Genomic DNA, 52,365 nt, shown 5'->3' with positions numbered 1-52,365 from the left:
CCCACAAGGCGGCCGACATCGCCGAACTGCTCCCGCATCGCTGGACGCCCAGCGCCACCTAGCTGGCAAGACGGGTTCACCGGGTGCTTACAATCATCGAACCACATCAGGCAATCCAATTGGCGACGCCGTCTTGACGCAGATCTGGATGCCGATGCTTTTTTTGCGGTGTAATACCGCGCATCCATACACGTTGGCGTTGTCCACACCACGGCCGCCCGGCAGACTGACTGGCCCACCATGCATTTCGCCCGCACCCGCAAAAGACTGACCGTCTGGCTTGGCCTGACGGCAATGGTGCTTGTGCTTTTTGCGCCGATGGTGAGCAAGGCGCTGGAATTGCGGAAGCTGCGGGCGTTCGATCAGACGGCGCCACTGTGTGAGACCCAACCGTCCGCCAATTCCGATCTGCCCGCTCGGCACGACATGTCGGCCGGCCACCATGCCGCATGCGGATACTGCGAGCTGCTGGCGGAACACGTGCTGGTGCCGACTTTCATCCCGCCGATGGCGGCACCGGCGCCCATCCACGCAACGGCATGGCCCCCGGGGTCGGGGCGCCTGGCCGTGCACCAAGCGCGCCACGTCGGACGCCCGCGCGATTCCCCCTTCCTCTTCTGACCACGGCAACTCGGGCAGCGATTGCGCAACGCACCAGCACCCTGGTGAAGCCGTTTTCAGACACGACGCCGTGCGACGCCCCGACCACTAGTCGGGCGGGGCGCCCACATGTATCGCAGAGTGATGAGGAATCTCCATGGCAACACCATCCAACATGATCCGACTCGCAGCGCTGCTCGCCGGCGGCATCGGCGTGTGTGCACCTACCGCAGCACATGCCTGCGCCACCTGTGGCTGTTCACTCAGCTCCGACGCAGCGATGGGCTACTCGGCCATCCCGGGTTGGCGTATCAACTTTGATTACACCTATCTTCCTCAGAACCAGTTGCGCAATGGCACGCATGCGGTCGCGCCAGCGCAGGCCGCCGCCATCAACGATGCTGGCGGCAACCAGGAAATCGAGCGCCAGACCATCAATCGCTACATCAACCTCGGCATCAGTTACAGTCCGAACAGCAGCTGGAGCTTCGGCGCGATCGTGCCTTACGTGGACCGCAGCCACACGACCTACGGCGCGGCCGCGTCTGACCAGCTCACCCCGGACAACGTCAGCGGTGCCACCGCGAGCGGCTTGGGCGACATCAAGCTGATCACCAGCTATCAGGGCCTCCTGCCCACGCACAATCTGGGCGTGCAACTGGGCGTCAAGTTGCCGACCGGTCGCTACGGCGGGCAGAACGCGTCGACCGGCAACACAGTAGGGCGCAATCCAGTGTTTTTCAACAGCGGCCCGAACGCAACGGCTGGGCAAGCTCTGGATACGAGCCTGCAGCCCGGTACAGGTAGCACTGACCTGATCCTGGGTGCCTACTATTACCAGCCCGTCAGCCAGGATTTCGATGCGTTCATCAACGGCCAATTCCAGACCGCCGTCCACCAACGGCTGAATGAGGCGGGCGCGGATTTCCGCCCTGGTAACCTCGGCACCATGAGCTTCGGCTTACGCTACGAGGCCGATCCGCACGTCGTTCCACAGCTGCAGTTCAACGTGACGCGCAAGAACGCCGACAAGGGCGCGCTGGCCGATACAACCAACACCGCAGGCACGGTGGTCTACCTGTCGCCGGGGGTGACGGTGAGCGTGGCGCACAACGTGCAGATCTATGCCTTCTTGCAGAAGGCGCTGTACAGCAACCTGCAGGGTTACCAGCTCTTTCCGCGCTGGTCAGGCACCGTCGGAGCCAGCTATGCGTTTTGATACGGAGTGCCGTTCGCCGCGCGCATGGTCGCGACGGTCGTGGTTGCAAGCGGCCAGCACGGTGGCATTGGGCGCCGGGCTGGGTAGCCGAACTCACAATGCAAATGCCGCGAGCCTTGAAGTCGGGCGGCCGGCGCCTCCGCTGGTGCTCCACACGATTGATGGACGCAACATCTCCACCGAAGACCTACATGGTCATGTCGTGATCCTGACCTTCTGGGCGACATGGTGTGGGCCGTGTCATCAAGAGCTTCCGTTACTGTCCGAGTATGCGGCGAAACACGCGCATCGGGGTCTACGCGTCCTCGGCTTCAGCCTGGACGAGCCTGCCTCGTTGCCGGCGGTGCAGGAAATGGCTGCGGCATTGAGCTTTCCCGTGGGTCTGCTCGGCAGCGCCTATGCGGGTGGCTACGGCCGCGTCTGGCGAATTCCGGTCAACTTCACGATCGACCGCAAGGGGCTGCTGGCCGACAACGGCTGGGACTCGCGTGAACCTGCGTGGACTGCCGAACGGCTAGATCGCATCGTCACACCGTTGTTACGTTGAAGAGCCGATCGTGGCGGCGTTGCACCGGTCAACGTCGCGCTCGTCGACCTCTGGCGCTGCGACGACTCGGTTGCGCCCTGTGGCCTTGGCCAGATACAGCGCGGCGTCCGCTCGCGCCAGGGCAACCGCCAAAGTATCTCCGGGCACCACGCATTCGATCCCCGCGCTGAATGTGCAGCGTACCCCTTCAGTTGGCGATCGCTCGACGGCAAGCCGCAATTCATTCATCACAGCGGCTGCGTCAGGTTTTCGCGCATCCACAAAAATAATCGCAAACTCCTCACCACCCACACGCCCGAAAAGATCGCCTGGCTGCAGCCGCGCGGATACGACCGATGCGACGTGCGCAAGGATCCGATCGCCGATCGCATGGCCGAACGCGTCGTTGATGGCCTTGAACTCGTCGATGTCCAGAATGGCGATCGACACCGGCTTGCCCTGTGCAACCGCTTCATGAAGCAAAGCGGTCGCCTTTGCCATGAATGCGCGCCGCATGAGTACGCCGGTCAGTTCGTCGATACTCGCGAGCTGTTCCATTCTTCGAGCAAGCTGATCGTGCGCAAGCATCACCATGCCGGTTGACAGGCATGGCAATGTCACAACCGCGAACATGAGAAACAGACCGTTCCAGGGCGATGGCTCCAGAATCGCCATTTGTGGCATCCCGAAGCCGACGGCGATGGTTCTACCCATATGGAATAGCGCGCCAAGATAGGCGGCCACGGCAACGAATCGATGAGGGTAGCGCGCGCCCTCGCGCGGCGCGTGACGCAGAGCCAACGTACCCACGACGAACCGTGAATAGGCGAGTAAAACGGATACGAGCGCGATCCGTGCACCGACGTTCGGCGACACGGAAGTGAAGTACACCAGCACCGCGAAGGCGATGACGAACGCCGCAGTTTCGTGATGCCGCGCGGAACCCTTGCCGAAGAACTGCCGCGTACCCTGCACGAGCAACAGCATCGCCACCAGCGTCATGCACGCAGCGACGATGATCACGGGCTGGTTTGGCTGCGTACCCGCGATCGACACCAACGCCAATGCAGTGGCCCATAGCGCGTGGGCCATGCACCAGCGGCCGATGCCAGGCACCCCCGTCCGAAGCAGCGACCCGAGGATGGCGACGCTCATCAGGCAAGACATGATCACGATACCTATCAGAACGAGCGGACTGAGCATGAGATCGGGGCGGCGACAAATAGCGTTGATGCAGGAAGAACGAGACGGTAGTCGATAAGACCTTTGTCTGGATATCCTTTTATCGACCAATCTGCGTGCCACTTAATACCGTTTCCAGCAACGCGCTATGGCCAATCAAGCAAAGCGCGCCGTCTATCGCCGTGTCGGTTCAACAGGCGGGTGCCGCGACGAAGTCATGTTCTGCCTCGACACACCAGACGCTGCTGGCGACTTCGTGGAGGGCGCGCACCTCCATCAGCCGCCGCCGCACGACGGGGTCGCCGCCGTAGCGGTCGCCGATGACGGCGAGTTGCGCTTTGGTCGGCGCAGGGCATTCGAGGCAGAGGGGGGGCGTAGCGCGGATACTGTGTGGATGTACAGGATCGTGAGCGATGCCGTGGACGTCAATGTAGACATTGCCGACGTGAACTACGGAGCCTGTCTCGGCCTGCCAAGGCAGTTTATCTGGTCGACCGTCGTTTCGGCACGATATTTGTATTTAAAAGAATACATTTGATCCGGGGAATGATATCTTTCGCTGGAGAGCTTTGCTCTCACCAAGCCCTTGATGGCGGTCCCACACTCTCTGGGACCGCTTTTTTTGAGGCAAGCGGACGGAGCGATGGTCAGGCATCAGGCCTGACGTGGCCGGCGCTACTTCAATTCGGTTGGAAGTGAGCCGCCAGATGGCCGATCAACAGGCGCACGCTCGGCAGAGGGCCTCCTGGCTCGCGCTTCTCCAACCACATTCCGGATTAGCGCGCCCTCATCACCAGCTTTACGACGTTGACTGTTGTTACGCCCATGGATTGACCGAAAGAGCGCCGCTTTCGCCATCTGGTTCTCGCCTCTTGCGCGCTTGGCGCTGACCGCGTACCCCGCTCCAATGACAGACAGGCCCGAATCATGGAACGGCCGCACCTGCGCGGCCGCGGACGCCGGTCAGGTACGCGAACATGGCCGCGCCCCCATGACGAGGTCGGGATGAACTTGACAGGCGTCGACGTTACTCAAAAATTTGTGCGCATTCGATCAACTCTCCTATGATGGGTAGCGCAACCCCAATAACTTCCAGGAGGGAGACACCATGCGTATGCTTCGATTTGCCGTCAGTTTGGTTGTGATATCCGGTTTTGCTTGCGGTACGGTCAATGCTCAGCAGCCGGCCGAACAGGCCAAGCCCATGAGCATCAAAGAAGTCCGGGCAAAAATTCACGAGCGATTCGTGGCCGCGGATAGCAACCACGACAGAAAATTGACACGCGACGAAGCCCAAGCAGGGATGCCGAAGGTGTACGAGAACTTCGACAAAATTGACGTTCGGCACCGGGGCTATGTCACCGAGCGTCAGATCGGGGCGTATTGGAGCGCGGTCACCAAGGCCCAGGCTCAAAAGGCGGATCCGATCTGGAATTGATCGAGACGCAGGATGACCTCGCGCGCTCAGCCGCGGGGGCTAAGTCTCAGCGAGAACTTGGCTTTCTTTCGGCGAGCGCGTGACACGTCGCCGACCATGACCGGGTGGTCGTGCGAAGTCACAAGGTACTGAACGCGCTCGCATGTTGAGCGATAAACATCCATTCGCCTTCTTCCTTGCAAGTGGCGGGAAGTCGCTGTTGCATGGGTCGGCAATCGGCCCTCGGAATCGACCCATCGGATAGTTGGCAGAAGGCTGGGCGATCACCCGCCACGTGCGGTTGTTCCGCAGTCCATCTCTTGGCCGATTCACGGCATGTCTCGGCGGCGGGCTTCTCGGCGCCGTTCCATAAAATCCAACGCATAGTCGACAACTCCGTTTGCCGTTCAGACGCCCACGGTGGAATGTCACGGTTCCGTCACGTATCAAACTTAGTCTCCTGCGCCAGTATCAAGTGATGGTTCCAGGGGATTGAACATGAAACACATGTACGGCTTGGCAGCCGCCTTGGCTGGCAGCATTCTTGTCGCCGCATGCGGTGGCGACTCAGTATTGAGCAATGGCATCTCTGCGGCCCAGAGCCAGCCAGCGCGAACGATCATCATGGTCTGGGACGGGCTGCGCCCCGATTCGGTCAACGCCACGGATACACCGAATCTGTACGCACTGCGCCAGGCGGGTGTCAACTTCAGCGACAACCACTCAACCTACCCGACCTTTACGATGATGAACGGTTCGTCCTTCGCGACGGGCGCGTTCCCGAAGACCAGCGGGTTCTATGGCAACACCTTCTGGACGCCGCCGCAGGGAGCGTCCAACACGATCCCGTCGGGCACGCTCGGGACGCCGAACAGCACCAAGACTGCAGCTGCATCGGCTGATTATGTCGACCCGATCTTTACCGAGGACTACCAGGTCCTGACCACCCTCAATACGTACTACGGAGGGCAACTTCTTCTGGTGAAGAGCCTCTTCGCCACGGCGCAGGCTGCGGGCTTGACGACCGCGACGGTCGGGAAGTCGGGAGCCGCCTTCATCCAGGATCTGGGGCGGGGCGGCTATTTCCTCGATGAGAACACCGTCCAGCCTCGCAGCCTTGTGACCGAACTGCAAAGCGCCGGCTATGCGCTGCCGTTCAATACGCAGTTCGGGTATTCGGGGTCCGACGCCGTCACGCTGGCCGCCACGAACGGAGATCCGACTGCGCGCGCCGGTTACATCACCTTCAACACCACGGCCTATGACAGTGCCAGCGGCGTGACCGCTATCGCGGCTCGCGACAGCAGCGATACGACCCAGGGAGCCCCCGAGGACGCAGCCAACAAATACATGTTGTCGGTGTTCACCAACTACATCCTGCCGAAGAAGCAGCCGATGCTCTCGCTGATCTGGTTCCGTACACCCGACAACGTGGAGCACGGCTACGGTCCGGGGTCGGCCAATGCGATCGCTGGTCTGCACTCGCAGGATCAGCGCCTCGGCGAGTTGATCAGCGCGCTCAAGGCGAACAACCTGTACGCGAGCACGAACCTGATCGTCGTGTCTGACCACGGCCATTCCAGCGTCTCGGGCCCGCTTTCGTTGTACCCGCTGCGTGCTATCACGCCGTCGGGCACGGCCCCTGGGGGCGCGCCAGTCAATGGCGCAACCAGCGGGACGGATGCCGCTGCCATCGGTGCGGTCTCGACCACGGGCTACTCCTTCTCCGGCGATGTTCGTTCGGCCGACTTGCTGACCTATCGCGGGTTCAATGCATACGACGGTTCGGGTTGCACAACCTCTGCCATGTATGGCCTGCAGGCGAACGGTACGCCGACCGTGCCGGTCAAGGTCGACACGACCGGCTCGCTGTGTGGCGCAGCCAATGCGAAGTACCAGGCGATCAGCGCGGGCCTCGCGACACCCGTTGCCAGCTTCAAGGTGCCGGCTCCGGGCAACCTCCCTGCCAATGGCATCGTAGTGGCCGCGAACGGCGGATCGGATTACTTCTACGTGCCGGGCCATGACGCGACTACGGTACAGAACCTCGTGAAGGTCCTGCAGCAGCGCGAGGAGTATGGTGCGATCTTCGTGGATAGCCGCTACGGCGCGTTGCCGGGCACGCTGCCCATGTCCATGGTCAATCTGGAAAATGCGCAGCGGCAGAACAATGGTCAACCTGATGTGGTGGTGAGCTTTAACTGGGATGATCAGGTCGCGATCCAGGGCATGCCAGGCATCGAGTTCGAGAGCGCGGGCGGCCAGCGTGGCATGCATGGCAGCTTCGGTACGACGGACGTGCATAACACGCTGATTGCCAGCGGCCCGTCCTTCCGCCCCAGTACCGTTGTGAGCAATCCGACTGGCAATGTTGACGTGGCACCGACGGTCGCTTATCTGCTGGGCCTGTCAATGCCTCAGGCGGATGGCCGCATCATCAACGAGGCGCTGCTAAATCCGGCAAGCCCGACTGCGCCGAGCGTCAAGGCGTCGACGGTGAATCCTGTCTCGCCCGCAACCGGCCTGAGCTTCGAGGTGCCGACCGATCCGACCGGCGCGACCAAGGATGCCGCATTGACCCAGGGCAGCTACACCATCAATCTGGCCGTGAAGGATCTGAGTGTTGACGGCAAGACCTACCGGTACTTTGACTATGCCAAGGCCGTCCGTCAGTAAAGCTTGCGGCTGGGCGGCAGGCGCGGCGCTGGTGTGCGCGGTATTGGCACCGGCAGTCGCGGCTGAACGCCCGGCGGCGACGTTCGAGTCGGTCTTCCAGTCGGGGCGCGAGCCTGCAGCGCTGTTTTATCGGGTCACGTTCGCAGGCGTCGACGGCGAGCACACGCTGCAGGTCTGGCGCGATAGGCAGGTGCGCCTTCGGCGCAAGACCGATGACGCTCTTGATACGTACGTCGTTCGGAATGCTGCCGACCCACTCGAATACCGCATGACGGTGGTGGACTATCGAAAGCGGATCACCACGCAGATTGACCGCAACAACTTGATTCGCCTTGGCCACTTCAGCGACTGGTTCGACCTGGCCCACGGTCTACGTCATCCGATCGGCGCGTACCGTCTTGCTCCGACCAGCGCGCCCGCCGGAGCGCCGGCGCCAGCGTCGACATGCCGTTGGTACGTGCTCTCGCAAGGTGACAGCACGCATCGGATCTGCTGGAGCGCACGTGAACATTTGCCGATGGTGATCTGGTCGGATGCCAAGACGTCCGCTGTCTGGCGTGTGACGCAGGTCGAGCACGGGCCGATCGCGGATGAGGTCTTCGTCCTTCATGACGCGGGCTTCGTGCGCAACGATGCCAACGCCGATATTGATGGCGATTAAGGGAGGCAAACGGTAAGCGATGAACGAAGACGGTCTGGCGGCGCATTGTTGAAAACGCGGCAGCAGTTCTGGCGTAGGGTTTTGGGTTTCCTTCTCGGTGCGCCGCGTTTGCGTCCCGCTGGACACATCACGCTCTTAGAAACTAAGGCCGCCTCGGTGGGCTTTTTCGCGTCGATGTTGGCCGCTTATGCGTCGGCTACGACAGTTCCCTGGTGGTACACGATCTTCCAGCCATCCGCCGTCCGTCGCCAGAGCGTCGCCCGGCGCGTGGTGCGATTCGATTGCACCAGCGTGTACGTCAGCAGGTAGTTGTCGGGCGCGATCTCCTGGCAACGGAAATCGCGGGTTTGCCAGAAGTCTTCACCGATGTGGCCGTGTCTGGCGTTGAGTACGCCAAGTACGTAGGTGCGACTGTAGCGTTGGCCCGAGGCGCCGATTTCCCAGAAATCGTCCGTCGTCATGCGCTCGAAATCTTCACGGCGCGTGCCGAATTCCGGGCGGTGGAAGATCGGCTCGCGCCTGCGCAGGTCTTCCAGCACATCGAGCAGGGCTACAGGAGTGTCCAAGCACGGTTCCATGTCGAGGGCCTTCGGGGGAAAAGTTCAGGATAACGCGGATTCTGGCGTTCTCGGCGTTGTCGCGCCGCACAATGCGCACCCCGCGCTCCGCCCTTATCATGGCGCGCGATCCGAAGGCGGCGTGGCAGTCGACGCTGCTCGGCATGGATGGCGAGATGACCGCCCCGGATGCCAAACCGGTGCCCACCGCAAGCAGCACGACCGCCAAGCTCATACCAGACGCCATCAATTTCGGCTCCGCCATGCCCGGCAAAAAAGGACACCGCGCATCACGCCAACGAGTACCAGAAAGTGGCGGATCTCGATCTGGATATGCCGATGTTCACCGGGATGCTGCGCGTGCCGGTAACCTGCAGTCGATGCAGTAAGCCCAAGAGGCCATCATGAAGATCATTCGCGCCAAGTCGTTTCGCGCCGAGCGTGCCTGGGGCGCGCTTGACATCGCCAACATGGGCGGGATCACCACGCGTCTGCACTGGACAGACCAGCCCTATCGTTGGCACGTCAACGATGGCGAGGAGGTCTTCGTGGTGCTCGATGGAATCGTCGATATGCATTACCGCGAAGCCGGGGGCGAGAAAGTCGCGGTGCTGGAACCTGGCGACATCTTCTTTGCCGGCCGGGGCTGTGAGCACGTTGCTCATCCAAGGGGCGAGGCGAGGATACTCGTCGTCGAGACCGAGGGAAGCATCTAGCCTGGCGCGCGAGCAAAAAAAAGCCCGCAGTCAGCGGGCTTCGAATTCAGCGATCTCAATTGCCCCTGAGGGCACTAGCAATACTACTGTCACGCCCATCAAACAAAATCCGGGTAAACGTCCGTATCGCTGACGTGCCGCCCAACGGTGTGGCCCAACGGCAACATTCGCCCAAAAAACAGCCCGCTCAAGTGGCGGGCCGAAAATCAGTTGAAGAAAGCCCTGTCCTCAGGGCACGGCCAGTGTATGAAATCAGTTGCGGCGGCAGCATTGGGGTATGCCCTGATCGGCGCCGCAGCATGATGCAAACCGTTCAACAGCTCTCGGCGCCTGCTGTACGCGAGGCGGCCGGAATCGCATCCAGCATGCGGCAGATGGCTGCCATGCTGCCGACCATCGTGCGGCGTTGTTCTCCCTGATAAATGCGCACGCCCTGCGTTTGTCGAAAGGGCACCGGATGCACCGGGCGGCGGTGGGAAGACATCGATCCGAGTCGCATGGCAGACCTCGTAGGTTCGGATGGAAAAACGGGCGGCAAGACTCCGCCCTGGCGAGCCGTGGGCTCGCCTCCAGGTTGGATGAAACAGCGAAAGATTTGGCGCGGCGTGTCGCGCAGGCTTACGGGGCGGCAGGCCGGATCAGACCGACGGCCAGCCCCTCCAGATGAAACTCATCGCGGTCGAGGTCCACGTGGATTGGCTGGAAGTCTGGGTTTTCGGCAATCAGCTCGACATGGCGGCCCTTGCGCTGGAAGCGCTTGACCGTGACGTCATCCCCTACGCGCGCGACGACGATCTTGCCGTTGGCCGCCTCGGTGGCGCGCTGCACAGCGAGCAGGTCACCATCCAGGATGCCGGCATCACGCATGCTCATGCCGCGCACTTTCAGCAGGAAATCAGGCTGCGCCGAGAACAGGGATGGATCGACCTGGTACTGACGGTCGATGTGTTCGGCAGCAAGAATCGGGCTGCCTGCGGCGACTCTGCCCACGAGTGGCAGCGTCAGTTGCATCAATCCCATCGACGGAAGCGAGAACTGATGCTGCGCGGCATCGCCCGTCGTGCGCAATCGGATGCCGCGTGAAGCGCCTGGCGTGAGTTCGATCACGCCCTTGCGTGCGAGGGCGCGCAAGTGTTCTTCTGCCGCATTGGGCGACGAGAAACCGAACTCCGCGGCAATCTCGGCGCGCGTGGGCGGAAATCCCGTCCGCTGGATCGTCTGGCGAATCAGGTCGAAAATCTGCTGCTGGCGGGCGGTGAGATTGGCCATCGACGTACTGTATATTTGAACAGGTGCTGTGATTTTATACAGTGACGCGGGAAGCGCAAGTGATTTCGTTGCGACTTGTTGTGGAGCACGCGAATCCGGGGCGGGTGGTGCGGCTGATCCAAGTCAAAACCCATGCGCTGGTTAGAAGCTTATGCTGAATCCATGCAGGCGCGGCTGCGGCGAATCGCATAAAATCAAGGCCTTGTCTGCATATTGCACCGCCACAAAGCTTCATTTGCCGGCCGAACGTCACCATGTCCGCTTTCAATCAAGAGACCGTTCTGAGCGTCCATCACTGGAACGACTCGTTGTTCAGCTTCAAGACCACGCGCGATCAGGCGCTGCGCTTTCATAACGGGCACTTCGTCATGCTCGGCCTGGAGGTGGAGGGTAAGCCGCTAATGCGCGCCTACAGCATCGCCAGCCCAAACTATGAAGAACACCTGGAATTCTTCAGCATCAAGGTCCAGAACGGTCCGCTGACATCGCGCCTGCAGCACTTGAAGGTGGGCGACAAGGTGCTGGTCAGCAAGAAGCCGGTTGGCACGCTGGTGCTGGACGATCTGTTGCCCGGCAAGAATCTGTACCTGTTCGGGACCGGCACTGGCTTGGCACCGTTCATGAGCATCATCCAGGACCCAGAAACCTATGAGCGGTTCGAGAAGGTGGTTCTGCTGCACGGTGTGCGCCAGGTGAGCGAGCTCGCCTATGCCGATTTCATCACCAGCGAGTTGCCCAATAACGAGTTCTTCGGCGATCAGGTCCGCGAAAAGCTGATCTACTACCCGACCGTTACGCGCGAGCCGTTCCGCAACATGGGTCGCCTGACTGACCTCGTCGACAGTGGCAAACTGTTCCAGGACATCGGTCTGGCGCCGCTTGACCCGGCGGTCGATCGCGCCATGATCTGCGGCAGCCCGGCGATGCTCGACGATACCTGCAAGCTGCTGGATGCCCGTGGCTTCAAGATTTCGCCGCGCATGGGCGAGGCTGGCGACTACGTCATCGAACGCGCCTTCGTCGAGAAGTAACCCGTTGAGTTTTCGCCACGAACGCCGGCCTGTGTGCCGGCGTTTTGTTTGTGCGACCGAGGGGCGAGGGCAAATCCGCGTCGGCAAGGGAGGAGCGCGCGGCTACAATGCGCGGCTTCCTCATCATGGATGACTGCAACGATGTCTTTGCCTACCATCGCCATCCTTGCCACCGGCGGCACGATTGCCGGATCGGCCGACGACGCAGCTTCCGCGGCTCGCTACCGCGCTGGAGCCGTGCCCATCGATCAATTGCTTGCCGCCAGCAAGCTCGGACTGGAGCGCATTGCTGATGTCCGCGCCGAGCAGGTCGCGCAGATCGACAGCAAGGACCTGACTTTCGACGTCTGGGAAAAGCTGGTCTCCCGCATCCGGCACTGGATCGATGTGGAGCGCGTTGACGGTGTAGTGGTCACGCACGGCACCGATACGCTCGAAGAGACCGCCATGCTGCTGCACCTGACGCAGCACGGCGATACGCCGATTGTGCTGACCGCGGCGATGCGGCCATCGACGTCACTGTCGGCAGACGGCCCGTTGAACCTGCTGAATGCCGTGCGGCTGGCGGCGAACCCCGGGGCGCGAGGGCGTGGCGTACTCGTTGCGCTGAACCAGCGTGTGCACGCGGCGCGCGACGTGCAGAAGGGGCATACCTTCGCAGTGGAAGCCTTTGTCTCGCCGGACAATGGCCCGGTGGGGTTCGTCCTGGATGCGCAGGTGCAGTTGCAGCGCACGCCCCAGCATCTCGCTTCCACCGATGTGTTGCCTATGCCGCCGGTCGGGCGGTGGCCGTGGGTGGAGGTGCTGGCCAGCTACGTGCAGCCTGATCCAAGGCTGGTCGACGCGCTGGTCGCGGCTGGCGTGAACGGTTTGGTAATTGCCGCGACCGGCGCGGGTTCCATTCACTCAAACCTGGAGGCGGCGCTCAGTCGGGCGAGCCAACGGGATGTTCTTGTGCTGCGTTCGACACGTACGGGCGCCGGCATGGTGCCCTCGCAAGCCAGCGCACAGGGCTGGGCGTCCACCGGCACACTCAATCCTTTCAAGGCGCGCGTGCTGTTAATGCTGCTGATTGCAGCGGGGCGTGTCGAGCCGGGTATGGCTTTCCTCCAGCAAGTCATTGATCGATATTGAAAAAATCCTGCCGGTCTGCGTATAATGGCAGGCTAACCAACCTTGCTGCACCGGAGTGTGACGCCCGGGCGGCTTAATCCACAAGGAGCGTCAATGCGTCATTACGAAATCGTATTCATCGTCCATCCGGACCAGAGCGAGCAAGTGCCCGCGATGATCGAGCGCTACAAGAGCACGGTCACCACGCAAGGCGGCCAAGTGCACCGCGTCGAGGACTGGGGCCGTCGTCAACTGGCCTACATGATCCAGAAGCTGGCCAAGGCTCACTACGTTTGCATGAACATCGAATGCGGCAAGGAAACCCTGGCCGAGCTCGAGCACGCGTTCAAGTTCAACGACGCCGTGCTGCGTCACCTCATCGTTCAGACCAAGAAGGCTGAAACGGCGCCGTCGCCGATGATGAAGGAAGTCGCACGCGAAGAGGCCAAGAAGGCCGCCGCTCAGACCGAACAGGCCGCCTGATGCCGCGTGGTGCTGCGCAAGCCTGATCGCGCATCGCCAGCATGAACGAAACCCACGGGGACAACGCCATCAACCGCCTGCAGCTCGTCGCCACTCTGGTCGAGCGCGAGGTGATGCGATACACCCCAGCCGGCGTGCCGATCGTCAACTGTCTGCTGACATACAGCGGGCAGGTGGTCGAAGCGCAGACGGTGCGACAGATCGAGTTTTCGATGGAAGCACTGGCAGCCGGCAAGATGGCTTCCGTTCTGGATCGCATCGCTCCAGGCACCGTCCTGGATTGCGTGGGATTCCTGGCTCGCAAGCACCGCAGCAGCAAGGCGCTGGTCTTTCACATCTCCGGATGTAACGTATTCGTAAAGGATTGAATCATGGCATTCATGAACAAGAAGCAGCGCGACGCGAAGAACAAGAAGCGCTTCCAGCAGCAAAACCCGTTGTTTAAGCGCAAGAAGTTCTGCCGCTTCACCGTGGCCGGCGTTGAGCAGATCGACTACAAGGATCTGGACACGCTCAAGGACTTCATCGGCGAGAACGGCAAGATCACCCCGGCCCGCCTGACCGGTACGCGTTCGATCTACCAGCGTCAGCTCGATACGGCCATCAAGCGTGCCCGTTTCCTGGCGCTGATGCCGTACACCGACCAGCACAAGCACTAATCGACGCGGATAAGGAGAACACACAATGCAAATTATTCTGCTCGAGAAGGTCGTCAACCTGGGCAACCTGGGCGACGTGGTGCGCGTGAAGGATGGTTACGCTCGTAACTTCCTGATCCCGAACAAGCAAGCCCGCCGTGCCACGGATTCCGCCATCAAGGAATTCGAAGCCCGCCGCGCTGAGCTGGAAAAGCTGGCAGCTGAAAAGCTGGCTGCCGCGCAAGCCGAAGGCGAGAAGCTGAATGGCCTGACGCTGCAGCTGTCGCAGAAGGCTGGTGTGGACGGTCGCCTGTTCGGCTCCGTCACCAACCACGACATTGCCGCTGCGCTGAACGCACAAGGCTTCAAGGTCGAGAAGGCGCAAGTGCGTCTGCCGAACGGTCCGCTGAAGACCGTGGGCGACCATCCGGTTGTCGTGTCGCTGCACACCGATGTGGCCGTCGACGTGACCGTGTCGGTGCTGGGCGAGACTGTCTAAGCACGTACGCCGTACCTCGCAACGGCTGGGGAAACCGGTCGAGGCGAGTCAAGAAGGCAGGGACGAAAGTCTCTGCCTTTTTTGTTGTCATTTGTGTCAGGGGTCCAGATTGAAGACCGAGCAGCGCCGTTATAATCCCGCCATGAACGCGCCCTCCGATCCCCAGCTCGATTCCCTCAAGGTGCCGCCGCATTCCATCGAGGCCGAACAGTCGGTGCTCGGCGGGTTGCTGCTGGATAACGCCGCCTGGGATCGCATTGCCGATTTCATCAACGAGCACGATTTCTACCGCTACGATCACCGGCTGATCTTCCACAACATCGGCAAGCTGATCTCGCAGGCCAAGCCTGCCGATGTGATCACCGTATATGAGCAGTTGCAGGCAGCGGGCAAGGCGGAAGAGGTGGGTGGCCTCGCCTACCTGAACGCGCTGGCGCAGAACACGCCCAGCGCCGCCAACATCCGTCGCTATGCGGAAATCGTGCGTGACCGCGGCGTGCTACGCCAACTCGTGACGATTGCCGACGAGATTTCTGCCGGTGCCTTCAACCCGCAGGGTCGCGATGTGCGTCAGCTGCTGGACGAGGCCGAATCCAAGGTATTCGCGATCGCCGAAGAAGGCTCTCGCGGGCAGAAGGGCTTCCTGGAAATCCAGCCGCTGCTGACGCAGGTGGTCGAGCGCATCGACGAGCTGTACCACCGCGATAACCAGAGCGACATCACGGGCGTGCCGACGGGCTTCGTTGACCTCGACCGCATGACCAGCGGTATGCAGGGCGGCGATCTGATCATCGTGGCCGGTCGCCCATCGATGGGTAAGACGGCATTCTCGCTGAACATCGGCGAACACGTTGCAGTGGAGCAGGGCCTGCCGGTGGCCGTATTCTCGATGGAAATGGCGGGCACGCAGCTCGCCATGCGGATGTTGGGTTCGGTCGGGCGATTGGACCAGCACCGCCTGCGTACCGGCCGTCTGCTCGACGAGGATTGGCCGCGTCTGACGCATGCCATCCAGAAGATGAACGACGCGCAGCTCTTCATTGATGAGACGCCCGCGTTGAACCCGATGGAGTTGCGTGCGCGCTCGCGCCGGCTTGCACGACAGTGCGGGCAGCTCGGCCTGATCGTCATCGATTACCTGCAACTGATGTCGGGCTCGGGCGGAGGCGAGAACCGTGCAACCGAAATTTCGGAAATCTCGCGTTCGCTCAAGGGACTGGCCAAGGAACTCAACTGCCCCGTCATCGCGCTGTCTCAGCTGAACCGAAGCCTGGAACAGCGTCCGAACAAGCGCCCGGTGATGTCGGACTTGCGTGAATCCGGCGCCATTGAACAGGATGCGGATGTGATCCTGTTCATCTATCGTGATCAGGTCTACAACCCCGACTCTCCGGACAAAGGTACGGCCGAAATCATTATCGGTAAGCAGCGTAACGGCCCGATTGGTACCGTTCGTCTCACATTCCTGGGTGAATACACGAAGTTCGACAACTTCACCGGTGGCAACGCCTTCTTCGACAACGACACATAGTCCGCTGGACGTGTCAGCCTCACACAACGTGATACGCGTGGCAGGCGGCCGGTTCCGGTAAAATATTGCGTTTTAATGACAGCGCCGGCGGTGATCCCGTCCGGCGTTGTTTTTACGACTCCTGCTTTTCCCGTTCCCAAGGATCATCATGTTCGGCCGCTTCATGCCCACCGAAGGCAAGTTCTTCGAGTACTTCAACCAGCACGCGGAGTGCGCCGTCAAGGCGGCCCACGCGCTCAAGGAGCTGGTTAATGACTTGCCCAACGCTGAAATGCATGCGCGCAACGTGCAGAACTTCGAAAAGAAGGCCGACCGCATCACGCACGACACGATCGAGTTGCTGCACAAGACCTTCATCACCCCGCTCGACCGCGACGAGATCCACAAGCTGATCACGACGATGGACGACATCCTCGACCTGATGGAAGACGTGTCGCTCACCATCTCGCTGTACGACGTGACCAACGTGACCGATGAGGCGCGTCAGCTCGCCACCATTTGCGTGGCGTGCTGCGAAGAGGTTCGCAAGGCGGTGGCGTTGCTCGACGACATGAACAACGGCCGCCAGATCCTCAGCATCGCGCAGGAGATCGACCGTCTCGAATCCGAAGCCGACCGCGTGATGCGTGCGGCCATGGCCAAGCTGTTCCGTACCGAGAGCGATATCAAGCTGCTCATCAAACTGAAGGCGATCTACGAGCAACTGGAGAGCATCACCGACCGCTGCGAGGATGTCGCCAACATCATCGAAGGCATCGTGCTCGAAAACGCCTGACGAGACGACGCCTCATGCATACGCTTCAGATCAGTCTGTGGGTGGTGGTCCTGCTGGTGGCGCTGGCCATTGTGTTCGACTTCATGAACGGCTTCCACGATGCTGCCAACTCCATCGCCACCGTGGTGTCGACCGGCGTGCTCAAGCCTCAGCAGGCGGTGGCAATGGCGGCGGCCTGCAACGTCATTGCCATCTTCATCTTTCATCTCAAGGTGGCCACCACAGTTGGCCGCGACACCATTGATCCGGCCATCGTCGATCACTACGTCATCTTCGGCGCCTTGGTGGGCGCGATCGCGTGGAACATCATCACGTGGTACTACGGCATTCCGTCGAGTTCATCGCATGCATTGATCGGCGGGCTGGTCGGCTCGGCGGTGGCGAAGTCTGGCACGGGATCGCTGGTGGCAAGTGGGCTGCTCAAGACCGTTGCCTTCATTCTGATTTCTCCGCTGCTCGGCTTCATTCTTGGCTCGCTGCTGATGGTCGCGGTGTCATGGTTGTTCTTCCGCACGCCGCCTTCCAAGGTGGACCGATGGTTCCGGCGCCTGCAATTGCTGTCTGCATCGCTGTACAGCCTGGGGCACGGCGGCAACGATGCACAGAAGACGATCGGGATCATCTGGATGCTGCTCATTGCCGGTGGCTATGCGTCTTCGACAGCGAGCGCGCCGCCCGTCTGGGTCATCGTGTGCTGCTATGTGGCGATTGGCTTGGGTACGCTGCTGGGTGGCTGGCGGATTGTCCGCACGATGGGCCAGAAGATCACGAAACTCAAACCGGTTGGCGGTTTCTGCGCAGAAACCGGCGGTGCGCTGACGCTGTTCCTTGCTTCAGCGATGGGCGTGCCGGTGTCGACCACGCACACCATCACCGGAGCCATCGTTGGCGTTGGCTCGGCGCAGAAGGCGTCGGCCGTGCGCTGGGGTGTTGCTGGCAACATCGTCTGGGCGTGGGTTCTGACCATTCCGGCGTCGGCGTTCATGGCGGCGATTGCCTGGTGGATCGGCAAGCACCTTCTGTGAGTCCGGCCGCGTCCTCCCAAACGAAACGCCCACCATTTGGTGGGCGTTTTACATGGAGCGTGCGGTGCGCTACTGGGTGGCGAAGCGGGCGATAGGGTCGTCATCGGATGGCGAAGACTCTGCCGCGTGTGTGTGCGTCGTCAGGGGGGCATCGGGTTGGGCGCTTCGCGCACGTGCGAGCCTGGCCAGCGCATCCTCGTCGAACTGCGGGGACGGGTTGGACGGCCCCGCCGGGGTCGGCGTGATCGCCGGCGATGCATCGGGCAGGTTATCGGCAGCCACGACGCGACGTGCGCCTGCGTAGCGGCTCGCCCAGTATGACTTGGTCATGTCTTCCAGTCGCACGGTGCCGCCCGTTGCAGGTGCGTGGACGAAGCGGTTCTGGCCGACATAGATGCCGACATGCGAGTTCGGCTGGCCGGTTGTATTGAAGAAGACGAGATCACCCGATGCCACTTCGCGGCGTTCGAGCGGAATGCCCCGGCGCCCCATTTCGGCCGCGGTGCGTGGCAGGTTGACGGAGGCCGCGCGTTGCACAACGTAGCGCACAAGCCCGCTGCAGTCGAAGCCGCTGACGGGCGTGTTGCCGCCATAGCGGTACGGTGTACCGACCAGCGCCATGGCTTCGATGGAAATTTCTTCCAGGCCAGCGCTCGGGTCGTGAATCGGGGCGCCGCGCGTGCGCAACCCGGTGGTGTCACGCGAGGCGGTGGAGCGTGTGGGCGTCGACGAGCAGGCGGACAGCAGGCACACCAGCGCCAGCAACGTCGCACCTGCCAGTCGAGGATTGCCTGGGAGAAACCTGTGCCGCTTCAGCATGCGCCATCGAGAACGTCCGGATAGCCTGCATGCTATGCGCGCGGCGTCATAAAGCCAAACCGCATGTTGGCGGGGCGCAACGCCAGGCGGGGCGCGGGCCGGGCGATTGTGCCCCCGTGGCGTCGCGCTCCGCGGACAGTCTTACCAGCGAAGCTGGACGCTGCGCGTGCTGCCGGTTTGCACGGTCGTCCGTTTGGTCGTGCCCTGGTACGTGGCAATGACGTTGTAGCTGGCGGGTGGCGCCTTGATCAGGCACCGCGGGCCATCGGCCCGAAAGCTTGCGACTTCCTTGCCATGTCGGGTGAGTTGGACATCGACGTCTGCGAGGTACTCGCCGCGCGGCCCCTGCGTGAACAACAAGGAGAGGTTGTAGTTTCGGGCTTCGGCATTCAACGCCTGCTGCTCATCCTCTGCGACGCCGCCACAAACGTAACGGATAGGGCCGGCGGTCTTCGGAGTCAGATTGTCAGCGAGCGTGACGGATGCGGCGGCGGACAGCAGCATCGCCAACGCTGCCGATGCCAGGGCGAATCGGGATCGGATCTGCAAACCTTGTTGCTTGGGCATCATTGGGCCTCCATCGGAAAAGAAGCGGTGCCAACGATATAGCAAGAAAAAGGCCGCGCAATCGCACGGCCTTGTCGCACAAGGGGTTGCGGCAGACGCATCTGCCGCGATAGGTCGCTTACAGCACGTCTGACGCGTGATCCGCCAATCGCGAGCGCTCGCCGCGCGCCAGCGTGATATGGCCGCTGTGACTCCAGCCCTTGAACCGGTCCACCACGTAGGTCAGACCCGATGAGCCTTCGGTCAGGTACGGCGTGTCGATCTGCGCGATGTTCCCTAGACAGACGATCTTGGTGCCCGGGCCTGCGCGCGTCACCAGCGTCTTCATCTGCTTGGGTGTCAGGTTTTGCGCCTCGTCGATGATCAGGAACTTGTTGACGAAGGTACGCCCTCGCATGAAGTTCATGCTCTTGACCTTGATGCGCGAGCGGATCAGCTCCTGCGTGGCCGCGCGGCCCCATTCGCCGGCATTGTCGTCAGACTTCTGCAAGACCTCGAGGTTGTCGTCGAAGGCGCCCATCCACGGCTGCATCTTTTCTTCTTCCGTGCCGGGCAGGAAGCCGATGTCCTCACCCACGGGCACGGTGGCGCGCGTGATGATGATCTCGTTGTAGAGCTTTTGGTCCAGCACCTGCTCCAGGCCGGCGGCCAACGCCAGCAGCGTCTTGCCCGTGCCGGCCTGGCCGAGCAGCGAGACAAAGTCCACCTCCGGATGCATCAGCAGGTTCAGCGCAAAGTTCTGCTCGCGATTGCGCGCGGTCACGCCCCAGACGTTGTTCTTCTGGTGCGTGAAGTCCTTGAGCGTCTGCAGCACGGCCGTCTTGCCGTTGAGCTCCTTGACCTGGGCGTACAGCGGCAGGCTACCGTCGTTCGGCTCCAGAAAGACAAACTGGTTGACGAGGAAAGACGGCACCAGCGGGCCCGACAGGCGGTAGAACGTCGTACCCGTTTTGGGGTCTTGCCAGCTCTCGATGTTCTTGCCGTGTTTCTGCCAGAAATCAGTGGGCAAGGCCATCACACCGCTGTAGAGCAGGTCGGTGTCTTCCAGGACGCGGTCGTTGAAGTAGTCCTCGGCCGGCAGCCCCAGAGCGCGCGCCTTGATCCGCATGTTGATGTCCTTGGACACCAGCACGACATGGCGATCCGGCCGCTGCTGCTGAAGCGCGGCGACGACGCCTAGGATCTGATTGTCTGCCTTGCCCTGCGGCAGGCCTTCGGGCAGTTTGATGTCGTTCAGGCGCGTCTGGAAGAACAGGCGCCCCTGGGCATCGCGATTGCCGAGCTTGGAGAGCAGCAGCCCGTCATCCATGATGCCGTCGGTCCCGCCGACAAGCTGATCGAGCGTGCGGCTGACCGTCCGGGCGTTGCGCGCAACTTCGCTCATGCCCTTCTTGTGGTTGTCGAGCTCTTCCAACGTCATCATCGGCAGATAGACGTCGTGCTCCTCAAAGCGGAAAAGCGAGGACGGATCGTGCATCAGCACGTTGGTGTCGAGCACGAACAGCTTGGTCGGACCTTCGTCGCGGCGCGCGCGGCGCCGGACAGCGGTCTCGGTCGATTTGCCGGTCGCTTCGACTTTGTCGATCGCCTTGGCCTGGATGCCCGCATGTTCGCGGACTTCTTTTTTCGCCATTGGCGAGGCTTCGCCGGAGCGGGCCGGAGCGGCGGTGCGTCTGGATTGTGCTCGGCCGGTTTCAGACAGCGCCTCGCGCTCCTGCGCAGGCACCGGTTTTCGAGGTTCCTGACCGGCCTTGGGCTTTCCGGCTTTGCCGAAAGGCTTGAATTCAGCCGGGTCGAGCAATTGGGCTGGCTGGGTGGGCATGGTCGGCAGCGGCATGCTTCGATTACCTCTCTGGGTGGAACGACGACGAAACACCGCCGCCACTGCGGGTGGCGCGATGCTGGAGGAAAACAAGGGTGGAAAGGCGGTCGCGAGACCGGGATCGGTGCGCGGCGGACGGCCACAAAAAAGCCGCCGTGACCTGCGGGAGGTGGGGCGGCCTGGGTGAACGCCACAACAAGCTGCGCGATTTTGTCGACCTGCCCAGGTTGATCGCGCGGGATGCCGTCAAAATAAGCGCCGATGCGGTATCAGGCCAACTTGGCCGCCGGTACCGTCGTGGGCTGTCGGAATGGCATCCGGATCTCGTACTCATCGGTTCCGACTGTATCGGAAGCGTTTGTGATTTGCAATCTGTCACATGTGGCGTCTGATATCGCGTTGCAGCGGCGCGAACGTGGCGAACCAGCCTGGTGTCGCCGCGCGTCGTGTGCGACTTCCGGGGAGCGGCCTATCGCAGCGCACGCACCGCCGCCAGCACATCATCCACGTGGTTGGGCACCTTGACGCCGCGCCACTCCTTGCGCAGCACGCCCTCGGCGTCGATGAGAAATGTGCTGCGTTCGATGCCGCGCACGTCCTTGCCGTACATCTTCTTCATCTTGATGGTCTCGAAGAGGGCGCAGACGGCTTCGTCGGCATCGGAGATCAACTCGAAGGGCATTTCGAGTTTGGCCTTGAAATTCTCGTGCGATTTAAGACTGTCGCGCGAGATGCCGAACACCACAGCGCCAGCGGCTTCAAAAGCATCGTACTGGTCGCGGAAGTTCATCGCCTCGGTGGTGCAGCCTGGCGTGTTGTCCTTCGGATAGAAATACAGGACAACGATCTTGCCGCGTAGCGATGCCGGCGAAAACGTCACGCCACTTGTGGCCGGTGCAGAGAATTCGGGAAGCGGCTTGTCGAGAGAGACGGGCATGGTGTGTTCCAGAAAACCTCGGGGGAAGGGATTACAAGCTTATGGACGTGCACATCGGGCTACGCGTTGCCCGCCGGTGCAGCCGCCAGTCGTGAATCGTCAATCAGACCGGCTGAACGATCAGGCTGCCGCTGCGGCCGGGAACTTCACCCCAGGTGACAGGCTGCACGGGCAGGGTGCTGCGATCAAGCGTTGCGTAGTATTCGCCCATTGATGCCAGCCGATGGCCCTGCGCGCGCCAGCCTCGCAGCAACTCGCGGAAGATCGGGGCGAGTTTCTGTCCTTCAAGCTCCGCATGCAAGGTAAACACCTGGTCACGGTCGGATTCGGTCATCTTGAGGATGTGCCGTGCGACGTTGTCGGTGGTCAGGTCGCCCACGCCGATGAGCTCGTCCAGCGTTGGCAGTGTGGTCGGCAATTGCACGTGGCTGAGCGCCTGGCCGCTTACGCTTGGGATGTACGGATGCGTGCCGCGACCATCAGAGGCGTAGGCCATGCCCCAGGCGTCGATCTGGCGGAAGGCGTGATCGTTCATCTGCCAGCCCGCGGCGCCATGGGTGGCCGGTGCGTGGCCAAAAACCTCGACAAAGCGCTTATGCGAAGCGCCCATCTGGCGTGCGGTCCAGGCGGCGTCACGCTGGCGGACGTTGTCCTGCCAGCGCACGTGATCCCACGTGTGGATGCCGGTCTCGAAGCCCGCCTCGGCGACTGCGCGCATCTCGCCGGCGGCTTTTCGACCGATGTCCGGGCCGGGCAGCAGTACGCCGTACATCAGCGTGCGCAGGCCGTAGTGCTCGACGACGGACGTGCGTGAAACCTTTTTCAGGAACCCCGGGCGAAATGCCCGGCGCAGGGCCCAGCCGGTGTGGTCAGGGCCGAGGCTGAAGAGGAAAGTTGCGCCAGCCTCGTGCTCGCGCAACATGCGCACGAGGTTGGGTACGCCTTCGCGGGTGCCGCGCAGGGTGTCGACGTCGATCTTGAGGACGATGAGTGCCATGAACCTGCGCGGAGGTGCTGCTTACTTGCTGTTGCTTTCTTCAACGAGGCTGCGGGCTTCCGCCACGTGCATGCGGTACGCCTCGAAGATTTTCGCAAGGGCGTCTTTCATCACGGTCGTCGGCTGCCAGCCGAGGTCTTCCATCGTGTTGGCAATCTTCGGCACGCGGTTCTGCACGTCCTGGTAGCCGGTGCCGTAGTAGGCGCCGGAGGTTGTTTCCACCAGTTGGACCTGCTTGGCGGTGTCCTTGTACTCGTCGATGTTGGCGGCCAGCTCCAGCATCATGTTGGCGAGCTCGCGCACCGAATAGTTGTTCGACGGATTGCCGATGTTGTAGATCTTGCCCGAGGCCACGCCGTCCTTGTTGGCAATGATGCGCACCAGCGCGTCGATGCCGTCATCGATATACGTGAAGGCGCGCTTCTGGCTGCCGCCGTCGACGAGCTTGATGTTCTCGCCGCGCACGATATGGCCGAGGAACTGCGTCACAACGCGCGACGAACCCTCCTTCGGGGTATAGATCGAGTCGAGGCCCGGGCCGATCCAGTTGAACGGACGGAACAGCGTGAAGTTCAGGCCTTCCATGCCGTAGCCCCAGATCACGCGGTCCATCAACTGCTTCGAGCACGCGTAGATCCAGCGCGGCTTGTTGATCGGGCCATAGACCAGCGGCGAGGCTTCCGGGTCGAACTCCGAATCACCGCACATGCCGTAGACCTCGGAGGTCGACGGGAAGACCAGGTGCTTGCCGTACTTGGCAGCCGAGCGAACGATCGGCAGGTTGGCTTCAAAGTCGAGCTCGAACACGCGCAGCGGGTCTTTGACGTAGGTCGACGGCGTGGCGATGGCCACCAGCGGCAGGATCACGTCGCACTTCTTCACGTGATACTCGACCCACTCCTTGTTGATGGTGATGTCACCCTCGAAGAAGTGCATGCGCGGGTGGTTGACCAGGTCGCCCAGACGCTCGGTCTGCATGTCCATGCCATAGACCTCCCAATCGGTGGTCTCCAGGATGCGCTTGGACAGGTGGTGGCCGATGAAGCCGTTGACGCCGAGGATCAGTACTTTTTTCATGAAGGCAAACTCAAGATCAGGAGAGGGCGAGCTGGCTGGCGAGCTGCTGCGCGGTCACGACAGATGTTCCGCTGGCAGCTTGGGGCTCGACGCGCCAGAGCTCGTGAATGGCGATGGCTCCCCCATCGCCGCACACGCCGAACATTGCATTATCCACGACGTGCAAGCCCGGCGGCAAATTCGTAAAGGTTTGTCGCGCCAGACGGGCCCGCGCGACAACGTAGCGTTCGCTGCCCGCGTCCGTAAAGGCACCGGGGTATGGGGGCGCCACTGCACGGATCAGGTTATAGACCTGCTGGGCCGGTTTGGACCAGTCGATGCGGCCGTCTTCGGGTTTGCGTCCGCCGAAATAACTGCCGTTGGCCAGCACGTTCGGGTGCTGCGGAATGTGCCCGGCAATCATCGCGGGAAGCGCACGCCACAGGGTTTGCTCTGCCGCAACAGTGGCCTTTTCGAACACTTCGTGCGAGGTGTCGTCCGGCAGGATCGGCACGATGGTCTGGTCGACGATGTAACCGGCATCCGGCTTTTCGACCATTTCGTGCAGGGTGGCGCCGGTTTCAGTCTCGCCATGCAGCACCGCCCAGTTGATGGGCACGCGGCCGCGGTACTTCGGCAGCAATGAGCCGTGCATGTTGAACGCGCCAAATTTGGCGAGGCTCAACAGGCGCATCGGGATCATGTGGCGGTAATAGAACGAAAAGATGAAGTCCGGCGCAATCGCGGCGATCCGGGCGTGCAGATCTTCGCCGTTTGCGTTGTCCGGGGTGATGTACGGGATGCCCAGCTCCTGCGCGGTGGCGCGCACGCTGCCGAACCAGATGTTCTCGGCGGCGTTGTCCTCGTGCGTGACAACGAGTTCAACCTCAATGCCACGCGCTGCCAGCACGCGCAGGCAGCGTACGCCGACGTTGTGATACGCGAAAACGACGGCGCGCCGCTTGAGCTGCGAACTCATGCAACACCCCGCTGCGAGCCAGTCTTCATATCGGTGGCGCCGGCTTCATGCAGGTGCGGCGTTTCTTCCAGCACACCCTGCACCAGATAGCGCGGGCGCTCGCGCACCTGTTGATAGATGCGGCCGATGTATTCGCCCAGCAAGCCGATGCCGAACAACAGCACGCCCATCAGGAAGAACGTGATGGCGAACAGCGTGAACACGCCCTGGACTTCCGCGCCCAGGATGAAGCGCCGCACCACCAGCAGGATGAACAGCACGGCGGAGGCAAGCGACAGCAGCATCCCGATCGCCGAGAACCATTGCAGCGGCACCACCGAGAAGCCCGTCACCAGGTCGAAATTCAGGCGCACGAGCTTGTAGAGCGAGTACTTCGACTCGCCGGCGAAGCGCTCTTCGTGGTCGACCTCGATTTCGGTCGGGTTCTTGCTGAACGTGTAGGCCAGTGCCGGAATGAAGGTGTTGACTTCGCGGCAGCGGTTGATGGTGTCAACGATGGTCCGGCTGTAGGCCCGCAGCATGCAGCCCTGGTCGGTCATCTTGATGTGCGTGATGCGTTCGCGCAGCGAATTCATGGCACGCGATGCGGTGCGGCGGAACCAGCTGTCCTGGCGCACGCGCCGAATGGTGCCGACGTAGTCGTAGCCTTCGTCGAGCTTTTCGACCAGGCGGCCGATTTCCTCCGGCGGGTTCTGCAGGTCGGCATCGAGCGTGACGACGCGTTCGCCGCGCGCATGTTCGAAGCCGGCCAGGATGGCCATGTGCTGGCCGTAGTTGCCGTTGAACAGGACGACGCGCGTGCTGTCGGGGCGCGCCCGGAACTGATCGGCGAGCATCGCGGCGGAGCGGTCCCTGCTACCGTCGTTGACGAACACGACCTCATACGAGATGCCGAGCGCATCCAACGCGGGATACAGTCGCGCAAACAGCGCGGCGAGCCCGTCTTCTTCGTTGTAGACAGGAATGACAACCGAGAGAGCAGGTGTCTTCATTGTTGGTATTGGGCACAAAGTTCGCGGACCGCGCTGACCACGCGATCCACGTCGGAATCTTCCATCGCCGCGAACATCGGCAGCGTGACGATGGCGCGGCCGATACGCTCGGCAACCGGGAACATGCCCGGCTTCCAGCCAAGTTCGCGATACAGCTTGAACAGGTGGATGGGCGGGTAGTGCACGCCGGCGCCGATGCCCAGGGCCTTCAGGCCGGCCATGAAGCCGGCGCGATCGACCTTGAGACGATCCAGCGGCAGCACGATCTGGAACATGTGCCAGTTGGTGTGTGCAAAGTCTTCCACCGGCAATTCGATGCCGAACGATTCAATATCGGCCGCGCGCATGGCCGCAAAGTAGCGGCGGGCCAGCGCAGCGCGGCGGGCGGTGATCGTTTCCAGTTGCGCAAACTGGCCCAGGCCGATGGCGGCGTTTACGTCCGTCAGGTTGAACTTGCCGCCGACCAGATCGACTTCCATGCCGTCGAAACCGGTTCGCACGACGCCTTGCAGGCGATATTTCTCGGCCAGCACTGCTTCTTCGGGCGTGTTCAGGACCAGCGCGCCACCCTCGATGGTCGTGATGTTCTTGTTGGCCTGGAAGCTGAAGCTCACGAGGTCGCCGATCTGTCCGATGCGCTTGTCGCCCCAGCGCGAGCCGATGGCCTGGGCGGCATCTTCGATCACGCGCAGCTTGTGCCGGCGGGCGATGTCATACAGGCGGTCCATGTCGACGGGCAGCCCCGACAGATAGACCGGCATGATGGCGCGCGTGCGCGGCGTGATGGCCGCTTCGACCTTGCCCAGGTCGATGTTGCGCGTGATGGGGTCGATATCCACGAAGACGGGTTTGGCGCCGACCGTCAGTACCACGTTGGACGTCGCCACCCACGAGATCGGCGTCGTGATGACCTCGTCGCCCGGACCGATCCCGGCAACGCGCAGCGCGACCTCCATGGTGGCCGTGCCGTTGGCGAACGTTCGTACGATGCGGCCGCCGAAGTACTCTGACAGCGCCGCCTCGAATGCGGCGACCTTGGGGCCCGAGGTAATCCAGCCGGATCGCAGGACGTCGGCTACGGCAGCGATGGTCGCCTCGTCGATCGTCGGGCGTACGAAAGGCAGGAACGGTTGTTCGGCAGTGGCGTTGGTTTGCGTCATGGCAGCAGAATGGTTGGACGCGCCGCTCACGAGCGAGCCAGCACGAATACGCCGACGAGGATGATGGCGATGCCGATCAGGCGCTGCAGCGACAGCACTTCGCCAAACAGATACCACGCCAGGAAGGCATTGACCACGTAGCCCAGTGACAGCATCGGATACGCAATGGTCACATCCACGCGCGACAGGCCGAGGATCCACACCACCACGGAAATCACGTAGCAAGAGAGCCCGCCGATGATGGGCCACTGGGTTGCAAGCTTGATGCCGATCGGCACGATGTTGTCGGCCGAAAACGCAAAGCGGCCGATGTCGTTGACGCCCGCCTTGAGCAGCAGTTGAGCGCAGGCATTGAGCATGACGCCCGTCAGGATCAGCCCGAATGTGACCAGATTCATGTGTTGTTTTGATGTTTTATGACAGCAGCGGCTTCCCCGGCGACCGCGCTGCAGGGGCGCATGTTACGACAAATCCGCTCGTGCGCCCGATTCGACGACCCATAGCGGTGGAACCTAGTTGCGCCGGACGATCACGCGACGTGTGTCCCGCGCAGTCACGATCATCGGGACATTCTCGGCGGCCAGCCGGTCATAGGTGCCCGGACCCATGATCGCCACCGCTTGCCCGCCGTCCCGCCAGCGGGCGACGAACTCGGTGGTGGTCGGGATCCACTTGTCCGGCTCTTGCTGCGCGCCGAACGCCAGTTCGTCCGGCTCCTGCACCATCGTGGTTGGCGTGCCGAGATAGAACGGCATTGTATGGTCCAGACGCTCCACCGCATAGAAAGGCACGCCCCGCTTGAGCCAGGGTTTGACGGCGGCAACGAGATCGATACCAGACATGGACCGGCCAAATGCTTCATGGCCGAGCGTCGCCGCCGTGAACGTCAGAAACCACGCGCAGGCGAACGCGGTGACGCTTTCGAAGCGCCGCTCTGCCACGCGAAGCGCGAGCCACGTCAACCCCGCGCCCGCCACAAAAGCCACCGCGAGGAAGCCGGCAAAGCGCGAAAACACCGCGTTGGGATACATGTCAGAGGACAGGGTTGCCACATACCCGCAGGCAGCCAGGCCAACCAGGCTCAAGCCAAGAAACGCCCTGAGCTGCCATCGCCAGGCCTGCGCGCTCGTGGTGTCGATGACGAGGGCCGCAAGAATCGCCAGTGCGGGGACGATCGGGAAAATATAGCCCGGCAGCTTGGAGTCGGAGATGCTGAAGAACGCGAAAATCAGGATGGCCCACAACCCGAGCACGAGCGTCGGCCGGAAGCCGTTGCTGGCGGCTTTGTCTCTCTCAAAAGTCAGCCGCGCCGCGCCGGGCAACTGTGCAAGCCAAGGCAGGAAACCCGCCAGCAGCAGCGGGACGAAATACCAAAGCGGGGCATCGCGGTTGTGGACGGTCGAGGTGAACCGCTGGAAATGCTCATGGACGAAGAAGAACCAAGCAAATTCCGGATTGCGCGCCGAAATCAGTACAAACCACGGCGCCGCCACGGCGAGGAAGATGAGCAACCCTGACACGAGGTGCAGGCGTTTCCACAGCGCCCAATCGCGCGCGAAGAGGGTATAGACCACCAGCACGAAGCCGGGCAGTACCACGCCGATCAGGCCCTTGCTCAACACCGCGAGGGCCATGGACGCCCAGCACGCCCACATCCAGCCGCGTTGCTGGGCGCGGCTGGCCTGCGGATGCTGTGCCAGCAGCAGCGACGCCAGCGCCATCGTCATGCAGCCCGCCACGCCCATGTCGAGCGAGTTGAAGTGCGCTCCCACGTTCCATAGTGGCGCGCTGACCAGCACGAGCCCGCTGAGGATGGCCACACGTTTTCCCCACCAGCGCCTCGCCGCGAGCATTGTAAAGACGATGCCCACGATGCCCGAAAGCGCCGTGAACAGGCGCGCCTGCCAGTCGCCAACGCCGAAGAGCGTGTAGGCGAGCGCCGTGCCCCACATCTGCAGCGGCGGTTTCTCGAAATATTTGAGGGCGTTGTAGCGGATGGTCACCCAGTCGCCCGAAGCGAACATCTCGCGCGCGATTTCTGCGTAGCGCCCTTCGTCTGTGGGGATCAGGTGGCGGTAGCCCAGCGTGCCAAGCCAGACGGCCAGAAATGCCGCAGCCAGCAGCCAGAGGGAAGCATTGCGCCAGGGCAGGGCTGGCGCGTTGGTAGAGCGGTTGATCGGCATGCGGTCAGGCGCGCTCGATCAGCAGCGCCGCGGCCACTTTGCGGCCTTCCAGCATCAGGATGTTGTAGGTGCGGCCTGCGGCCTGCAGATCCATTGCCTCGACGCCGACCCGCTTTTCGGTGAGCGGCGCCGTCAGGCGCGGATGCGGAAAGCGCAGCCGGTTGCCTGTGCCGAACACCACCACTTCCGCGCCCAGCTCGAGCAAGCGGGCAAAGTGCGCGGGCGTGAGGTCTTCAAAGCGCGCGACATCCCAGGGCACGACAGCGCCTTCCGGCATAACGAGCACGGAATGCTCATGGCGCACCTTGTTGATTTCGATATAGCCGTCGCCATACGCAGTGACGGTATTCAGAACGGTGGACGGATCGGACGAATGGAGCTTCAAGGCGGGAATCCCATCGGTGCGCGATGGCTGCGGCGCACATGGCGGCAGGGGCGCGAGGTTTCAGGCTTGGCGGTCTCGCTGCGATGCAAAAATGCCCGCCGAAGTCTGTCATAATGGGCTAAATTATATCTTTTTCTCTCCTTTGCCCGCCGCGCCACAAGCGACGCCCGGCAAGGAAGAGCGCAGCGCTTGCACGCGCAAGCAGTGACACCCTCGCTGCCTTGATGCATTACAAAATCGTCCGCAATCCAAGCCCGCTCGACACCGCCCGTGAAAACGATCCAGAAATCCGCCAAGCTCAACAACGTCTGCTATGACATTCGCGGCCCCGTGCTCGAGAAGGCCAAGCAGATGGAAGAAGAGGGCCACAAGATCATCAAGCTGAATATCGGCAACCTGGCCGTGTTCGGTTTCGATGCGCCTGAAGAGATCCAGCAGGACATGATCCGCAACCTGCCGAATTCGGCGGCGTATTCGGATTCCAAGGGCATCTTCGCGGCGCGCAAGGCGGTGATGCACTACACGCAAGAGCAGGGCATCAAGAACGTCACGCTGGAAGACATCTATCTGGGCAATGGCGCGTCGGAGCTGATTTCGCTGGCCACCAACGCGCTGCTCGACGCTGGCGACGAGCTGCTGCTGCCGGCGCCCGACTACCCGTTGTGGACCGCCGTGACCAGCCTCTCGGGCGGCACGCCGGTGCACTACATCTGCGACGAAGCCAACGGCTGGATGCCAGACCTGGACGACATCCGCGCCAAGATCACGCCCAATACCAAGGGCATTGTCGTCATCAATCCGAACAACCCGACCGGCGCGCTGTATTCGGACGAACTGCTGCTGGGCATTGTTGCCATTGCGCGCGAACACGGCCTGGTGATCTTCGCCGATGAGGTGTACGACAAGGTTCTGTTCGACGACAACAAGCACACCGCGATCGGCTCGCTGTCGGAAGACGTGCTGACCGTGACGTTCAACAGCCTGTCGAAGAGCTATCGCTCATGCGGTTACCGCGCGGGCTGGATGGTCGTTTCCGGCGACAAGCGCCCGGCCAAGGACTACATCGAAGGCCTGAACATGCTGTCGTCGATGCGTCTGTGCGCGAACGTGCCGGGGCAGTGGGCCATTCAAACCGCGCTGGGCGGCTACCAGAGCATCAAAGACCTGGTGGCGCCGGGCGGCCGCATGCGCCGTCAGCGTGATCTGGCGCACGAGCTGATTACCGCCATCCCCGGCGTGACCTGCGTCAAGCCCAAGGCGGCGCTCTATATGTTCCCGCGCCTGGACCCGGCGGTGTATCCCATCGAAGACGACCAGACCTTCATCCGCCAACTGCTGGAAGAGGAGCGTGTGCTGCTGGTGCAGGGCACAGGCTTCAACTGGCACTCGCCGGACCACTTCCGCATCGTCTTCCTGCCCCACGAAGACGATCTTCGCGAAGCGATTGGCCGAATTTCGCGCTTCCTGGAGCGGTACCGTCAGCGTCACGGTACTGGCATCCGGGCCGCATAAACTCGGTCTTCCGCCAGATCAGTAATTGCGGGGCAGACCGAAGTGTCTGCCCTGTGTGTTTTTTGCTTCTCCGCTTTTTCGTTTCTTTACGACACGTCTCATGAATCCCATCAAGATCGGCCTGCTCGGGCTCGGTACCGTCGGTGGCGGTACCCTCAAGGTTCTGCAACGGAACCAGGAAGAAATCCGCCGTCGCGCGGGTCGCGGCATTGAAGTCGCCATGATTGCCGTGCGCAATGTCGACCGCGCCCGCGCCATCGTGCAGGAAGCCGGTGCGACCGTGCCGGTGGTGAACGACCCGTTTGCGGTTGTGGATTCGCCCGAGATCGACATCGTCGTGGAGCTGATTGGCGGTTACGACCTGACACGCGAGCTGGTGCTGCGCGCCATCGCCAATGGCAAGCACGTTGTCACCGCCAACAAGGCGCTGCTGGCGGTGCATGGCAACGAGATCTTCAAGGCCGCGCAGGACAAGGGTGTGATGGTGGCGTTCGAGGCGGCCGTGGCCGGCGGCATTCCGATCATCAAGGCGCTGCGCGAGGGCCTGACGGCCAACCGCATCGAGTGGATCGCCGGCATCATCAACGGCACCACGAACTTCATCCTGACCGAGATGCGCGACAAGGGCCTGGACTTCGATACCGTGCTCAAGGAAGCCCAACGCCTGGGCTACGCCGAGGCCGATCCGACCTTCGACATCGAAGGCTTTGACGCCGCGCACAAGCTCACCCTCATGAGCGCCATCGCCTTTGGCGTGCCAGTGCAGTTCGAGCGCGCCTACGTGGAAGGCATCACGAAGCTGGAAGCCGTCGACATCCGCTACGCAGAAGAACTTGGCTACCGCATCAAGCTGCTGGGCATCACGCGCCGTGTCGAAGCGGGCATTGAGCTGCGCGTGCATCCGACGCTCGTGCCGGCCAAGCGCCTGATCGCCAACGTCGAAGGCGCAATGAATGCCGTGGTCGTCAACGGCGATGCGGTGGGCCCGACGCTGTACTACGGCAAGGGCGCGGGCGCGGAGCCGACCGCTTCGGCCGTCGTCGCCGATCTGGTGGACGTGACGCGCCTGCACACGGCCGATCCGGAACACCGCGTGCCGCATCTGGCATTCCAGCCCGATGCGCTGTCCGATACGCCCGTGCTGCCGATCGACGAAGTGCGTTCGAGCTACTACCTGCGCATGCGCGTGGCCGATGAAACGGGCGTGCTGGCCGACATCACGCGCATCCTGGCCGAAGGCGGTATTTCGATCGACGCCATGTTGCAGAAGGAATCGCGCGAAGGGGAGCCGCACACCGACATCATCATGCTGTCGCACGTGACGGTGGAAAAGCGCGTGAACGCCGCCATCGCTGCCATCGAGGCGCTGCCGACCGTGCTGTCGAAGGTCACGCGCATCCGCATGGAAGAACTGAACTAAGCGCAGGACATGAGCATGCAATACCGATCGACCCGCGGCCACGCAGAGCCGCAAAGTTTTTCCCGCATCCTGCTGGGTGGCTTGGCGCCGGACGGCGGCCTGTACCTGCCCGAGCAGTATCCGCAAGTCACTACGGAGGAGCTGACCCGCTGGCGCGACCTGCCGTACGCCGACCTCGCGTTCGAAATCCTGCGCAAGTTCGCCACCGACATTCCCGAAGACGACCTGCGTGCCCTGACCCGCCGCACCTATACGCCCGAGGTCTACTGCAACGCGCGCGCCGGCGACACCACCGCCGACATCACCCCGCTGCACAAGCTGGGCGAGGAGGGCGGCACGCAACTGTCGCTGCTGTGCCTGTCGAACGGCCCGACGCTGGCCTTCAAGGACATGGCGATGCAGTTGCTGGGCAACCTGTTCGAATACGCGCTCGACCGTGAGCACGCCGAGCTGAACATCCTGGGCGCCACCTCCGGCGACACGGGCAGCGCAGCCGAATACGCCATGCGCGGCAAGCGCGGCGTGCGTGTGTTCATGCTGAGCCCGCACCGCAAGATGAGCGCGTTCCAGACCGCGCAGATGTTCAGCCTGCAAGACAAGAACATCTTCAACATCGCCATCGAAGGCGTGTTCGACGACGCGCAGGACATCGTCAAGGCGGTATCGAACGATCTCGAATACAAGGCCCGCCAGAAGATCGGTACGGTCAATTCGATCAACTGGGCACGTGTCGTTGCGCAGGTCGTCTACTACTTCAAGGGCTACCTGCTGGCGGCCCCGACGATTGGCGACAAGGTGTCGTTCTGCGTGCCGTCGGGCAATTTCGGCAACGTCTGCGCCGGCCACATCGCGCGCATGATGGGTTTGCCGATCGACAAGCTCGTCGTGGCGACCAATGAGAACGACGTGCTCGACGAGTTCTTCCGCACCGGCACGTACCGCGTGCGTTCGGCCGCGCAGACGTATCACACCTCCAGCCCGAGCATGGACATCAGCAAGGCCTCGAATTTCGAACGCTTCGTGTTCGACCTGCTGAACCGTGATCCGGGCCGCCTCGCGCAGCTTTTCCGTGACGTCGAGGACAAGGGTGGTTTTTCGCTGACGGGCAAGCCCGAGTTCGATCGCATCGCCGAATTCGGTTTCGCGTCTGGCCGCAGCACCCATGAAGACCGCGTCAATACGATCCGCGACGTATTCGCTCGTTACGGCACGATGATCGACACGCATACCGCCGATGGCGTGAAGGTGGCACGCGAGCACCTGGCGCCGGGCGTCCCGATGGTGGTGCTGGAAACGGCGCTACCGGCCAAGTTTGGCGACACGATCCGCGAAGCGCTGGGCCGCGAGCCCGAGCGTCCGGCCGGCTATGCCGACATCGAATCGTTGCCACAGCGGTTCGAGGTGATGCCCGCCGAGGCGGACCGCGTGAAGGCCTACATCGCCCAGCACACGGGTCTTTAAAGGCATGGCGCGGGCAGCAGACGAGATTGGCGAGGCAGCATTCTCGAGCTGCCTGCATGACCTTCGTGCCTGCCGCCTGTGCGAACGCGCGCTCGCGCACGAACCGCGCCCCGTTGTCCTGGCGGACCGCCGCGCCCGCGTATTGATCGTCGGGCAGGCGCCGGGGCGCATCGTCCACGAAACCGGCATCCCCTGGAACGACCGCTCGGGTGACCGCCTGCGCGGGTGGCTGCAGATGTCGTACGACGCGTTTTACGCCGACAAGCGCATCGCGGTCGTGCCCATGGGGTTCTGTTTTCCCGGCACCGGGCCGAACGGCGATTTGCCGCCACGCCCGGAATGCGCGCCGCGCTGGCACCGCCCGCTGCTGACGGCCATGCCCGACGTCAGGCTCGCGCTGCTGGTCGGGGCATACGCGCAGCGCTATTACCTCGACGTGCCGCGTGGCTGGTCCCTCACGGAAGTGGTGCGCAACGGCCCAGTCCGGGATGCCGAGGGCCGTGTCCTGTTCCCCCTGCCGCATCCGAGCCCGCGCAACCTCGCCTGGTTCAAGCACAACCCGTGGTTTGACGCGCACATCGTGCCTGCGCTGCGGGCGGCGTTCGCCTGTGCATTGACCTGATACGCTTGGGCTGATGCATGGCCTCGGCGCGGAACCGATACAATCGAAATTCCCTTTCGATTCGTTTATTCCGTTCCCGCATGCCCGCCAACGATGCTCCCGCCGTCAAACCGTCCTTGCTGACGCTCGATGCGGCGCTGTCGCAACTGCTTGCCGCAGCGCGCGCCTTGCACGACACCGAAACCGTGCCGACGCTGCACGCCAACGGCCGCGTGCTTGCGCAGGCCGTGCGCAGCGATCTGAACGTTCCGCCCGCAGACAACACGCAGATGGACGGCTACGCCGTGCGCGCCGCTGACATTACCTCGCCGGGTACGTGCCTGAAGGTGGCGCAGCGCATTCCCGCCGGCCATGTCGGTCAGCCGCTCAATGCGGGCGAGGCCGCGCGCATTTTCACGGGCGCGTTGATTCCGCCCGGCGCCGATGCCGTTGTCATGCAGGAGCAATGCAAGGCCGATGTGGAAGCAGGCACCGTTGTGATCGATCACGTTCCCGAGGCAGGTGAGTGGATCCGGCGCGCCGGTGAAGACATTGCCGCGGGCGCAGAGATACTCCCGCGCGGCACGCGCCTCGGCGCGCAGCAGCTCGGGCTGGCCGCGTCGGTCGGGTGCGCCAATCTCGAGGTTGTGCGCCGCCCGCGCGTGGCGGTCTTCTTTACCGGCGACGAACTGGCCATGCCCGGCGAGCCGCTCCAGCCCGGCGCCATCTACAACTCGAACCGTTTCACCCTGCGCGCGCTGCTCGAAAACCTCGGCTGCGACATCACCGATTTCGGTATCGTGCCCGACACGCTGCAGGCTACGCGCGACACCCTGCGCGAGGCCGCGGAGGAGCACGATCTGATCATCACCTCCGGCGGCGTTTCAGTCGGGGAAGAAGACCATATCAAGCCGGCGGTGGAGGCCGAAGGGCGACTGAACCTGTGGCAGATCGCCATCAAGCCGGGCAAGCCGCTGGCCTTTGGCGAGGTGCGCCGGCCCGAAGGCATGGTGGGCGCATCCACGGCATTCTTCATCGGCCTACCGGGCAACCCGGTGTCGAGCTTCGTGACGTTCCTGCTGTTCGTGCGGCCGTTCATCCTGCGCCTGCAAGGCGTGACCGATGTGGTGCCCAAGCGGATTCCGATGCGTGCGGACTTTGCGCTGCCCAAGGGCGACCGCCGCAATGAGTTCCTGCGTGCGCGCATTAATGCCAACGGCGGACTGGATCTGTTCCCGAACCAAAGCTCGGGCGTGCTCACCTCCACCGTCTGGGGCGATGGTCTGATCGACAATCCGCCCAACCAGCCGATTGCCCCGGGGGACGTGGTGAGCTTCTTGCCGTTTGCCGGCCTCGTGTAAGGGGCGATGACCATGCAGATCGAACTTCGATTCTTTGCCAGCGTGCGCGAGCAGCTTGGTACCGCGCAGGAGGCTGCGATGGTGCCGGAGACGGTGCGCACCGTGGGGGATGTCCGCCGCTGGCTGGCACAGCGCGGCCCCGTGTGGGGCGAAACGCTGGCCGAAGGGCGCGCCTTGCGCATGGCCCTGGACCACCAGGTGGTGCCCGCCGATACGGCCCTGCACGAAGGCTGCGAGGTCGCATTCTTTCCGCCGGTCACCGGCGGCTGAGCGCGGGGGAGCCAACATGCCTGTCCGAGTGCAGGAAGCCGACTTTGACCTCGGGGCCGAGATTGCCGCGCTGCGCGCCGGCCGCCCGAACATTGGCGCGGTGGCCAGCTTCATCGGCACCGTGCGTGACATCAACGACGGCACCGGGGTGTCGGAGATGGAGCTGGAGCACTATCCCGGCATGACCGAGAAGGCGCTCGCCAATATCGTGAGCGCGGCCACTCAGCGGTGGGAGCTGATCGACGCGCTGGTCATTCACCGCGTTGGCAAGCTCAAGCCGGAAGACCAGATCGTGCTGGTGGCGGTGGCATCGCGGCATCGCGGCGAAGCCTTTGCCGCGTGCGAATTCATCATGGATTACCTCAAGAGTGAGGCGCCCTTCTGGAAGAAGGAACAGACGCCCGAGGGCGCGCGCTGGGTGGATGCGCGCGTGACGGACGACAAGGCGCTGGCGCGCTGGGGCATCGTCACCAGCAATGCCGCCGCTGGCGCGAGCGCAGCGGCGGGGGCTTCGGGCCAACCGAACGATTACGAATAGGAAAAGGCGGCCGCATGAGCGGAATGGGCTTTCTGGCAGTGGGGGTGGGCGCCGCGCTGGGGGCCTGGTTGCGCTGGATGTTCGCGGTCTTGTGGAACGCCATCCACCCGGCCCTGCCGTACGGCACGCTGGCGGCCAATCTGCTGGGTGGCTACCTCATCGGCGTGGCCGTCGGCTTCTTCGATACGCATGCCAGCCTGCCGCCGGAATGGCGCCTGCTGGCGGTCACCGGCTTCCTGGGCGGGCTGACGACGTTCTCGACGTTCTCCAGCGAGGTCGTCGCCAACATTCTTGCAGGAGACTACGTGGTCGGCGTGCTGCACATCGTGGCGCATCTTGGCGGCTCGCTGTTCCTCACCATGGTGGGACTGTGGAGCTACCGCGCGTTCTCGTGACTGCGCAGCATGTGCAGTAAGACCGCGTTGGTCGCGTCCGGCCGTTCGAGGTGGGGCGCGTGGCCGGTCCCGGGGATGGTGGCAAACCGTGCGGCCGGTTGCAGGGCCAGTGTGGCGCGGCCTACGGCGGGTGCATACAGGCGACTGCGTTCCCCATAGAGGTGGAATAAGGGCCAGCGGGCTGCCTGCAGGACCGCGCGAAAATCCTGCCTGGCCATGTCCTGCCACAGTGCCGCCAGCGTGTCTGGCGAACATTGGCGCATCATGCGCGCCACTGCGCAGGCCTGTTCGCTGCTCGGTGCCGCACCGGAAGCCCAAAGGCCGGCCGCCACCGGCACCATGAGGCTTTCCCAGTGCTGCCGAATGCGGATGGCCATCTGCCCGGCGTGCGCAGCGTCATAGTGGCCGTGCAAACCGTACGGCCAACCCGCGTCTGTGACCAGGCGCGGCGTCATGTCAAGGCTTCCGACCAGGGTGATCGGCAGGCCGGGCAGGCTGCGCATCAGTTCCCACGCCACCATCGCCCCCATTGACCAGCCGACCACCACAACGTCGTCCAGCTTCAGATGGCGCACCAGTGCCGCCGCGTCTTCGGCGAGATCACTGATGGTTGCGCCGGCCGGCCGCAGACGTGCCGACAGGCCGTGGCCCGCATGGTCCGGTGCGATCACGCGATAGCCATGTCGCGCCAGCGCGCGCTGGCCATCAAAGGCTTGACCCGATAGTGACCAACCGTGCAGCAGCAGCAACGGCCGCCCGCTGCCGGCTTCCCGCCAGCCCGGCAAGCCCCCGCTGGACCCGACTTCCACAAAGGCAGGCGGCACATCGCAGCGATGTACCGCAGAGCGAACATCCACCGTCGGTTCCTCGGCAAGGTGAGGGTAAGCCATCTATTGACATCCCGATTTCGGCGTTTATATCATGAAACATGAATCAGTCATCATGTTTTGGCGGGCTCGCTTCGATGGCGAGTCCGCACCAGTGAGGCAGAGATGTCCCAGGCAGAATCCGACGCAACGCAACCCAAGACCGCACGTGGCCAGAAGACGCGCGAGTCGCTGCTGCGGGCGGCCGAGAAGGTGTTCGGCGAGAAGGGCTACTACGCTGCGTCGATCTCCGAGATCACGCAGCAAGCCGAAGTCGCCATGGGCACCTTCTACCTGTACTTCAAGGACAAGGAAGACGTCTTCCGCGCGCTCGTGGCGCACATGCTGGAACTGGTGCGTGCACATCTGCGCAAGCACGTTGCCGCGGCGACTTCGCAAATCGAAGCCGAACAACTGGGTCTGAAGGCGTTCCTGTCATTCGTCTCGCGTCACAGGAATCTCTATCGCATCGTGCTCGATTCGTATTCGGTGGACGAAAGCATCTATCGCGGCTACTTCCAGGTCTTTGCCGATCTGTACAGCCGACGGCTTGAAGAGGCGGCCGGCGAGGGTGAGGTGGCGCCGGGCGATGCGGAGGTGCGCGCCTGGTGCCTGATCGGCATCAGCAACTTCCTCGGCATGCGCTATGCGCTGTGGGAGAAGCCGGCGTCGATAGACAGGGTGGTGGAGGCCGCGCATGACCTCATCACCCACGGTCTGGCGGTGCGATGAGCGCGCTGGCCGGCGAGCTTGTCCTGTTCGAGCGCGTTGGCGGCACGGGCATCGTGCGGCTGAACCGTCCGGCTCGGCACAACAGCCTGGTGCCGGAACTGCTCGAAGGCCTGCTGGCTGCGCTGGACGCAGCGGAGGCCGACGCGGGCATCCACGCGGTGGTCCTGACCCACGCTGGCCGCGATTTCTCGACCGGGGGCGATGTGAAGGCGCTGGCATGCCAAGGCGGCGCGCTGGCCGCCTATGCCGATCGCCTGCTGTCATTGCTGAACCAGGCCATCCTGCGGCTGAGCGCGTTGCGTTGCCCGGCCATCGCGGCGGTCGAGGGATGGCTGACGGGCGGTTCGCTCGGTCTGGTCCTGGCATGCGACATGACGGTGCTGAGCCGCAACGTGCGCATTGCCCCCTACTACACGGAAGTCGGCTTCAGCCCCGACGGCGGCTGGACGGCCATGCTGCCTCAACGGGTGGGCGCGGCGCGCGCCCGCGCCTGGCAACTGAACAACACAACGGTGACCGCGGAGGAGGCGGGCGCACTGGGTCTGGCATCTGGTGTGGTGGAGCCCGGCCAGGCCGAGCGTGCCGCGCTGGCGATGGCCGCGGGTTTGCAGGACAAGGCGCCTGGCAGCGTGGCATGCACGCGAGCCTTGTTGCGTTGCGACGCGCAGGCGCTGGCCGCTGCGCTCGGGCGGGAGCGCGCGGCTTTCGTCGCACAGATCCAGACACCGGAAGCGGCCGCGGGCATGCAGCGGTTTCTCGACAAGGGTAGAGGTACTTAGCAGCGTCAATCGATCCGGCCACCGTCACACCAGAACGCAGCGGGGCCGAACCACAAAGGAAGGAGACAACGATGCAACACAACCGCACGGCACTCCGTGTTGTCGCCCTGGCAGCGGGCCTGCTGGCCGCCGGCAGCGCGCTGGGCAAGGACATCAGGATCGCCCATGTCTATGACAAGACCGGCGCGCTCGAGGCCTACGCCAAGCAGACGCAGACCGGCCTGATGATGGGGCTGGAATACGCCACCGGCGGCACGATGGCTGTCAACGGCAACAAGCTGGTCCTGATCGAGAAAGATACGCAGGGCAAGCCCGACGTGGCCAAGGCCCAACTGGCCGCTGCCTACAGCGACGATCATGCCGATATTGCCGTTGGCCCCACGTCTTCGGGAACGGCGCTGGCCATGCTGCCGGTGGCCGACGAATACAAGAAGATCCTGCTGGTGGAGCCCGCCGTGGCCGATTCCATCACCGGGGAGAAGTGGAACCGCTACATCTTCCGCACGGGCCGCAATTCCTCGCAGGATGCGATTGCCAACGCGGTGGCCCTCGACAAGCCGGGCGTGCAGATCGCCACGCTGGCCCAGGATTATGCGTTCGGCCGCGACGGCGTGAAGGCATTCAAGGGCGCGCTCAAGCATGCCAAGGTCGTACACGAAGAGTACCTGCCGACCAACACGACCGATTTCACCGCCGGCGCCCAGCGGCTGTTCGATTCGCTCAAGGACAAGCCCGGCCGCAAGATCATCTTCATCATCTGGGCCGGCGCGGGCAACCCGTTCAAGATTGCCGATCTTGACCCGAAGCGCTATGGCATCGAGATCGCCAGCGGCGGCAACATCCTGCCGGCGATGGCGGCCTACAAGAATCTGCCGGGCATGGAAGGCGCGACCTACTATTACTTCGGCATCCCCAAGAACAAGGTCAACGAGTGGCTGGTGTCGACGCACTATGCCAGGTTCAAGGCGCCGCCTGATTTCTTCACGGCGGGCGGCATGGCGGCCGGCATTGCGCTGGTGGAAGCGCTCAAGAAGACCGGCGGCGACACCAACACCGAGAAGCTGATCTCGACCATGGAAGGCATGTCGTTCGAGACGCCCAAGGGCAAGATGACCTTCCGCAAGGAAGACCACCAGGCGATGCAGTCGATGTATCACTTCAAGATCAAGGTGGACCCGGCATTTGCCTGGGGTGTGCCAGAGCTGGTGCGGGAGATCAAGCCCGAAGAAATGAACGTGCCGATCCGCAATCACCGGTGATGGACGTGAGCGCGAGTCCCACCCAAGGCACGCCCGCGCTGGAAACGCGCGGGCTGACCATCCGCTTTGGCGGGCACGTGGCCGTCAATGCGGTGTCGTGCGCGTTCCGTCCGGGCGAGCTGACGTGCATCGTCGGCCCCAACGGAGCGGGCAAGACCACGTACTTCAACCTGATCTCGGGGCAGCTGCCACCGAGTGCCGGCCAGATCCTGCTCGACGGCGAAGACGTGACGCGCCTGCCGGTTTCGGCCAAGACCCGGCGCGGCATCGGCCGTGCGTTCCAGCTCACCAGCCTGTTTCCGAACCTGCCGGTGCTGGAGAACGTGCGGCTGGCGGTGCAGGCGCGTGCGCATCGGGGGCTCGATCTGTTTTCGGTATGGAGCCGTCATCGCGCCATCCGTGAAGAGGCGCTGGCCTGCCTGGAGCGCGTGGCGTTGGCGGACAAGTGCGGCCAGCCGGTCGCTTCGCTCTCGCATGGTGACCAGCGCAAGCTGGAGGTGGCGATCCTGCTGGCGCTGCAGCCGCGCGTTTTCATGTTTGACGAGCCGACCGCCGGCATGAGCGTCGACGAGGTGCCCGTGATCCTCAACCTGATCCACGAGATCAAGCAGGACAAGACCAAGACCGTGCTGCTGGTCGAGCACAAGATGGACGTGGTGCGTTCGCTGGCCGACCGCATCATCGTGCTGCACAACGGCACGCTGATGGCTGATGGCGACCCCGCCGAGGTGATCGCCTCGCCCATCGTGCAGCAGGCGTACCTGGGCACTGTCGAAGCAGCCGCGGAGGTGGGGCATGGTTGACGCTCGATCCGCGCCGCTGCTGCGCCTGACGGACGTGCAGACCCACATCGGCCCCTATCACATCCTGCATGGTGTGAGCTTCGAGGTGCCGCGCGGCGGCGTGACCATGCTGCTCGGGCGCAACGGCGCCGGCAAGACGACCACGCTGCGCACCATCATGGGTTTGTGGCAGGCCAGCGCGGGCAGGGTGGAGTTTGACGGCGTCGATATCACGCGCCGCCAGACGCCGGCCATTGCCCAGCTCGGTATCGCCTATGTACCGGAGAACATGGGCATATTTGCGGATCTGACCGTGGCCGAGAACATGCGCCTGGCCGCGCGCGGCGGCCCTGTCGACGAAACGCGGCTGGACTGGGTGTTCCGCATGTTCCCGGCGCTCAGGATCTTCTGGCATCAGCGCGCGGGCGTGCTCTCTGGCGGGCAGAAGCAGATGTTGTCGGTGGCGCGCGCCATTATCGAGCCGCGCAAGCTGCTGATCGTCGACGAGCCGACCAAGGGGCTGGCGCCGGCCATCATTCAGAACATGATCGCGGTATTCGGTGAGCTCAAGCAGACCGATGTCTCCATCCTGTTGGTGGAGCAGAACTTCCACATGGCGAAGTCGGTAGGCGACACCGTGGCGGTGATGGACGACGGCAAGATCGTCCATACCGGCCGCATGGCTGCGCTGGCCGACGACGAAGCGCTGCAGCAGCGGCTGCTCGGCCTGTCGCTGGCGGCACATCAATGAATGGCGGCGTCATGCAACCGCAGCGCACCTCCGAACCGACCCCCATGACCACATCAACTGTTTTGCCGGGCGTATCCGCCGCACCCGCCGATCTGCCCAAGGTCCGTCTTGACTGGACGCCGCTGGCGCTCGCACCGCTGCTCATGCTGATCGCCTTGCCGCTGGTCGGCAGTCCATCGACCTGGCTCACGCTCACCATCGCGGGGCTGGCCATGGGCATGATCATTTTCGTGGTCTCGTCGGGCCTCACGCTGGTGTTCGGCCTGATGGACGTGCTCAATTTCGGACATGGTGCATTCATCGCGCTCGGCGCATACGTGGCGGCATCCGTCCTGCTGCCGATGCAGGCGTGGGTGGAGGCCGACAGCCTGGCACTCAACCTGGGCGTATTCGCGCTCGCCATTGCGGCGGCCATGCTGGCAGCCGGCGCCGTCGGCCTGTTCTTCGAGCGTGTGGTCGTGCGTCCTGTGTACGGTCAGCACCTCAAGCAGATCCTCATCACCATGGGCGGCATGATCGTCGCCGAACAGCTGATCAAGGCCATCTGGGGCGCCGAGACCATCGCGCTGCAGGCGCCGGCTACCTTCCGTGGAGCGGTGCTGCTGGGCGATGCGGCCATCGAGAAATACCGGCTCATCGCCGTGGTGCTGGGCCTGGTGATCTTCGTGGCGATGCTGCTGGTGCTCAATCGCACGCGTATCGGCCTGCTGATCCGCGCCGGGGTGGAGAACCGCGAGATGGTGGAGTCGCTCGGCTACCGCATCCGCCGGTTGTTCATCGGCGTGTTCGTGGTGGGCGCGGCGCTGGCCGGCCTGGGCGGCGTGCTGTGGGGGCTGTACCAGGAGAACATCACGGCGGCGATCGGCTCGCAGGTGAACGTGCTGATCTTCATCGTCATCATCATCGGCGGGCTGGGTTCGACCACGGGCTGCTTCATCGGCGCGGTGCTGGTGGGGCTGATGGCCAACTACACCGGTTTCCTGTTTCCGAAGGTAGCGCTGTTCTCGAACATCCTGCTGATGATGCTGATCCTGCTGTGGCGGCCGCAGGGTTTGTATCCGGTGGCCAAACGTTGAAGGACGCGCAACCATGACCCGATTGTTCTCCGGCGATCTCCCCCGCAGCCGCACGCTGACTGCGCTGCTCGTTCTCATCCTGCTGGCGCTGCTATGCGCGCCGTTCCTGTTCCCGGGGGCGCGGGCGATCAACATGGCCGCCAAGATCTGCGTCTTCGTGGTCCTGGTGGCGAGCTACGATCTGTTGCTGGGCTACACCGGCATCGTGTCGTTTGCGCACACCATGTTCTTCGGCATCGGCGGGTATGGCGTGGCGATCGCCATGTCCAACATGGAACCCGGGTGGGGCGCCTTGCTGGCCGGCACGCTGGGTGCGGTGGCCGTGTCGGCTGTGCTGGCCTTCGTGGTCGGGCTGTTCTCGCTGCGCGTACGGGCGATCTTCTTCGCCATGATCACGCTGGCGGTGGCCTCGGCGTTCGCCACGCTGGTCTCGCAGCTTTCCGACTGGACGGGCGGTGAAGACGGCCTGACCTTCAAGGTGCCCGAGGTCTTCACGCCGGGTTTTTCGCTGGGCGATATGGAGTGGTTTGGCGTGCCGCTCAACGGCAAGCTGCTCTCGTACTACTTTGTGCTGGTATGTGCGGTGGTGCTGTTCCTGTTGCTGCTGCGGCTGGTGAACTCGCCGTTCGGACGCGTGCTGCAGGCCATCCGCGAGAATGATTTCCGTGCCGAGGCCATCGGTTACCGCACCGTGGTCTACCGCACCGTATCGACAGTGCTCTCGGCCGTGTTCGCCACGCTGGCCGGCGTGCTGATGGCGCTCTGGCTGCGCTACAACGGTCCCGACACCTCGCTGTCGTTCGAGATCATGGTCGACATTCTGTTGATCGTCGTGATCGGCGGCATGGGCACGCTGTACGGCGCCATCATCGGCACCACGCTGTTCCTGCTCGCGCAGACCTATCTGCAAGACGTGATGAAGCTCGCCAGCGATGCCACGGCCGCTGTGCCGGTCCTGTCGACCCTGCTGCATCCGGATCGATGGCTGCTGTGGCTCGGCCTGCTGTTCATCCTCAGCGTGTACTACTTCCCGCAGGGCGTGGTAGGGCGCTTGCGTGGCAGCCACGACACGCACGAGATCCCGTCATAACGGAGCGCCCGACATGTACGTCGTCGACTGGCTGCACAAGAACGCCCAGCACACGCCCGACAAGTTGGCGCTGGTGGACGTCCACTCGGGGCGTCGCGTCACCTACCGGCAGCTTGACGAACGCGCGAGCCGCTTTGCCGAGGTGCTCACGCAGCAACTGCGGCTAGCGCCTGGGGCGCGCGTTGCCGTACTGGCGCACAACAGTGCCGCGTACTTCGAGATGCTGTATGGCTGCGCCAAGGCAGGCATGGTCATGGTCTGCCTGAACTGGCGCCTGCCGGTGGCTGAACTGCTGCCGATCCTGGAGGACTGCACGCCGGATGTGCTCGTCGCCGGCGATGGCTTCATCGATGTGGCGACGGACCTCGTCCGGGCGCGCCCCATGCAAGTGCTGTACCTTGCCGGCGAGCCATCCGCCTGTGCGCCCGCCGGCTGGCGCGAGTTCGAGGCTGCGCTGGCATCCGCTTCGGGCCACATCATCGACATGCCCTGCCGCGATGAGCACGAGATCTGGCACCTGCTCTACACCTCCGGCACCACGGGCCGTCCCAAGGGCGTGATCCAGACCTATGGCATGGTGTTCTTCAATGCCGTCAACGCCATGCTGGCCAACAAGATCACGCGCGACGACGTGTTCCTGAGCGTGCTGCCGTTCTTCCACACGGGCGGGCTCAACCTGTACGCCAATCCGCTGCTGCATGCGGGAGGGACGGTCCACATCCTGCGCCAGTTCGATGCGCAGACGACGCTCGACAAGCTCGACCGCCGCTCAGGCGAGGGCATCACGATGTTCCTCGCGGTGCCCTCGGTCTATCTGTTCCTGAGCCAGCACGCGGGTTTTGCGCAGGCGGATTTCTCTGCCATCCGCAACATGTCCGCCGGGGGCTCGCCGGTGCCGCAGCCGCTGCTGCAGGCATACCTGGACAAGGGCGTGACGCTCTGCTTCGGGTTCGGCATGACGGAAACGGGACCGACTGTCTTCGTCTGTGACGAGGCTACCGCGCGCCGCAAGATCGGCACCATCGGCAAGCCGGTCGGCTCGATGCTCACGCGGATCGTTGACCCGCTGGGCAACGATGTTGCCCCGGGGGAGCGGGGCGAGCTGCTCATCAAGGGCCCTGGCGTCACGCCCGGCTACTGGAACCTGCCGGAGGCGACCGCTGCTGCCATCCGGGACGGCTGGCTCCACTCCGGCGACATTGCCTACGTGGACGACGAGGGCGACTACTACATCGTCGATCGCGCCAAGGACATGTTCATTTCCGGGGGCGAGAACGTGTACCCGGCCGAAGTGGAGAACGTGCTGTTCCAGCTGCCCGAGGTGTCCGAGGCTGCCGTGATCGGGACGGCCGACGCACGCTGGGGCGAGGTGGGCGTGGCGGTGGTGGTCGTGCGTAACGGCGTGGCGCTCGACCCCGATGCCGTCATTGCTCACTGCAAGGCGCGGCTGGCCGGCTACAAGGTGCCGCGCCACGTGCACTTCATCGATGTGCTGCCGCGCACGCCGTCGGGCAAGGTCGAAAAGCACAAGCTGCGCGCGCGGTTCTCGGCGCGCTGAAGCGGTACGCGCGCCGCGTGACCTCAACGTATCCGGAGGCTTCATCCATGCAGACGCCCAGCCTGCGCGTGCTCACCCAGGCAGATTTCAACCGTTTTGCCGCCCTGTCGCGTGACGACAACCCGATCCATTGCGACCCCGCGTTCGCGACGACGACGCACTTTGGCGCCACGGTAGCCCACGGCATGTTCCTGTTCTCGCTGCTGAGCGCGCAGATGACGCGAAGCTTTCCGCAGCCAATGCTGCCCATCGCGCAAAGCTTGATGTTTCCGCGCCCGACGTTCGTCGCCGATGGTGTGGCGGCGGTGCTGGCGTTGCAGCCCTCGCCAGGACCCCAGGCCATTGCGCTCGATACCGAAGTCCGCTGCCTGCAGCGCAGGGGCGAGGCATTGGATGATCCCGCCGCACAGGTCACGGCGCACGGCCAGGCCGAACTGCTACTCGACGCCGATGCCGCTGCGCTGGCTGCCCTGGCAGACGCGGCACCTGCCGGCGACAGCGTGCAGCCCGCGGGCGATGCGACGCTTTATCACCTGCGGGTCGGCCAATCGGCACAGGCCATACGCGCCTTTACCGATGCCGACGTGAGCGGATACGCCGCGCTGGCGGGTGACGTCAATCCTTTCTATACCGACGCAGTATTCGCACGTTCACGGGGCTTTGACGGGGCCCTGGTGCCGCTGCCATTGCTGGCCGGCATGTTCTCCGACCTGCTGGGCACGCGTCTGCCCGGGCGCGGCACGGGGTGGATGAAACAGGTGCTGCGTCTGCGCTCGGCGGCTTGCGTGGGCGAGCCGCTCACCGCATCGGTGCGCATCGTGCGCCTGCGCGCCGACAAGGCGCTGGTCAATCTTGCCACCGACGTGCGGGGCGCCGATGGCCGGATCGTGCTGCACGGCGAAGCGCTGGTGCTGGTGCGCAACCTCGAAGACAAGCGCACCGAACTGGCGGCATAGCTCGCAGCGTTTGGCAGTCTCGTAGCAGTGGATGCTTCACAGGAAGGGCAATCACAAGGAGACGATATGAGCACGATGCAAGGGAAGGGCAGCGGCCGCCGTGCACGCGGTTCGCTGCTGGCAGCGATGGCCTTGTCTGGCCTGGCGGGCCTTGGTGGCTGTGGCGGCAGCAATGACAACAGCGCGCAGGGCAACGTCAAGCCGGCGTTCGTCGGCACCGTCACGGTCACGCACTACGACGGCGTGAGCGACGATCTGCTCACGGCTGGCCTCGGTGCAGCCGGGCTGGCTTCCGCCACGCCTCCGGCGGTGGCCAACGCCACCGCCCCGACTGCCGCGGAACTGCGGCGCCTGGCGATCTACAACAACTACCGTGCGCTGGTGGATACCAACGCCAAGGGCGGCTACGGCACGCTGTACGGCCCCAATGTCGATGCCGGTGGCAACGTTACCTCCGGCAGCGGCATGGTGCCGGGCGTGGAATACGTCGCCTATTCCGATGACGGCTCCGGGCAGCAGAATGTGGTGCTGCTGGTGCAGATTCCCGACGCCTTCGACCCGGCCAACCCCTGCATCATCACCGCCACGTCATCCGGTTCTCGCGGCATCTACGGTGCCATTTCGACGGGCGAATGGGGGCTCAAGAACAAGTGCGCCGTCGCATACACCGACAAGGGTACCGGCGCGGGCCCGCATGATCTGGCCACCGACACCGTGCCCCTGCAAGACGGCACACGCACCACGCGCACCGCGGCGGGCACCAGGGCGCAGTTTGCCGCGCCGATCACCGACAGCCAGCTCGCCGCATTCAATCTGGCCACGCCGAACCGGCTGGCGTTCAAGCACGCGCACTCGCAGCGCAATCCCGAGAAGGATTGGGGCCGTTTCACGCTGCAAGCCGTGCAGTTCGCGTTCTGGGCCATCAACGACAAGCTGGGCGCACCGGGCACGCCCACCGGCAGCCCGCTGGCAGTCCGCCCGGACAACACCATCGTCATCGCCTCCAGCGTCTCGAACGGCGGCGGCGCGGCCATTGCTGCGGCCGAACAGGACACCACCAACCTGATCGACGGCGTGGCCGTGGGCGAGCCCGGGCTGAACCTGCCGGCCTCGGCCAACGTGCAGGTGCAGCGCGGCGGCGTCACGCTGCCGGTCAGTGGCAAGCCGCTGTTCGACTACGTGAGCTATGCGAACACGTTCCGGCTGTGTGCGGCCCTGTCGTCCAGCGTGGCGAGTGCGCCCGGCCAGTCCTTCTTTGCGGCCAATGTCGGCTGGCCAGCCAGCGTGCAGGCCAACCGCTGTGCCGCGCTGCATGCCAACGGGCTGCTGTCGTCAGCCACCACGGCCGCCCAGGCCGATGAAGCCCTGCAGAAGATGCACACGTACGGCTGGGAGCCCGAGTCCGACCTCGTGCATGCCTCGATGGCGTACTTCGAGATCGACCCCTCCGTGGCGACGACCTTCGGCAATGCGCTCGCGCGTGCCAGCGTGCTCGACAACCTGTGCAACTTCAGCTTTGCCGCGGTGGATGCGTCCTTCCATCCGACTGCCGTGAACGCTACGGCACTGGCCCAGCTGGCCGCCACCGGCAACGGCATCCCGCCCACGACCGGCGTGCAGTTGATCAACAACACTGCACAGGGCGGTGCCACGCAAAGCAAGTATTCGGTCGATTCGTCCGGCACGCAGGCCGCCAACCTCGACGGCGCGCTGTGCCTGCGCAATCTGCTGACCGGCGGCGACGCCACCTCGCAGGCGCTTCAGCTCGGCATGTCGGAGACGCTGCGCACCGGGAACCTGCACGGCAAGCCAGCGCTCATCGTGCAGGGGCGCAATGACGCCCTGTTGCCCGTCAACCATGGCGCGCGGCCGTATCTGGGGCTCAACGCGCAGGCGGATGCAAGCAGCAGGCTCGCCTACATCGAAGTGATGAATGCGCAGCATTTCGATGGTTTCATCGACGCCTTGCCCGGCTACGACACGCTGTTCGTGCCGCTGGTGGTGTACGAGCAGCGTGCGCTTGACGCGGTCTACGCCAATCTGAAGAACGGCACGCCGCTGCCGCCCTCGCAGGTGGTGCGCACGACGCCGCGCGGTGGCACGGCGGGTGCTGCACCGGCCATCAGCGCGGCCAACGTGCCGAACTTCACCAGCACGCCGGCGGCGGGAGACCGCATCTCGGTGAGCGTCTCGGGCGGCGTGGCGACCGTCTCCGTACCGAACTGACGCACTCCTCGAGCGGCGACGGGCCTCGCGGGGGCGCGTCGTCGCTTGACTTGGCACAAAGCCGCATCAAAACCCGCATTTCTGTGCTTGAAATGCCACCGACGCTCCCTATCTTTCGGACAGTGAAACATTTTCCGCAAGGGGTTTTCAATGCGTTTGGACAAACTGACCACCCGCTTCCAGGAAGCGCTGGCCGACGCGCAGAGCCTGGCGCTGGGCAACGACAATCCGTACATCGAGCCCGTCCACCTGCTGCTGGCCATGCTGCGCCAGCCGGACGGGGCCACCAAGAACCTGCTGTCGCGCGCAGGCGTCAACGCCAAGGGGTTGGAGGTTGCGCTCGACAACGCCATCAAGCGTTTGCCGCAGGTGCAGGGTGGCGAGCAGGTGCAGGTCGGCCGTGATCTGGGCAGCCTGCTGCAGCAGACCGAGAAAGAGGGCATCAAGCGCGGTGACCAGTTCATCGCCAGCGAGCTGTTCCTGCTGGCTGCGGCCGACGACAAGGGCGAAGCCGGTCGCATCGCACGTGAGCATGGCCTCGCACGCAAGGCGCTGGAAACCGCCATCGACGCCGTGCGCGGCGGCCAGACCGTCGGCAGCGCCGAGGCCGAAAGCCAGCGTGAAGCGCTCAAGAAGTACACCATCGACCTGACCGAGATGGCCCGGATCGGCAAGCTGGACCCCGTCATCGGCCGCGATGATGAGATCCGCCGTGCCATCCAGATCCTGCAGCGCCGCACCAAGAACAACCCGGTGCTGATCGGCGAGCCGGGCGTCGGCAAGACGGCCATCGTCGAAGGCTTGGCGCAGCGCATCATCAACGGCGAGGTGCCTGAAAGTCTGAAGAACAAGCGCGTGCTGGTGCTCGACATGGCAGGCCTGCTGGCCGGTGCCAAGTACCGCGGCGAGTTCGAAGAGCGCCTGAAGGCCGTGCTGAACGACATCGCCAAGGAAGAGGGCCAGACCATCCTCTTCATCGACGAGATCCACACCATGGTGGGCGCGGGCAAGGCCGAAGGCGCGATGGACGCCGGCAACATGCTCAAGCCGGCGCTGGCGCGTGGCGAGCTGCATTGCATTGGCGCGACCACGCTGGACGAGTACCGCAAGTACATCGAGAAGGATGCCGCGCTGGAGCGCCGCTTCCAGAAGGTGCTTGTCGATGAGCCGAGCGTGGAGGCGACCATCGCCATCCTGCGCGGCCTGCAGGAGAAGTACGAACTGCACCACGGCGTGGAGATCACGGATCCGGCGATCGTGGCCGCGGCTGAACTCAGCCACCGCTACATCACCGACCGCTTCCTGCCAGACAAGGCCATCGACCTGATCGACGAAGCTGCGGCGCGCATCAAGATGGAAATCGACTCGAAACCCGAGGCGATGGACAAGCTCGACCGCCGCCTGATCCAGCTCAAGATCGAACGCGAGGCGGTGAAGAAGGAAACCGACGAAGCGTCGCAGAAGCGCCTGGAGCTGATCGAGCAGGAGATCGAGCGCCTGCAGAAGGAATACGCCGATCTGGATGAAATCTGGAAGGCCGAGAAGGGCGCCGCGCAAGGTACGGCTGCGCTCAAGGAAGAGATCGACAAGATCAAGCTGGAGATCACCAAGCTGCAGCGCGAAGGCAAGCTCGAGAAGGTGGCCGAACTGCAATACGGCAAGCTGCCCGAGCTGGAAGGCAAGCTGAAGGCCGCGACCGCCGCCGAGTCGGCCGGCCAGAAGCAGCCGAACAAGCTGCTGCGCACGCAGGTGGGTGCCGAAGAGATTGCCGAAGTCGTCAGCCGCGCCACGGGCATCCCCGTGTCGAAGATGATGACCGGCGAGCGCGAGAAGCTGCTGAAGATGGAAGACCGCCTGCACGAACGCGTGGTCGGTCAGGACGAAGCCGTGCGTCTGGTGTCGGATGCCATCCGCCGCTCACGCGCCGGCATTGCGGACGAGAACAAGCCTTATGGCTCGTTCCTGTTCCTCGGGCCCACGGGCGTCGGCAAGACCGAGCTGTGCAAGGCGCTGGCCGGCTTCCTGTTCGATTCGGAAGAGCACCTCATCCGCATCGACATGAGCGAGTTCATGGAGAAGCATTCCGTGAGCCGCCTGATCGGCGCGCCGCCGGGCTATGTCGGCTACGAGGAAGGCGGCTACCTGACCGAAGCCGTGCGTCGCAAGCCGTACAGCGTGGTGCTGCTCGATGAAGTGGAGAAGGCGCACCCGGACGTCTTCAACGTGCTGCTGCAGGTGCTGGACGACGGTCGCCTGACCGACGGCCAGGGTCGCACGGTCGACTTCAAGAACACGGTGATCGTGATGACGTCCAACCTCGGCTCGCAGCTCATCCAGCAGATGGCGACCGAACCGGCGGACGTGATCAAGGGTGCCGTGTGGCAGGAAGTGAAGACGCATTTCCGCCCTGAGTTCCTGAACCGGATCGACGAGGTGGTGGTGTTCCACGCGCTGGACCAACGCAACATCGAATCGATTGCACGCATCCAGCTCAAGCGCCTGGCAGCCCGCCTGGCACAGATGGATCTGACGCTCGAAATGACGGACGAAGCGGTAGCCAAGCTGGCCTCTGCGGGTTACGACCCGGTGTTCGGGGCGCGGCCGTTGAAGCGGGCGATCCAGCAGCAGATCGAGAATCCGGTGGCACGGATGATCCTGGAGGGCAAGTTCGCGCCCAAGGATGTGGTGCCGGTGGATTATCGGGATGGGCAGTTTTCGTTTGATCGGGTTGTGCACTGAGGCTGTTTAGTGGTGCGTTGAAAAGCCGCTCCGGAGGGTTCCGGAGCGGCTTTTTTGTTTTGGGTTTTTTTGTTGGTGGTGCATCCCTGTTTCACCCCCTGCCGGGGGCGACTCACTTTCTTTGTCTTGCCAAAGAAAGTAAGCAAAGAAAGGCGCGCCCGAGATGGCGACTTCCCCT

53 protein-coding genes and 1 pseudogene are annotated in these 52,365 nt (G+C 63.5%); 37 read left to right on the top strand and 17 right to left on the bottom strand.

The features are described from left to right. Positions 1 to 240: 240 nt before the first annotated feature. From R2N03_RS20610 to R2N03_RS20600, 3 genes are all read left to right on the top strand, one after another. Positions 241 to 621: a DUF2946 domain-containing protein gene (locus tag R2N03_RS20610; RefSeq protein WP_316659737.1), complete on the top strand. Its 381-nt coding sequence runs from the start codon at positions 241 to 243 to the stop codon at positions 619 to 621. 154 nt (positions 622 to 775) lie between these two features. Further along, a complete protein-coding gene (locus tag R2N03_RS20605) occupies positions 776 to 1,819 on the top strand; it encodes a transporter family protein (RefSeq protein WP_428984434.1) in 1,044 nt (347 codons plus the stop codon). Further along, a complete protein-coding gene (locus R2N03_RS20600) occupies positions 1,809 to 2,366 on the top strand; it encodes a TlpA disulfide reductase family protein (RefSeq protein ID WP_316659735.1) in 558 nt (185 codons plus the stop codon). Before R2N03_RS20605 ends, R2N03_RS20600 begins: the two co-directional genes overlap by 11 nt. Here R2N03_RS20600 and R2N03_RS20595 read toward each other — a convergent pair. After that, positions 2,358 to 3,548: a GGDEF domain-containing protein gene (locus R2N03_RS20595; protein WP_316659734.1), complete on the bottom strand. Its 1,191-nt coding sequence runs from the start codon at positions 3,546 to 3,548 to the stop codon at positions 2,358 to 2,360. The two genes, R2N03_RS20600 and R2N03_RS20595, sit on opposite strands and share 9 nt — an antisense overlap. A gap of 127 nt (positions 3,549 to 3,675) precedes the next feature. Between R2N03_RS20595 and R2N03_RS20590 the strand changes: the two genes are divergently transcribed. The 4 genes from R2N03_RS20590 (at position 3,676) to R2N03_RS20575 (ending at position 8,281) form a co-directional block, all read left to right on the top strand. Further along, positions 3,676 to 4,065 carry a hypothetical protein gene (locus tag R2N03_RS20590; RefSeq protein WP_316659733.1) on the top strand — a complete coding sequence of 130 codons (390 nt, stop codon included), beginning with the start codon at positions 3,676 to 3,678 and terminating at the stop codon, positions 4,063 to 4,065. Between the two features lie 570 nt (positions 4,066 to 4,635). Continuing rightward, the gene (locus tag R2N03_RS20585; RefSeq protein WP_316659732.1) at positions 4,636 to 4,965 is read left to right on the top strand and encodes a hypothetical protein; all 330 of its coding nucleotides are present in this window, start codon (positions 4,636 to 4,638) and stop codon (positions 4,963 to 4,965) included. A 477-nt stretch (positions 4,966 to 5,442) separates the two neighbouring features. Continuing rightward, positions 5,443 to 7,620, top strand: a complete 2,178-nt coding sequence (locus R2N03_RS20580) for an alkaline phosphatase family protein (RefSeq protein ID WP_316659731.1) — start codon at positions 5,443 to 5,445, stop codon at positions 7,618 to 7,620. Beyond that, the gene (locus tag R2N03_RS20575; protein WP_316659730.1) at positions 7,565 to 8,281 is read left to right on the top strand and encodes a hypothetical protein; all 717 of its coding nucleotides are present in this window, start codon (positions 7,565 to 7,567) and stop codon (positions 8,279 to 8,281) included. Before R2N03_RS20580 ends, R2N03_RS20575 begins: the two co-directional genes overlap by 56 nt. A gap of 185 nt (positions 8,282 to 8,466) precedes the next feature. On the opposite strand, the gene R2N03_RS20570 is transcribed toward R2N03_RS20575, so the two are convergent. Next, complete coding sequence (locus R2N03_RS20570) at positions 8,467 to 8,859, bottom strand: nuclear transport factor 2 family protein (RefSeq protein ID WP_316659729.1); 393 nt, start codon at positions 8,857 to 8,859, stop codon at positions 8,467 to 8,469. Positions 8,860 to 8,957: 98 nt separating this feature from the next. Here R2N03_RS20570 and R2N03_RS20565 point away from each other — a divergent pair. Both R2N03_RS20565 and R2N03_RS20560 read left to right on the top strand, forming a co-directional pair. Next, positions 8,958 to 9,227: pseudogene (locus tag R2N03_RS20565) on the top strand (dipeptidase); the annotation flags it as partial. A gap of 15 nt (positions 9,228 to 9,242) precedes the next feature. After that, positions 9,243 to 9,554, top strand: coding sequence for a cupin domain-containing protein (locus tag R2N03_RS20560; protein ID WP_316659728.1), 312 nt, complete (start codon positions 9,243 to 9,245; stop codon positions 9,552 to 9,554). 313 nt (positions 9,555 to 9,867) lie between these two features. Here the strand turns inward: R2N03_RS20560 and R2N03_RS20555 are convergent, their stop codons facing one another. Together R2N03_RS20555 and lexA are read right to left on the bottom strand one after the other, a co-directional pair. After that, positions 9,868 to 10,053 (bottom strand): hypothetical protein, encoded by a 186-nt coding sequence (locus tag R2N03_RS20555; protein WP_316659727.1) that lies wholly within the window; start codon positions 10,051 to 10,053, stop codon positions 9,868 to 9,870. A 119-nt stretch (positions 10,054 to 10,172) separates the two neighbouring features. Next, entirely contained in the window at positions 10,173 to 10,823 is a 651-nt protein-coding gene (lexA, locus tag R2N03_RS20550) for a transcriptional repressor LexA (protein WP_316659726.1), read from the bottom strand. A gap of 254 nt (positions 10,824 to 11,077) precedes the next feature. On the opposite strand from lexA, the gene R2N03_RS20545 reads away from it, so the two are divergent. From R2N03_RS20545 to R2N03_RS20505, 9 genes are all read left to right on the top strand, one after another. Continuing rightward, positions 11,078 to 11,854, top strand: a complete 777-nt coding sequence (locus R2N03_RS20545; RefSeq protein ID WP_296225171.1) for a ferredoxin--NADP reductase — start codon at positions 11,078 to 11,080, stop codon at positions 11,852 to 11,854. A 141-nt stretch (positions 11,855 to 11,995) separates the two neighbouring features. Next, positions 11,996 to 12,988 (top strand): asparaginase, encoded by a 993-nt coding sequence (locus R2N03_RS20540; protein ID WP_316659725.1) that lies wholly within the window; start codon positions 11,996 to 11,998, stop codon positions 12,986 to 12,988. 93 nt (positions 12,989 to 13,081) lie between these two features. Beyond that, on the top strand, positions 13,082 to 13,450 hold the full coding sequence (rpsF, locus tag R2N03_RS20535) for a 30S ribosomal protein S6 (RefSeq protein WP_039595966.1): 369 nt from the start codon (positions 13,082 to 13,084) through the stop codon (positions 13,448 to 13,450). A gap of 41 nt (positions 13,451 to 13,491) precedes the next feature. Beyond that, on the top strand, positions 13,492 to 13,818 hold the full coding sequence (priB, locus tag R2N03_RS20530; protein ID WP_316659724.1) for a primosomal replication protein N: 327 nt from the start codon (positions 13,492 to 13,494) through the stop codon (positions 13,816 to 13,818). A gap of 12 nt (positions 13,819 to 13,830) precedes the next feature. Continuing rightward, positions 13,831 to 14,109, top strand: a complete 279-nt coding sequence (gene rpsR, locus R2N03_RS20525; RefSeq protein ID WP_428984433.1) for a 30S ribosomal protein S18 — start codon at positions 13,831 to 13,833, stop codon at positions 14,107 to 14,109. A gap of 25 nt (positions 14,110 to 14,134) precedes the next feature. Further along, positions 14,135 to 14,587, top strand: a complete 453-nt coding sequence (rplI, locus tag R2N03_RS20520; protein ID WP_316659722.1) for a 50S ribosomal protein L9 — start codon at positions 14,135 to 14,137, stop codon at positions 14,585 to 14,587. Positions 14,588 to 14,729: 142 nt separating this feature from the next. After that, positions 14,730 to 16,118, top strand: coding sequence for a replicative DNA helicase (locus R2N03_RS20515; RefSeq protein WP_027677550.1), 1,389 nt, complete (start codon positions 14,730 to 14,732; stop codon positions 16,116 to 16,118). 148 nt (positions 16,119 to 16,266) lie between these two features. Continuing rightward, positions 16,267 to 16,893 carry a DUF47 domain-containing protein gene (locus R2N03_RS20510; RefSeq protein WP_316659721.1) on the top strand — a complete coding sequence of 209 codons (627 nt, stop codon included), beginning with the start codon at positions 16,267 to 16,269 and terminating at the stop codon, positions 16,891 to 16,893. A 14-nt stretch (positions 16,894 to 16,907) separates the two neighbouring features. After that, positions 16,908 to 17,918: an inorganic phosphate transporter gene (locus R2N03_RS20505; RefSeq protein WP_316659720.1), complete on the top strand. Its 1,011-nt coding sequence runs from the start codon at positions 16,908 to 16,910 to the stop codon at positions 17,916 to 17,918. Between the two features lie 69 nt (positions 17,919 to 17,987). On the opposite strand, the gene R2N03_RS20500 is transcribed toward R2N03_RS20505, so the two are convergent. From R2N03_RS20500 to R2N03_RS20445, 12 genes are all read right to left on the bottom strand, one after another. Next, positions 17,988 to 18,737, bottom strand: coding sequence for a C40 family peptidase (locus R2N03_RS20500; protein ID WP_316659719.1), 750 nt, complete (start codon positions 18,735 to 18,737; stop codon positions 17,988 to 17,990). Between the two features lie 141 nt (positions 18,738 to 18,878). Further along, positions 18,879 to 19,304 carry a hypothetical protein gene (locus R2N03_RS20495; protein ID WP_316659738.1) on the bottom strand — a complete coding sequence of 142 codons (426 nt, stop codon included), beginning with the start codon at positions 19,302 to 19,304 and terminating at the stop codon, positions 18,879 to 18,881. Positions 19,305 to 19,422: 118 nt separating this feature from the next. Then, complete coding sequence (locus R2N03_RS20490; protein WP_316659718.1) at positions 19,423 to 21,141, bottom strand: PhoH family protein; 1,719 nt, start codon at positions 21,139 to 21,141, stop codon at positions 19,423 to 19,425. Positions 21,142 to 21,595: 454 nt separating this feature from the next. Then, on the bottom strand, positions 21,596 to 22,063 hold the full coding sequence (locus tag R2N03_RS20485; RefSeq protein WP_316659717.1) for a peroxiredoxin: 468 nt from the start codon (positions 22,061 to 22,063) through the stop codon (positions 21,596 to 21,598). A 103-nt stretch (positions 22,064 to 22,166) separates the two neighbouring features. Then, positions 22,167 to 23,060 (bottom strand): 4-deoxy-4-formamido-L-arabinose-phosphoundecaprenol deformylase, encoded by an 894-nt coding sequence (locus R2N03_RS20480; RefSeq protein WP_316659716.1) that lies wholly within the window; start codon positions 23,058 to 23,060, stop codon positions 22,167 to 22,169. Positions 23,061 to 23,081: 21 nt separating this feature from the next. Next, the gene (locus tag R2N03_RS20475; RefSeq protein WP_316659715.1) at positions 23,082 to 24,137 is read right to left on the bottom strand and encodes a bifunctional UDP-4-keto-pentose/UDP-xylose synthase; all 1,056 of its coding nucleotides are present in this window, start codon (positions 24,135 to 24,137) and stop codon (positions 23,082 to 23,084) included. Positions 24,138 to 24,153: 16 nt separating this feature from the next. Further along, entirely contained in the window at positions 24,154 to 25,095 is a 942-nt protein-coding gene (locus tag R2N03_RS20470; protein WP_316659714.1) for a formyltransferase, read from the bottom strand. Next, a complete protein-coding gene (locus R2N03_RS20465; protein WP_316659713.1) occupies positions 25,092 to 26,087 on the bottom strand; it encodes a glycosyltransferase in 996 nt (331 codons plus the stop codon). Before R2N03_RS20465 ends, R2N03_RS20470 begins: the two co-directional genes overlap by 4 nt. Then, complete coding sequence (locus R2N03_RS20460; protein ID WP_316659712.1) at positions 26,084 to 27,247, bottom strand: DegT/DnrJ/EryC1/StrS family aminotransferase; 1,164 nt, start codon at positions 27,245 to 27,247, stop codon at positions 26,084 to 26,086. The genes R2N03_RS20465 and R2N03_RS20460 overlap by 4 nt, the downstream gene beginning before the upstream one ends. 26 nt (positions 27,248 to 27,273) lie before the next feature. Continuing rightward, on the bottom strand, positions 27,274 to 27,645 hold the full coding sequence (locus R2N03_RS20455) for an SMR family transporter (RefSeq protein ID WP_316659711.1): 372 nt from the start codon (positions 27,643 to 27,645) through the stop codon (positions 27,274 to 27,276). A 114-nt stretch (positions 27,646 to 27,759) separates the two neighbouring features. Next, complete coding sequence (locus tag R2N03_RS20450; RefSeq protein ID WP_316659710.1) at positions 27,760 to 29,430, bottom strand: glycosyltransferase family 39 protein; 1,671 nt, start codon at positions 29,428 to 29,430, stop codon at positions 27,760 to 27,762. 4 nt (positions 29,431 to 29,434) lie between these two features. Beyond that, entirely contained in the window at positions 29,435 to 29,815 is a 381-nt protein-coding gene (locus R2N03_RS20445) for an Mth938-like domain-containing protein (RefSeq protein WP_316659709.1), read from the bottom strand. Between the two features lie 270 nt (positions 29,816 to 30,085). Between R2N03_RS20445 and R2N03_RS20440 the strand changes: the two genes are divergently transcribed. From R2N03_RS20440 to crcB, 8 genes are all read left to right on the top strand, one after another. After that, on the top strand, positions 30,086 to 31,327 hold the full coding sequence (locus R2N03_RS20440; RefSeq protein WP_045204177.1) for a pyridoxal phosphate-dependent aminotransferase: 1,242 nt from the start codon (positions 30,086 to 30,088) through the stop codon (positions 31,325 to 31,327). Between the two features lie 100 nt (positions 31,328 to 31,427). Continuing rightward, a complete protein-coding gene (locus tag R2N03_RS20435) occupies positions 31,428 to 32,747 on the top strand; it encodes a homoserine dehydrogenase (RefSeq protein WP_316659708.1) in 1,320 nt (439 codons plus the stop codon). A gap of 15 nt (positions 32,748 to 32,762) precedes the next feature. Then, positions 32,763 to 34,208 carry a threonine synthase gene (thrC, locus tag R2N03_RS20430; protein WP_316659707.1) on the top strand — a complete coding sequence of 482 codons (1,446 nt, stop codon included), beginning with the start codon at positions 32,763 to 32,765 and terminating at the stop codon, positions 34,206 to 34,208. 4 nt (positions 34,209 to 34,212) lie between these two features. Beyond that, entirely contained in the window at positions 34,213 to 34,830 is a 618-nt protein-coding gene (locus R2N03_RS20425) for a uracil-DNA glycosylase family protein (protein ID WP_316659706.1), read from the top strand. A gap of 80 nt (positions 34,831 to 34,910) precedes the next feature. Beyond that, positions 34,911 to 36,170, top strand: coding sequence for a molybdopterin molybdotransferase MoeA (locus R2N03_RS20420; protein WP_316659705.1), 1,260 nt, complete (start codon positions 34,911 to 34,913; stop codon positions 36,168 to 36,170). 12 nt (positions 36,171 to 36,182) lie between these two features. Then, positions 36,183 to 36,440, top strand: a complete 258-nt coding sequence (gene moaD / locus R2N03_RS20415) for a molybdopterin converting factor subunit 1 (protein ID WP_316659704.1) — start codon at positions 36,183 to 36,185, stop codon at positions 36,438 to 36,440. 16 nt (positions 36,441 to 36,456) lie between these two features. After that, positions 36,457 to 36,978, top strand: coding sequence for a molybdenum cofactor biosynthesis protein MoaE (locus tag R2N03_RS20410; RefSeq protein ID WP_316659703.1), 522 nt, complete (start codon positions 36,457 to 36,459; stop codon positions 36,976 to 36,978). Between the two features lie 14 nt (positions 36,979 to 36,992). Further along, positions 36,993 to 37,373, top strand: a complete 381-nt coding sequence (gene crcB, locus R2N03_RS20405; RefSeq protein ID WP_316659702.1) for a fluoride efflux transporter CrcB — start codon at positions 36,993 to 36,995, stop codon at positions 37,371 to 37,373. On the opposite strand, the gene R2N03_RS20400 is transcribed toward crcB, so the two are convergent. Next, positions 37,355 to 38,263 (bottom strand): alpha/beta fold hydrolase, encoded by a 909-nt coding sequence (locus R2N03_RS20400; protein WP_316659701.1) that lies wholly within the window; start codon positions 38,261 to 38,263, stop codon positions 37,355 to 37,357. The genes crcB and R2N03_RS20400 overlap by 19 nt on opposite strands. Before the next feature lie 102 nt (positions 38,264 to 38,365). Between R2N03_RS20400 and R2N03_RS20395 the strand changes: the two genes are divergently transcribed. The 11 genes from R2N03_RS20395 to clpB all read left to right on the top strand — a co-directional run bounded on the left by R2N03_RS20395 (position 38,366) and on the right by clpB (position 52,187). Further along, a complete protein-coding gene (locus R2N03_RS20395) occupies positions 38,366 to 38,971 on the top strand; it encodes a TetR/AcrR family transcriptional regulator (RefSeq protein ID WP_316659699.1) in 606 nt (201 codons plus the stop codon). Then, on the top strand, positions 38,968 to 39,750 hold the full coding sequence (locus tag R2N03_RS20390) for an enoyl-CoA hydratase/isomerase family protein (RefSeq protein ID WP_316659698.1): 783 nt from the start codon (positions 38,968 to 38,970) through the stop codon (positions 39,748 to 39,750). The genes R2N03_RS20395 and R2N03_RS20390 overlap by 4 nt, the downstream gene beginning before the upstream one ends. A gap of 71 nt (positions 39,751 to 39,821) precedes the next feature. Further along, entirely contained in the window at positions 39,822 to 41,009 is a 1,188-nt protein-coding gene (locus tag R2N03_RS20385; RefSeq protein ID WP_316659697.1) for a substrate-binding domain-containing protein, read from the top strand. 5 nt (positions 41,010 to 41,014) lie between these two features. Then, positions 41,015 to 41,812: an ABC transporter ATP-binding protein gene (locus R2N03_RS20380; protein ID WP_316659696.1), complete on the top strand. Its 798-nt coding sequence runs from the start codon at positions 41,015 to 41,017 to the stop codon at positions 41,810 to 41,812. Next, positions 41,805 to 42,542: an ABC transporter ATP-binding protein gene (locus tag R2N03_RS20375; protein WP_316659695.1), complete on the top strand. Its 738-nt coding sequence runs from the start codon at positions 41,805 to 41,807 to the stop codon at positions 42,540 to 42,542. The genes R2N03_RS20380 and R2N03_RS20375 overlap by 8 nt, the downstream gene beginning before the upstream one ends. 44 nt (positions 42,543 to 42,586) lie before the next feature. Then, a complete protein-coding gene (locus tag R2N03_RS20370; RefSeq protein ID WP_316659694.1) occupies positions 42,587 to 43,618 on the top strand; it encodes a branched-chain amino acid ABC transporter permease in 1,032 nt (343 codons plus the stop codon). 13 nt (positions 43,619 to 43,631) lie between these two features. After that, on the top strand, positions 43,632 to 44,708 hold the full coding sequence (locus tag R2N03_RS20365; protein ID WP_316659693.1) for a branched-chain amino acid ABC transporter permease: 1,077 nt from the start codon (positions 43,632 to 43,634) through the stop codon (positions 44,706 to 44,708). Between the two features lie 13 nt (positions 44,709 to 44,721). Beyond that, positions 44,722 to 46,266, top strand: a complete 1,545-nt coding sequence (locus R2N03_RS20360; RefSeq protein ID WP_316659691.1) for an acyl-CoA synthetase — start codon at positions 44,722 to 44,724, stop codon at positions 46,264 to 46,266. 47 nt (positions 46,267 to 46,313) lie between these two features. Further along, positions 46,314 to 47,222: a MaoC/PaaZ C-terminal domain-containing protein gene (locus tag R2N03_RS20355; RefSeq protein WP_316659690.1), complete on the top strand. Its 909-nt coding sequence runs from the start codon at positions 46,314 to 46,316 to the stop codon at positions 47,220 to 47,222. A 66-nt stretch (positions 47,223 to 47,288) separates the two neighbouring features. Then, entirely contained in the window at positions 47,289 to 49,448 is a 2,160-nt protein-coding gene (locus R2N03_RS20350; protein ID WP_316659689.1) for a 3-hydroxybutyrate oligomer hydrolase family protein, read from the top strand. 150 nt (positions 49,449 to 49,598) lie between these two features. Next, on the top strand, positions 49,599 to 52,187 hold the full coding sequence (gene clpB, locus R2N03_RS20345) for an ATP-dependent chaperone ClpB (RefSeq protein WP_316659688.1): 2,589 nt from the start codon (positions 49,599 to 49,601) through the stop codon (positions 52,185 to 52,187). Positions 52,188 to 52,365: the final 178 nt, after the last annotated feature.

The organism is Ralstonia condita, assembly GCF_958405655.1.
GTDB lineage: Bacteria > Pseudomonadota > Gammaproteobacteria > Burkholderiales > Burkholderiaceae > Ralstonia > Ralstonia condita.
Note: the sequence above shows the minus strand (reverse complement) of the source record. Positions and strands in the feature narration are given on the sequence as shown.

Excerpts from the sequence above, each read along its gene's own strand:
- R2N03_RS20610 (WP_316659737.1), top strand. The coding sequence starts at position 241 with ATGCATTTCGCCCGCACCCGCAAAAGACTGACCGTCTGGCTTGGCCTG.
- R2N03_RS20605 (WP_428984434.1), top strand. The coding sequence starts at position 776 with ATGATCCGACTCGCAGCGCTGCTCGCCGGCGGCATCGGCGTGTGTGCA.
- R2N03_RS20600 (WP_316659735.1), top strand. The coding sequence starts at position 1,809 with ATGCGTTTTGATACGGAGTGCCGTTCGCCGCGCGCATGGTCGCGACGG.
- R2N03_RS20595 (WP_316659734.1), bottom strand. The coding sequence starts at position 3,548 with ATGCTCAGTCCGCTCGTTCTGATAGGTATCGTGATCATGTCTTGCCTG.
- R2N03_RS20590 (WP_316659733.1), top strand. The coding sequence starts at position 3,676 with ATGGCCAATCAAGCAAAGCGCGCCGTCTATCGCCGTGTCGGTTCAACA.
- R2N03_RS20585 (WP_316659732.1), top strand. The coding sequence starts at position 4,636 with ATGCGTATGCTTCGATTTGCCGTCAGTTTGGTTGTGATATCCGGTTTT.
- R2N03_RS20580 (WP_316659731.1), top strand. The coding sequence starts at position 5,443 with ATGAAACACATGTACGGCTTGGCAGCCGCCTTGGCTGGCAGCATTCTT.
- R2N03_RS20570 (WP_316659729.1), bottom strand. The coding sequence starts at position 8,859 with ATGGAACCGTGCTTGGACACTCCTGTAGCCCTGCTCGATGTGCTGGAA.
- R2N03_RS20560 (WP_316659728.1), top strand. The coding sequence starts at position 9,243 with ATGAAGATCATTCGCGCCAAGTCGTTTCGCGCCGAGCGTGCCTGGGGC.
- R2N03_RS20555 (WP_316659727.1), bottom strand. The coding sequence starts at position 10,053 with ATGCGACTCGGATCGATGTCTTCCCACCGCCGCCCGGTGCATCCGGTG.
- lexA (WP_316659726.1), bottom strand. The coding sequence starts at position 10,823 with ATGGCCAATCTCACCGCCCGCCAGCAGCAGATTTTCGACCTGATTCGC.
- R2N03_RS20545 (WP_296225171.1), top strand. The coding sequence starts at position 11,078 with ATGTCCGCTTTCAATCAAGAGACCGTTCTGAGCGTCCATCACTGGAAC.
- R2N03_RS20540 (WP_316659725.1), top strand. The coding sequence starts at position 11,996 with ATGTCTTTGCCTACCATCGCCATCCTTGCCACCGGCGGCACGATTGCC.
- rpsF (WP_039595966.1), top strand. The coding sequence starts at position 13,082 with ATGCGTCATTACGAAATCGTATTCATCGTCCATCCGGACCAGAGCGAG.
- priB (WP_316659724.1), top strand. The coding sequence starts at position 13,492 with ATGAACGAAACCCACGGGGACAACGCCATCAACCGCCTGCAGCTCGTC.
- rpsR (WP_428984433.1), top strand. The coding sequence starts at position 13,831 with ATGAACAAGAAGCAGCGCGACGCGAAGAACAAGAAGCGCTTCCAGCAG.
- rplI (WP_316659722.1), top strand. The coding sequence starts at position 14,135 with ATGCAAATTATTCTGCTCGAGAAGGTCGTCAACCTGGGCAACCTGGGC.
- R2N03_RS20515 (WP_027677550.1), top strand. The coding sequence starts at position 14,730 with ATGAACGCGCCCTCCGATCCCCAGCTCGATTCCCTCAAGGTGCCGCCG.
- R2N03_RS20510 (WP_316659721.1), top strand. The coding sequence starts at position 16,267 with ATGTTCGGCCGCTTCATGCCCACCGAAGGCAAGTTCTTCGAGTACTTC.
- R2N03_RS20505 (WP_316659720.1), top strand. The coding sequence starts at position 16,908 with ATGCATACGCTTCAGATCAGTCTGTGGGTGGTGGTCCTGCTGGTGGCG.
- R2N03_RS20500 (WP_316659719.1), bottom strand. The coding sequence starts at position 18,737 with ATGCTGAAGCGGCACAGGTTTCTCCCAGGCAATCCTCGACTGGCAGGT.
- R2N03_RS20495 (WP_316659738.1), bottom strand. The coding sequence starts at position 19,304 with ATGCCCAAGCAACAAGGTTTGCAGATCCGATCCCGATTCGCCCTGGCA.
- R2N03_RS20490 (WP_316659718.1), bottom strand. The coding sequence starts at position 21,141 with ATGCCGCTGCCGACCATGCCCACCCAGCCAGCCCAATTGCTCGACCCG.
- R2N03_RS20485 (WP_316659717.1), bottom strand. The coding sequence starts at position 22,063 with ATGCCCGTCTCTCTCGACAAGCCGCTTCCCGAATTCTCTGCACCGGCC.
- R2N03_RS20480 (WP_316659716.1), bottom strand. The coding sequence starts at position 23,060 with ATGGCACTCATCGTCCTCAAGATCGACGTCGACACCCTGCGCGGCACC.
- R2N03_RS20475 (WP_316659715.1), bottom strand. The coding sequence starts at position 24,137 with ATGAAAAAAGTACTGATCCTCGGCGTCAACGGCTTCATCGGCCACCAC.
- R2N03_RS20470 (WP_316659714.1), bottom strand. The coding sequence starts at position 25,095 with ATGAGTTCGCAGCTCAAGCGGCGCGCCGTCGTTTTCGCGTATCACAAC.
- R2N03_RS20465 (WP_316659713.1), bottom strand. The coding sequence starts at position 26,087 with ATGAAGACACCTGCTCTCTCGGTTGTCATTCCTGTCTACAACGAAGAA.
- R2N03_RS20460 (WP_316659712.1), bottom strand. The coding sequence starts at position 27,247 with ATGACGCAAACCAACGCCACTGCCGAACAACCGTTCCTGCCTTTCGTA.
- R2N03_RS20455 (WP_316659711.1), bottom strand. The coding sequence starts at position 27,645 with ATGAATCTGGTCACATTCGGGCTGATCCTGACGGGCGTCATGCTCAAT.
- R2N03_RS20450 (WP_316659710.1), bottom strand. The coding sequence starts at position 29,430 with ATGCCGATCAACCGCTCTACCAACGCGCCAGCCCTGCCCTGGCGCAAT.
- R2N03_RS20435 (WP_316659708.1), top strand. The coding sequence starts at position 31,428 with ATGAATCCCATCAAGATCGGCCTGCTCGGGCTCGGTACCGTCGGTGGC.
- thrC (WP_316659707.1), top strand. The coding sequence starts at position 32,763 with ATGCAATACCGATCGACCCGCGGCCACGCAGAGCCGCAAAGTTTTTCC.
- R2N03_RS20425 (WP_316659706.1), top strand. The coding sequence starts at position 34,213 with ATGGCGCGGGCAGCAGACGAGATTGGCGAGGCAGCATTCTCGAGCTGC.
- R2N03_RS20420 (WP_316659705.1), top strand. The coding sequence starts at position 34,911 with ATGCCCGCCAACGATGCTCCCGCCGTCAAACCGTCCTTGCTGACGCTC.
- moaD (WP_316659704.1), top strand. The coding sequence starts at position 36,183 with ATGCAGATCGAACTTCGATTCTTTGCCAGCGTGCGCGAGCAGCTTGGT.
- R2N03_RS20410 (WP_316659703.1), top strand. The coding sequence starts at position 36,457 with ATGCCTGTCCGAGTGCAGGAAGCCGACTTTGACCTCGGGGCCGAGATT.
- crcB (WP_316659702.1), top strand. The coding sequence starts at position 36,993 with ATGAGCGGAATGGGCTTTCTGGCAGTGGGGGTGGGCGCCGCGCTGGGG.
- R2N03_RS20400 (WP_316659701.1), bottom strand. The coding sequence starts at position 38,263 with ATGGCTTACCCTCACCTTGCCGAGGAACCGACGGTGGATGTTCGCTCT.
- R2N03_RS20395 (WP_316659699.1), top strand. The coding sequence starts at position 38,366 with ATGTCCCAGGCAGAATCCGACGCAACGCAACCCAAGACCGCACGTGGC.
- R2N03_RS20390 (WP_316659698.1), top strand. The coding sequence starts at position 38,968 with ATGAGCGCGCTGGCCGGCGAGCTTGTCCTGTTCGAGCGCGTTGGCGGC.
- R2N03_RS20385 (WP_316659697.1), top strand. The coding sequence starts at position 39,822 with ATGCAACACAACCGCACGGCACTCCGTGTTGTCGCCCTGGCAGCGGGC.
- R2N03_RS20375 (WP_316659695.1), top strand. The coding sequence starts at position 41,805 with ATGGTTGACGCTCGATCCGCGCCGCTGCTGCGCCTGACGGACGTGCAG.
- R2N03_RS20370 (WP_316659694.1), top strand. The coding sequence starts at position 42,587 with ATGACCACATCAACTGTTTTGCCGGGCGTATCCGCCGCACCCGCCGAT.
- R2N03_RS20365 (WP_316659693.1), top strand. The coding sequence starts at position 43,632 with ATGACCCGATTGTTCTCCGGCGATCTCCCCCGCAGCCGCACGCTGACT.
- R2N03_RS20360 (WP_316659691.1), top strand. The coding sequence starts at position 44,722 with ATGTACGTCGTCGACTGGCTGCACAAGAACGCCCAGCACACGCCCGAC.
- R2N03_RS20355 (WP_316659690.1), top strand. The coding sequence starts at position 46,314 with ATGCAGACGCCCAGCCTGCGCGTGCTCACCCAGGCAGATTTCAACCGT.
- R2N03_RS20350 (WP_316659689.1), top strand. The coding sequence starts at position 47,289 with ATGAGCACGATGCAAGGGAAGGGCAGCGGCCGCCGTGCACGCGGTTCG.
- clpB (WP_316659688.1), top strand. The coding sequence starts at position 49,599 with ATGCGTTTGGACAAACTGACCACCCGCTTCCAGGAAGCGCTGGCCGAC.